Annotated in this window: 53 protein-coding genes and 4 pseudogenes (2 of these 57 cut by a window edge); 21 read left to right on the forward strand and 36 right to left on the reverse strand. The window is 62.2% G+C overall.

What is annotated here, in order from left to right; translation table 11 throughout:
* The 7 genes in view from YP76_RS13920 to ccoN are tightly spaced (at most 14 nt apart) and all read right to left on the reverse strand, a layout consistent with a single transcriptional unit that may run on beyond the window.
* A protein-coding gene (locus tag YP76_RS13920) for a cation-translocating P-type ATPase (RefSeq protein ID WP_046764225.1) crosses the window boundary here: on the reverse strand, positions 1-1391 show its 5' portion. The gene continues 742 nt to the left of window position 1, outside the view; 1391 of the gene's 2133 nt are visible here — the first part of the coding sequence; it begins with the start codon at positions 1389-1391; its stop codon lies off the left edge, out of view.
* Positions 1391-1849, reverse strand: coding sequence for a FixH family protein (locus YP76_RS13925; protein ID WP_046764226.1), 459 nt, complete (start codon positions 1847-1849; stop codon positions 1391-1393). Before YP76_RS13925 ends, YP76_RS13920 begins: the two co-directional genes overlap by 1 nt.
* Before the next feature lie 3 nt (positions 1850-1852).
* Positions 1853-3283: a cytochrome c oxidase accessory protein CcoG gene (gene ccoG, locus YP76_RS13930; protein WP_046764227.1), complete on the reverse strand. Its 1431-nt coding sequence runs from the start codon at positions 3281-3283 to the stop codon at positions 1853-1855.
* A 3-nt stretch (positions 3284-3286) separates the two neighbouring features.
* A complete protein-coding gene (gene ccoP, locus YP76_RS13935; protein ID WP_046764228.1) occupies positions 3287-4192 on the reverse strand; it encodes a cytochrome-c oxidase, cbb3-type subunit III in 906 nt (301 codons plus the stop codon).
* A complete protein-coding gene (locus tag YP76_RS13940) occupies positions 4185-4352 on the reverse strand; it encodes a cbb3-type cytochrome c oxidase subunit 3 (RefSeq protein ID WP_046764229.1) in 168 nt (55 codons plus the stop codon). Before YP76_RS13940 ends, ccoP begins: the two co-directional genes overlap by 8 nt.
* Entirely contained in the window at positions 4349-5095 is a 747-nt protein-coding gene (gene ccoO, locus YP76_RS13945; protein ID WP_046764230.1) for a cytochrome-c oxidase, cbb3-type subunit II, read from the reverse strand. The genes YP76_RS13940 and ccoO overlap by 4 nt, the downstream gene beginning before the upstream one ends.
* Positions 5096-5109: 14 nt before the next feature.
* Positions 5110-6768 (reverse strand): cytochrome-c oxidase, cbb3-type subunit I, encoded by a 1659-nt coding sequence (ccoN, locus tag YP76_RS13950; RefSeq protein WP_046764231.1) that lies wholly within the window; start codon positions 6766-6768, stop codon positions 5110-5112.
* A gap of 181 nt (positions 6769-6949) precedes the next feature.
* Here ccoN and YP76_RS27020 point away from each other — a divergent pair, with 181 nt between their 5' ends.
* Positions 6950-7414, forward strand: coding sequence for a hypothetical protein (locus YP76_RS27020; protein ID WP_084733166.1), 465 nt, complete (start codon positions 6950-6952; stop codon positions 7412-7414).
* 72 nt (positions 7415-7486) lie between these two features.
* Here YP76_RS27020 and YP76_RS13955 read toward each other — a convergent pair whose 3' ends face one another.
* The 18 genes from YP76_RS13955 to YP76_RS14030 form a co-directional block, all read right to left on the reverse strand.
* Positions 7487-8254 (reverse strand): Crp/Fnr family transcriptional regulator, encoded by a 768-nt coding sequence (locus tag YP76_RS13955; RefSeq protein WP_046764391.1) that lies wholly within the window; start codon positions 8252-8254, stop codon positions 7487-7489.
* A gap of 283 nt (positions 8255-8537) precedes the next feature.
* Positions 8538-9200 carry an OmpW/AlkL family protein gene (locus YP76_RS13960; RefSeq protein ID WP_046764232.1) on the reverse strand — a complete coding sequence of 221 codons (663 nt, stop codon included), beginning with the start codon at positions 9198-9200 and terminating at the stop codon, positions 8538-8540.
* A 337-nt stretch (positions 9201-9537) separates the two neighbouring features.
* Positions 9538-11322, reverse strand: a complete 1785-nt coding sequence (locus tag YP76_RS13965; RefSeq protein ID WP_046764233.1) for a CocE/NonD family hydrolase — start codon at positions 11320-11322, stop codon at positions 9538-9540.
* Positions 11319-12752 carry an MFS transporter gene (locus YP76_RS13970; protein ID WP_084733167.1) on the reverse strand — a complete coding sequence of 478 codons (1434 nt, stop codon included), beginning with the start codon at positions 12750-12752 and terminating at the stop codon, positions 11319-11321. Before YP76_RS13970 ends, YP76_RS13965 begins: the two co-directional genes overlap by 4 nt.
* A gap of 169 nt (positions 12753-12921) precedes the next feature.
* On the reverse strand, positions 12922-13080 hold the full coding sequence (locus tag YP76_RS27815) for a hypothetical protein (protein WP_157035786.1): 159 nt from the start codon (positions 13078-13080) through the stop codon (positions 12922-12924).
* A 122-nt stretch (positions 13081-13202) separates the two neighbouring features.
* On the reverse strand, positions 13203-14003 hold the full coding sequence (locus YP76_RS13975; RefSeq protein WP_232307549.1) for an SDR family NAD(P)-dependent oxidoreductase: 801 nt from the start codon (positions 14001-14003) through the stop codon (positions 13203-13205).
* The gene (locus YP76_RS13980) at positions 14000-15043 is read right to left on the reverse strand and encodes an SMP-30/gluconolactonase/LRE family protein (RefSeq protein WP_046764235.1); all 1044 of its coding nucleotides are present in this window, start codon (positions 15041-15043) and stop codon (positions 14000-14002) included. Before YP76_RS13980 ends, YP76_RS13975 begins: the two co-directional genes overlap by 4 nt.
* 182 nt (positions 15044-15225) lie before the next feature.
* Positions 15226-16152, reverse strand: a complete 927-nt coding sequence (locus tag YP76_RS13985) for a BKACE family enzyme (RefSeq protein WP_046764236.1) — start codon at positions 16150-16152, stop codon at positions 15226-15228.
* A complete protein-coding gene (locus YP76_RS27820) occupies positions 16152-16301 on the reverse strand; it encodes a hypothetical protein (RefSeq protein WP_157035787.1) in 150 nt (49 codons plus the stop codon). The genes YP76_RS13985 and YP76_RS27820 overlap by 1 nt, the downstream gene beginning before the upstream one ends.
* Positions 16302-16414: 113 nt before the next feature.
* A complete protein-coding gene (locus YP76_RS13990) occupies positions 16415-17719 on the reverse strand; it encodes a TonB-dependent receptor (RefSeq protein WP_198147493.1) in 1305 nt (434 codons plus the stop codon).
* Complete coding sequence (locus YP76_RS13995) at positions 17616-18698, reverse strand: TonB-dependent receptor (RefSeq protein ID WP_198147494.1); 1083 nt, start codon at positions 18696-18698, stop codon at positions 17616-17618. The genes YP76_RS13990 and YP76_RS13995 overlap by 104 nt, the downstream gene beginning before the upstream one ends.
* 450 nt (positions 18699-19148) lie before the next feature.
* The gene (locus tag YP76_RS14000; protein WP_052757432.1) at positions 19149-19616 is read right to left on the reverse strand and encodes an SRPBCC domain-containing protein; all 468 of its coding nucleotides are present in this window, start codon (positions 19614-19616) and stop codon (positions 19149-19151) included.
* A gap of 13 nt (positions 19617-19629) precedes the next feature.
* Positions 19630-19923, reverse strand: a complete 294-nt coding sequence (locus YP76_RS14005) for a muconolactone Delta-isomerase family protein (RefSeq protein ID WP_046764239.1) — start codon at positions 19921-19923, stop codon at positions 19630-19632.
* A 39-nt stretch (positions 19924-19962) separates the two neighbouring features.
* A complete protein-coding gene (locus YP76_RS14010) occupies positions 19963-21201 on the reverse strand; it encodes an LVIVD repeat-containing protein (protein WP_046764240.1) in 1239 nt (412 codons plus the stop codon).
* A gap of 173 nt (positions 21202-21374) precedes the next feature.
* Positions 21375-22307 (reverse strand): LysR family transcriptional regulator, encoded by a 933-nt coding sequence (locus YP76_RS26675; RefSeq protein ID WP_052757433.1) that lies wholly within the window; start codon positions 22305-22307, stop codon positions 21375-21377.
* A gap of 354 nt (positions 22308-22661) precedes the next feature.
* Positions 22662-23702 (reverse strand): 4-hydroxy-2-oxovalerate aldolase, encoded by a 1041-nt coding sequence (dmpG, locus tag YP76_RS14020; RefSeq protein ID WP_046764241.1) that lies wholly within the window; start codon positions 23700-23702, stop codon positions 22662-22664.
* 13 nt (positions 23703-23715) lie between these two features.
* Positions 23716-24657, reverse strand: a complete 942-nt coding sequence (locus YP76_RS14025; protein WP_046764242.1) for an acetaldehyde dehydrogenase (acetylating) — start codon at positions 24655-24657, stop codon at positions 23716-23718.
* A complete protein-coding gene (locus YP76_RS14030) occupies positions 24654-25439 on the reverse strand; it encodes a 2-keto-4-pentenoate hydratase (RefSeq protein ID WP_046764243.1) in 786 nt (261 codons plus the stop codon). Before YP76_RS14030 ends, YP76_RS14025 begins: the two co-directional genes overlap by 4 nt.
* Positions 25440-25773: 334 nt before the next feature.
* Here YP76_RS14030 and YP76_RS14035 point away from each other — a divergent pair, with 334 nt between their 5' ends.
* Positions 25774-26295 carry an IclR family transcriptional regulator gene (locus YP76_RS14035; RefSeq protein ID WP_232307550.1) on the forward strand — a complete coding sequence of 174 codons (522 nt, stop codon included), beginning with the start codon at positions 25774-25776 and terminating at the stop codon, positions 26293-26295.
* 83 nt (positions 26296-26378) lie between these two features.
* On the opposite strand, the gene YP76_RS26680 is transcribed toward YP76_RS14035, so the two are convergent.
* Entirely contained in the window at positions 26379-29879 is a 3501-nt protein-coding gene (locus tag YP76_RS26680; RefSeq protein ID WP_232307551.1) for an indolepyruvate ferredoxin oxidoreductase family protein, read from the reverse strand.
* Positions 29880-29998: 119 nt separating this feature from the next.
* On the opposite strand from YP76_RS26680, the gene YP76_RS14045 reads away from it, so the two are divergent.
* Positions 29999-30673, forward strand: a complete 675-nt coding sequence (locus tag YP76_RS14045) for a Crp/Fnr family transcriptional regulator (protein WP_046764245.1) — start codon at positions 29999-30001, stop codon at positions 30671-30673.
* Positions 30674-30800: 127 nt separating this feature from the next.
* Here YP76_RS14045 and YP76_RS14050 read toward each other — a convergent pair whose 3' ends face one another.
* Entirely contained in the window at positions 30801-32168 is a 1368-nt protein-coding gene (locus YP76_RS14050; protein ID WP_046764246.1) for an FAD-binding oxidoreductase, read from the reverse strand.
* 252 nt (positions 32169-32420) lie between these two features.
* Positions 32421-32555 (reverse strand): annotated as a pseudogene (locus YP76_RS29375) (transposase); the annotation flags it as partial.
* A 98-nt stretch (positions 32556-32653) separates the two neighbouring features.
* Between YP76_RS29375 and YP76_RS14060 the strand changes: the two are divergent.
* Complete coding sequence (locus YP76_RS14060) at positions 32654-33487, forward strand: TonB-dependent receptor (protein ID WP_157035789.1); 834 nt, start codon at positions 32654-32656, stop codon at positions 33485-33487.
* Positions 33488-33490: 3 nt separating this feature from the next.
* On the opposite strand, the gene YP76_RS14065 is transcribed toward YP76_RS14060, so the two are convergent.
* On the reverse strand, positions 33491-34714 hold the full coding sequence (locus tag YP76_RS14065) for an IS256-like element ISSpwi2 family transposase (protein WP_014082638.1): 1224 nt from the start codon (positions 34712-34714) through the stop codon (positions 33491-33493).
* A gap of 75 nt (positions 34715-34789) precedes the next feature.
* Here YP76_RS14065 and YP76_RS14070 point away from each other — a divergent pair.
* The 8 genes and pseudogenes from YP76_RS14070 to YP76_RS14100 all read left to right on the forward strand — a co-directional run.
* Positions 34790-35647: pseudogene (locus tag YP76_RS14070) on the forward strand (TonB-dependent receptor); the annotation flags it as partial.
* Positions 35648-35791: 144 nt separating this feature from the next.
* On the forward strand, positions 35792-36757 hold the full coding sequence (locus YP76_RS14075) for a phytanoyl-CoA dioxygenase family protein (RefSeq protein ID WP_046764249.1): 966 nt from the start codon (positions 35792-35794) through the stop codon (positions 36755-36757).
* A 105-nt stretch (positions 36758-36862) separates the two neighbouring features.
* Positions 36863-38077 (forward strand): DUF1214 domain-containing protein, encoded by a 1215-nt coding sequence (locus YP76_RS14080; protein WP_157035790.1) that lies wholly within the window; start codon positions 36863-36865, stop codon positions 38075-38077.
* Entirely contained in the window at positions 38077-39216 is a 1140-nt protein-coding gene (locus YP76_RS14085) for a sulfotransferase family protein (RefSeq protein ID WP_052757436.1), read from the forward strand. The genes YP76_RS14080 and YP76_RS14085 overlap by 1 nt, the downstream gene beginning before the upstream one ends.
* Positions 39213-39947 (forward strand): SDR family NAD(P)-dependent oxidoreductase, encoded by a 735-nt coding sequence (locus YP76_RS14090; protein ID WP_046764251.1) that lies wholly within the window; start codon positions 39213-39215, stop codon positions 39945-39947. The genes YP76_RS14085 and YP76_RS14090 overlap by 4 nt, the downstream gene beginning before the upstream one ends.
* Positions 39948-40392: 445 nt before the next feature.
* Positions 40393-40557: a hypothetical protein gene (locus YP76_RS28695; RefSeq protein WP_232307552.1), complete on the forward strand. Its 165-nt coding sequence runs from the start codon at positions 40393-40395 to the stop codon at positions 40555-40557.
* 9 nt (positions 40558-40566) lie between these two features.
* Entirely contained in the window at positions 40567-41874 is a 1308-nt protein-coding gene (hemN, locus tag YP76_RS14095; RefSeq protein ID WP_046764252.1) for an oxygen-independent coproporphyrinogen III oxidase, read from the forward strand.
* A complete protein-coding gene (locus tag YP76_RS14100; protein ID WP_046764253.1) occupies positions 41864-42097 on the forward strand; it encodes a hypothetical protein in 234 nt (77 codons plus the stop codon). The genes hemN and YP76_RS14100 overlap by 11 nt, the downstream gene beginning before the upstream one ends.
* Positions 42098-42196: 99 nt before the next feature.
* Here YP76_RS14100 and YP76_RS14105 read toward each other — a convergent pair whose 3' ends face one another.
* Both YP76_RS14105 and YP76_RS14110 read right to left on the reverse strand, forming a co-directional pair.
* A complete protein-coding gene (locus YP76_RS14105; protein ID WP_046764254.1) occupies positions 42197-43081 on the reverse strand; it encodes a LysR family transcriptional regulator in 885 nt (294 codons plus the stop codon).
* Positions 43082-43142: 61 nt separating this feature from the next.
* Positions 43143-44231: a helix-turn-helix transcriptional regulator gene (locus YP76_RS14110; RefSeq protein WP_232307553.1), complete on the reverse strand. Its 1089-nt coding sequence runs from the start codon at positions 44229-44231 to the stop codon at positions 43143-43145.
* Between the two features lie 86 nt (positions 44232-44317).
* Here YP76_RS14110 and cysD point away from each other — a divergent pair, with 86 nt between their 5' ends.
* The 3 genes from cysD to YP76_RS14125 all read left to right on the forward strand — a co-directional run bounded on the left by cysD (position 44318) and on the right by YP76_RS14125 (position 48065).
* Entirely contained in the window at positions 44318-45229 is a 912-nt protein-coding gene (gene cysD, locus YP76_RS14115; protein ID WP_046764255.1) for a sulfate adenylyltransferase subunit CysD, read from the forward strand.
* A gap of 128 nt (positions 45230-45357) precedes the next feature.
* Positions 45358-47280 carry a sulfate adenylyltransferase subunit CysN gene (gene cysN / locus YP76_RS14120; RefSeq protein WP_046764256.1) on the forward strand — a complete coding sequence of 641 codons (1923 nt, stop codon included), beginning with the start codon at positions 45358-45360 and terminating at the stop codon, positions 47278-47280.
* A 38-nt stretch (positions 47281-47318) separates the two neighbouring features.
* Entirely contained in the window at positions 47319-48065 is a 747-nt protein-coding gene (locus YP76_RS14125) for a 3'(2'),5'-bisphosphate nucleotidase CysQ (RefSeq protein WP_046764399.1), read from the forward strand.
* Here the strand turns inward: YP76_RS14125 and YP76_RS14130 are convergent.
* Together YP76_RS14130 and YP76_RS14135 are read right to left on the reverse strand one after the other, a co-directional pair.
* Positions 48062-48673, reverse strand: coding sequence for a class I SAM-dependent methyltransferase (locus YP76_RS14130; RefSeq protein WP_232307555.1), 612 nt, complete (start codon positions 48671-48673; stop codon positions 48062-48064). The genes YP76_RS14125 and YP76_RS14130 overlap by 4 nt on opposite strands.
* Positions 48674-48752: 79 nt before the next feature.
* A complete protein-coding gene (locus tag YP76_RS14135; RefSeq protein WP_046764257.1) occupies positions 48753-49415 on the reverse strand; it encodes a protein-L-isoaspartate(D-aspartate) O-methyltransferase in 663 nt (220 codons plus the stop codon).
* Positions 49416-49492: 77 nt separating this feature from the next.
* On the opposite strand from YP76_RS14135, the gene YP76_RS14140 reads away from it, so the two are divergent.
* The 4 genes and pseudogenes from YP76_RS14140 to YP76_RS14155 all read left to right on the forward strand — a co-directional run bounded on the left by YP76_RS14140 (position 49493) and on the right by YP76_RS14155 (position 53169).
* On the forward strand, positions 49493-49780 hold the full coding sequence (locus tag YP76_RS14140; RefSeq protein WP_232307556.1) for a hypothetical protein: 288 nt from the start codon (positions 49493-49495) through the stop codon (positions 49778-49780).
* 99 nt (positions 49781-49879) lie between these two features.
* Positions 49880-50224: pseudogene (locus tag YP76_RS14145) on the forward strand (YciI family protein); the annotation flags it as partial.
* A gap of 95 nt (positions 50225-50319) precedes the next feature.
* Positions 50320-51309 (forward strand): threonine ammonia-lyase, encoded by a 990-nt coding sequence (locus tag YP76_RS14150; protein ID WP_046764259.1) that lies wholly within the window; start codon positions 50320-50322, stop codon positions 51307-51309.
* Between the two features lie 150 nt (positions 51310-51459).
* Positions 51460-53169, forward strand: coding sequence for an ATP-binding protein (locus tag YP76_RS14155; RefSeq protein ID WP_046764260.1), 1710 nt, complete (start codon positions 51460-51462; stop codon positions 53167-53169).
* Here the strand turns inward: YP76_RS14155 and YP76_RS14160 are convergent, their stop codons facing one another.
* Positions 53170-54192 (reverse strand): polysaccharide deacetylase family protein, encoded by a 1023-nt coding sequence (locus tag YP76_RS14160; protein WP_052757438.1) that lies wholly within the window; start codon positions 54190-54192, stop codon positions 53170-53172.
* Between the two features lie 357 nt (positions 54193-54549).
* Here YP76_RS14160 and YP76_RS14165 point away from each other — a divergent pair, with 357 nt between their 5' ends.
* A complete protein-coding gene (locus YP76_RS14165) occupies positions 54550-56448 on the forward strand; it encodes an acyltransferase family protein (RefSeq protein WP_046764261.1) in 1899 nt (632 codons plus the stop codon).
* 22 nt (positions 56449-56470) lie between these two features.
* Positions 56471-56563 (forward strand): annotated as a pseudogene (locus tag YP76_RS29380) (AraC family transcriptional regulator); the annotation flags it as partial.
* 66 nt (positions 56564-56629) lie between these two features.
* Here YP76_RS29380 and YP76_RS14170 read toward each other — a convergent pair.
* Both YP76_RS14170 and YP76_RS14175 read right to left on the reverse strand, forming a co-directional pair.
* Positions 56630-57214, reverse strand: a complete 585-nt coding sequence (locus YP76_RS14170) for a TetR/AcrR family transcriptional regulator (RefSeq protein WP_046764262.1) — start codon at positions 57212-57214, stop codon at positions 56630-56632.
* A 41-nt stretch (positions 57215-57255) separates the two neighbouring features.
* Positions 57256-57377, reverse strand: partial view of a LysR family transcriptional regulator gene (locus YP76_RS14175; RefSeq protein ID WP_046764263.1) — the final stretch only. It continues 766 nt past the right edge of the window; the window shows 122 of its 888 coding nt (coding positions 767-888); its start codon lies beyond the right edge, outside the window — the gene reads right to left on this strand; the stop codon is at positions 57256-57258.

Consider the following 57377-nt stretch of genomic DNA (forward strand, 5'->3'; position numbering starts at 1 on the left):
TGGCGCGAAGCGCGCGAGAGGCCGAGCAGGATCGCGCGGTCCTCACGCCACAGGCGGCGCAAGCCCTGCGGCACCGGGCGACCGAGGGTCAGCGTGCCGGTCTTGTCGAACACCGCTTCGCTGATTTCGGAGAGCCGCTCCAGCGCCGATCCGTCCTTGACCAGCACCCCCCGCCGCATCAGCGCGCCGCAGGCGACGATCTGCGCCGCCGGCACGGCCAGTCCCAGCGCGCAGGGACAGGTGATCAGCAGCACGGCAACCGCGATCAGCAGCGCCTGATGCACCCCGGCCCCCGCGATCATCCAACCCGCGAAGGACAAGGCCGCCAGCAGATGGACGCAGGGCGCATAGTAACGCGCCGCCCGGTCCGCCAGCCGGACATAGCGCGACTTGCCCTGCCCCGCCTCCTCCATCAGCCGGGCGATGTCGGCGATGACGGTGTCGGCGCCCGCCGCCGTCACCTCCACGGTGATCGGCCCGTCGACATTGAGCGCCCCTGCCTGCACCCTATCGCCGGGCTGCACCCGCACCGGCGCGCTTTCCCCGGTGAGGAAAGCGATGTCGAGACCGCTTTCCCCCGCCACGATCCGCCCGTCCGCCGCCAGCCGCTCGCCCGCCGCGACCAGCATGGTCATGCCCGGACGCAGGGCGTCGGCGGCGGTCCACCGGCTGCACCCATCCCGGTCCAGCACCAGCGCGCCCGGCGCGGTCTGCTTCAGCAGCGCCGCCACCCCGGCCCGCGCCCGCCCGCGCATCATGCTGTCGAGGCAGCGCCCGGCGAGCAGGAAGAAGAGCAGCATCACCGCCCCGTCGAACCAGGCATGTTCGCCGCCCGTGACGGTTTCGAACAGGCTCATCCCCGTCGTCAGCAGCACGCCGATGCTGATCGGCACGTCCATATTGGTCCGTCCCTGCCGCAGCGCCGCCCAGGCGGACCGGAAGAAGGGCTGGCCCGCATAGGCGACCGTCGGCAGCGCGATCAGGGCGGAAAGCCAGTGGAACATGGTCCGCGTCGGCCCCTCCGCGCCGGACCAGATCGACACCGACAGCAGCATGATGTTCATCGCAGCAAAGCCCGCCACGGCGAGCGCCCGGACCAGCATCCGGTTCTCCGCCGCCGCGACGTCGATGCCGGGGTCTGCCAGCGGCTCCGCCTCGAAGCCGAGCGCGATGATGGCGGCCTTCAACTCGGGCGGCGTCAGCGCGGGATCGTGGCGGATCGCGACCCGCTTCGCGCCCATATTGACCCGCGCGGACTGGATGCCGGGCGTCAGCGGCAGGCCGTTTTCGATCTTGGACAGGCACCCCGCGCAATGGATGCCCGGAACGGCGAACAGGCTTTCCTTCGTCTCTATGGGTGTTTCTTCAACGAGCAGGGCTTGGCTGGCCATCAGTCGACCTCCCGCAGCAGATGTTCTTCGCCGCCGCCATGGCGGACGTCGAAACGGACCTGCCACCGCCCCGCAGGCAGGACACGGTCGCTCCTGTAAAGGCCCGGCTCGATTTCATGGAAGCGCAGGGCGATGTCCGCCGCCCGTCCCAGCGGATGCTGCGCCAGCGCGCTCATGTCCGCGCCGGTCACGTTCAGCTTCATCCGCACATGGCGCGCGGCATCCAGCGTCACCTCATCCCGCCAGCCCAGCTTCTGCTGCGCCCGCGCCTCCGCCAGCCAGCCGTTGAACTTCTGGCTGGCGACATAGCTGTTCTCGACCACCGTGCCACCAAAGGAGCGGACGGCAATGGTCGCCATCAGCATGTTGACGGCAATGACCACCGCGAAAAAAGCAACCAGTATCGCCGTCATGTGCCAGCCGGTGAAACGGCGTATGGGCTTGGGGACTGAAGTCATGGTTCAGGGCCTTTCGAAACGGGCGGGTTCGCTGACGTGGCCACCCTCGCGGTCCAGGGCGCGCAGGGTGAAATGGAAATCCGTCCGGGCCGGGCCGCCGGGCGGCAGCATCAGAAAGACGCGCAGCTTCGCCACGCTGTCGGCGGGCACGGTGGTCCGCACCGTCGTCGTCGCGGTTTCGCGCGATCCCGTATCGGTCCACATCCTCCCCCCGGGCAGGTCGATAAGGCCAACCTCCATCGCCCGGGGCCGCGCCTCCATATTGCGCAGCTTCACCGTATAGGCGTTGCGGATCGCGCCGTCGGACAGGCGCACGAAGATCGGATTGCGATCCTGCTGCGCGCTGATCTCCAGCCGTTCGCGCGCGCCCAGCGCGAACAGCATGGCCGCGCCGATCCCCACCCAGACCGCGAAATAGGCGATGGTGCGGGGCCGCAGCAAGGTCTTCAGCACCGGGCGCGGCGGCGCGCCCTTCTGCTCCGCCTCGGCATCGTCCTGGGTGCAATAGTCGATCAGGCCGCGGGGCCGCCCGACCTGCGCCATCACCTTGTCGCAGGCGTCGATGCAGAGCGCGCAGGTGATGCAGCCGATCTGCGGCCCTTCGCGAATGTCGATGCCGGTCGGACAGACCGCGACGCACTGGTTGCAGTCGATGCAGTCGCCATATTCGGCGGGATGTGCCTCAGCCTTCTTCAGGCTGCCGCGCTTCTCCCCGCGCCAGTTCTTGTAGGTGACGACCAGCGACTTTTCATCCAGCATCGCCGTCTGGATGCGCGGCCAGGGGCACATGTAGATGCAGACCTGTTCGCGCATGAACCCACCCAGCACGAAGGTCGTCGCGGTCAGCACGAAGGTCGTCGCATAGGCGACGGGTGCGGCGGTCCCGGTCCAGAACTGCTGCTGCAATGTCGGCGCGTCCGCGAAATAGAATATCCATGCGCCGCCGGTTATGAATGCGATCCCCAGCCAGATCGACCATTTGACGAAACGCCGGGCGATCTTGGCCGCACTCCAGGGCGCCTTGGCGAGTTTCAACTGTGCGTTGCGGTCGCCATCGATGAAGCGCTCGACATGCTGGTAGAGGTCCGTCCACACGGTTTGCGGACAGGCATAGCCGCACCAGGCCCGCCCCACCGCCGAGGTGACGAGGAACAGTCCGATCCCCGCCATGATGAGCAGACCCGCCACATAATAGAATTCCTGCGGCCAGATCTCGATCGCGAACATGTAGAAGCGGCGATGGGCGAGATCGACCAGCACCGCCTGATCGGGCGCATAAGGCCCCCGGTCCCAGCGCAGCCAGGGCGTCCCCCAGTAAATGGCCAGCGTCACCGCCATGATCGCCCATTTCAGGCGGCGGTAGAAGCCGTCCACCGCCTTGGGATAGACGCCCTTGCGCTTTTCGTAGAGCGAGGCGGAGCCGGACATCAGCATGGCTTAGCGGCCTGTCGCCACTGCGGCCGGGGGACTGGCTTCGCCACCGCCCAGACTGTGCACATAGGTTGCCAGCATGCGGATGGTCGCCTTGTCCAGCTTGTCATCCCAGCGCGGCATCACGCCATGGCGGCTGTTCCAGACGGTTTCGTGGATCGTCCCCGCATCGCCGCCATAGAGCCAGATCGCATCGGTCAGGTTGGGCGCGCCGAGTTCCCGGTTCCCCTTGCCCGCGGGGCCATGGCAGACCGCGCAATTGTCGGCAAAGACCTTGTCCCCCCGCCGCGATGCCGCACTTGGCCGGTCCTGCCCGCTGATCGTGCGGACATGCGCCACCACATCGTCGACCTGCGCCGCCGTCAGCAACTGATCCTTGCCGAAGGCGGGCATCAGCGACTGGCGCGTGGCATCATGGTTCGGGTTGCGGATGCCGTCGGTGATCGTCTTTTCGATCGTCGCCAGATCGCCGCCCCACAGCCAGTCGTCGTCATTGAGGTTGGGATAACCCTTGGATCCCGCCGCGCCCGATCCGTGGCACTGGACGCAATGGACGCGGAAGGCCGCCCGGCCGCCTTCGATCGCCTGCTGCATCAGTTCGGGGTGCCCCGGCAGCGCCGTGATCGGCGTATCGGCAATGGCCTTCCGGATCGGCGCGATCTGCCTTTCCCGCGCCGCCAGTTCCTTGTCCAGCGCGCCGCGGCTCGACCAGCCGAGCATGCCGCCGGTCGCCCGGTCGATCATCGGCCAGGCCGGATAGGCGATGGTGTAGCCGATCGCGAACAGGATCGTCGCGTAGAAGGTCCAGAGCCACCAGCGCGGCAGCGGCGTGTCCAGTTCCTGGATGCCGTCCCATTCATGATGCTTGATCTGCGTCCCGGTGGCGGGGTCGATGCGCTTTTCGTCAGCCATGGTCGGCCTCCGTTTGGTCTTCGAAGATGGCGCGCGCGGCTTCCGCGCTGCGCTGTCGTCCATGGGGCAGGAAGTGCCAGCCGATGAGGATCACATAGAGCACCCCCATGAACACCAGCCCCCAGCTATCGGCAAAGTGCCGCAAGGCGTCGTAGTTCATCTCTCCACCTCTTGCGGTTTCGCGCTCTCCACATCGACCAGCGTGCCCAGCATCTGGAGATAGGCGACCAGCGCATCCATCTCGGTCAGCTTGGCGGGATCGCCGTCGAAATCGCGGGCCTGCGCCTTGGGATAGCGTTTGATGAGGTCGCTGGCGTCGGCGTCGGGATCGGCCTGGGCCTTCAGGTCGTCATTGGCCTTGGCGATGTCGTCCTTGCTGTAAGGCACGCCGACATCGTTCAGCGCGGTCAGATCCTTGCGCATGTCGGGCAGCTTGAGTTCGCGGTCGGCCAGGAAGGCATAGCCCGGCATGATCGATTCCGGCACCACGGCGCGCGGGTCCTTCAGATGCTGGACATGCCATTCGTCCGAATATCTGCCGCCCACGCGGGCAAGGTCCGGCCCGGTGCGCTTCGATCCCCATTGGAAGGGATGGTCGTACATGCTCTCGGCGGCGAGGCTGTAATGGCCGTAGCGTTCCGTTTCGTCCCGGAAAGGACGGATCATCTGGCTGTGACAATTATAGCAGCCCTCGCGGATGTAGATATTCCGGCCCGCCAGCTCCAGCGGCGTATAGGGGCGCACGCCCTCCACCTTTTCGATCGTATTGTCGATCCAGAAGAGCGGCGCGATCTCCACTATGCCGCCGATGGCGACGACGATCAGCGATGCGATACCCAGCAGGGAGACATTCCGTTCCAGCCTGCCATGGTCGAAGAACTTGCCCTTGGTCTTGGTTTCCATGTCCGGTTACTCCCTCAGGCAGGCTGGTTGACGAGCGGCCGGTCGGCGGCGGCGTCATAGGCGGCGTCGTTCATCGGCTTTTCCTCGCGCAGCGGGCTGCCCGCGATGGTCCTGCCGATGTTCCAGGCCATGATGATCGCGCCGCTGAGGTACATGAGGCCCCCGGCCGCCCGGATCAGATACATGGGGAACATGGCGCTCACGACTTCGGAGAAGGCGTAGACGAGATAACCGTCGCTGCCATATTCGCGCCACATCAGGCCCTGCATGATGCCCGCGACCCACATCGACGCGGCGTAGAGGACGATGCCCACGGTCGCCAGCCAGAAGTGCCAGTTCACCAGGCGAAGGCTGTACAGCCGTTCCCGCTTCCACAATCTTGGCGTCAGATAATAGAGGCAGGCGAAAGTGATCAGCCCGTTCCAGCCCAGCGCACCACTATGCACATGGCCGATGGTCCAGTCGGTATAGTGGCTGAGACTGTTGACCGCCTTCACCGACATCATCGGACCTTCGAAGGTCGACATGCCGTAAAAGGCGAGCGCCATCACCATCATGCGGATGATCGGATCGGTGCGGATGCGGTCCCAGGCGCCGTTCAGCGTCATCAGGCCGTTGATCATCCCGCCCCAGCTCGGCATCCACAGCATGACCGAGAAGACCATGCCCAGCGTCTGCGCCCAGTCGGGCAGCGCGGTGTAATGAAGATGGTGCGGACCCGCCCAGATGTAGAGGAAGATCAGCGACCAGAAGTGGATGATCGACAGGCGGTAGCTGTAGACCGGCCGTTCCGCCTGTTTGGGCACGAAATAATACATCATGGCCAGGAAGCCGGCGGTCAGGAAGAAACCGACCGCATTATGCCCGTACCACCATTGGGTCAGCGCATCCTGCACGCCGGCGAACGCGCTGTAGCTCTTGGAGCCGAGCCAGCTCACCGGCATGGAAAGATTGTTGACGATGTGCAGCATCGCGATCGTCAGGATGAAGCTCAGGTAGAACCAGTTCGCCACATAGATATGCGGCTCGCTGCGGCGCAGGATGGTGCCGCCGAAGACGACCAGATAGGCGACCCAGACGATGGTCAGCCACAGGTCGACATACCATTCCGGCTCCGCATATTCGCGACCTTCGGTGATGCCCAGCAGATAGCCGGTCGCCGCGAGCACGATGAAAAGCTGGTATCCCCAGAAGACGAATCGCGCGAGCGCCGGAAAAGCCAATCGCGCCCGGCAGGTCCGCTGCACCACGTAGAAGCTGGTGGCGATCAGCGCATTGCCGCCGAAGGCGAAGATGACGGCGGACGTATGCAGCGGCCGCAGCCGCCCGAAGCTGGTATATTCGATCCCCAGATTGAGCGCCGGGAAGGCCAGTTGCAACGCGATGTACAGCCCCGCCAGGAAACCCGCCAGGCCCCAGAAGACGGTCGCGATCACGCCCCAGCGGATCGGATCGTCGTCATATTTGTCCTGGCTTGCGGGCATCTTCAGCAGCCCGCGCGTGATCGCCTCATAATCGGCATGCCGCATCGTCAGCACCGCCACGGCCAGCGCAGCGGCGCACACGATCCCCATATGCACGGCAAAGCCGAAGTCCGCCGCCGCCAGCGCCGCCAGAAAGGCCAGCGTAGCGAGTGCGAACCAGCCACCCGTCTTCCAAACCAGTTGCTCCATTAGGATTCCCCGTCAAAGGCTTTGCGGCGTCCTTCGTCCGGGTGCCGCCCTTATGCATTGACCTCTGTCAAAGCGGGCGGCGCGGGTATGTAGGGGAATATCCGTATCGGGTGTTTTCGGACCTTCCGCTATCGGATTGCAAGCCGCTATACTGGACATCCGGATTTCTCGATGAGGCCCCATGAGAATAGTGATTGCAGCAGCTATAGGGGTTGCTTCGTTGGTCCTCACTCCGGCGAACGCCAGCGAAATTGAGGGACCTGGGCGGTTCTGCGGTTATTCACCGATAATCGACCTGATGCCTGGTGAAAAAATCAGGACTTTGGAAGGCGGCATACATGGAGGCGGTTTTCGCTGGGAAGGGGCTTTCGGCACTTTAGAGGTATATGGAACAGGTTGGGCCAGTCGCCCCAAAGGCCGGATCGTTAAAAGGCGCTCAGCCGACAGTCCCGCAAGATTTGCCCAAAAAAGAGCGGAAGGCGGGTATCAGATCGCGATCTGGAACGGCTCGCACGGCGCTGCCTATTTCACCTCGCCAACGCCATTCACCCAATCTCAATTGAAGGCGATAGATCGCGTGGTGCTGTTTGAGGAGGGGCAATCCCCGTCAAATTGCAAATCGCGCACAATCTTCTCTTGGGAATAGCCACGGGTCACGGCAGATTCCGGCCACCGTTTCATCCGGTCCGGACATCTCGAAATGGCCAAAGCCTCTCCGTCACTCCCCCTCGGCCATGGCCTCCAGCCGGTCGGCGTCGACGATCCGCACCCCGCGCCGCCCCGCCAGCGCGATCAGGCCCATCCGCTTCAGATCGCCGATCTGGCGCGACACCGTCTCGATCGTCAGCCCCAGCACATCGGCGATCTGCTGCCGCGACAGGGGCAGTTCGATCACCCCGCCCCGATCCGCCGGCAGCCGATTGTGCATGTCGAGCAGCAATGTCGCGACCTTCTCCCGCGCGTTTTTCCGCCCTAACAGCAACATCCAGGCGCGGGTCCGGTCGAGATCGTCCAGCGTCCGCTGCAACAGACGATGCTCCAGCACCGGATGTTCCCGCGCAAAGCCGTCGAAGGCGCCCCTGGGATAAAGGCACAGCCGCGCATCGGTCAGCGCCGTGACGCTGTGCGGCGTCCGCGCGCCGAAGGGACGGCCGATAAAGTCGGAGGCATAGACGACGCCGACGATCTGCTCGCGCCCGTCGCCTGTGGAGGTGGACAGCTTCAGCGTCCCCTCGATCACATTGGCGACCAGCGTGCTGCTGTCGCCTTCCCACATCACCGTCTGCCCGGCCTGCAACGACACCCGTCGCCCGATCCGGTTCAACGCCCCGCGCTGCTGTTCGTCGAGGTCGGCGCAGATCGCCTGATCGCGCACCTCGCACCGATCGCAATATTGCCCGCCACAGCCCTTGCCCGACGGCGCACCCGCCATGACCAGGGCCGTATCATCCTGCGCCTTTTGCGCCAGATCAAATCGCATATCCATGCGCCGATCCATGCCGCGACAGCATGATGCGACCTATCCGTAATTGTCCCTATGGGCAGCGCACCCAAGCGGAAGCATGACAGATTTGGTGGAGAGCGGACGTTCTGTTTCGCGCTGTTTCGCGCTGATTTCCTTGCAGTACACCGTGCTCCTGCGAAGGCAGGAGCCCAGTTCCTACGGTGCGATGATCCACAAGCGGCGGAACTGGGTTCCTGCCTTCGCAGGAACACCGATGCGCTGAATGGCAGCTATTGGCCAATTCCGGCCGTCAGCCGACACCTCGTCAGAACTTCATCCCAACACCCACGCCGAAGACGAAGGGATCAAGCTCCAGCTTCACCCTCTGCACTCCGGCAGCGGCGGTCGACAGCCGCGCGGTGGTATCGATGTCGATATATTTGACGTCGAGATTGAGGAACATCCGATCATTAAGGTCGATGTCGACGCCAGCCTGCGCTGCCCAGCCGAAGCTGTCGGACATATGCACCTTGGTCGCGCCCACCGCGCCCTCCAGCGCATTCGACGCCTTCTCATTATAGAATAGCGTGTAGTTCACGCCCGCCCCGACATAGGGCCGGATCTTCCCTTCTGGCAGGAAATGATATTGCGCCGTCAGCGTCGGCGGCAGTACCCAGGTGGACGCAAGCCTGCCGATGCCCCCGGTCGTGCCGGTCCGGCCGCTCGCGCTATGCTTGGTGGTCGCGGCGATCAGCTCGAAACCGATATGGTCGGTCGCCATATAGGTGACGTCCACTTCCGGCATCACGCTGTTGTCGACCTTCACCTTCTCTCCCGGAAAGGCGGGCAGCACGCTTCCGCTCTTTTCGTTGGGCGCGACTATGATGCCGCGCAGCCGCACCAGCACATCGCCCTGTGCCGCCTGAGCGGGCGCGGCCAGAACGGCGCAACCGGCAGCCGCACCCAGCAGGATCGTCTTGATGGTCATGTCCTTGAAACTCCATCCCTGTTGTCTGTGCCGCCCTTCTGCCGCGCCGCGACATGCCTGGCATTGATCCTGCGCAAGCGGCGATTTGACCTGCCTCAATACCGGGCGCTGCCGCCCGAGCGATCAAGAGGCAGATGATGACGGCGGCGGTGGGCGGAGCACCCGCCACCGTCATCGCCGCACCGCGGGGAAGCCGTTCGACGAGCGGAGGCGCCGCGTTGACGATGGGGGAAAGGACAATGGGCGCTCTCGCCAGAGGTGACGCGCTCCTCGGCGATCGCGTTGATCCGCTTTTCTTCAAGGTCTACCGCACGAGAGCGCCGACCACCCGGACGGTTTATCCTATTCGCATTGGTGCGCCGCGCAGGTGCGCAAACCAGTCGATAGGCGCGTCGCCTGTGGCAGAAGGAATCACGGGCAGGAGGAGATATGGTGCTCGCTCAGGATCGAAGTGAAGCGTGTTGATGCTATCGAATATCTCGGCCGGTCGATCCTTTTCGCTTCTGTGATAAAGCGACGATACGCCTCGCATCGTCGCCGACGATTGAGGCGCATAGTGAGGAGCATTCTCATAATCCTTGCCCCTAATCGTCAGCCCAATCCGATGTCCCTTCGGAACAACAATCGAAGTCGGCCAGATTTCCACATCGAGCTCGGCGATTTCGCCCGGCGTCAGTGGTTCGGCCTCACGATGGGCGTGATAGGGGCGATAGGGAAGCGAGCGCACGGGATCCAGCTTGCGATGTGACGCCCGCAGCCAGCCGAGTGTGAGCGGCTGTGCCGAATCGTTTGCTCCGATGAACAAGGTTTCGACACCGGCTGAATCGAACAGGCGGAACACGGCAAAAATGTCCGCGTCGGTCGTCTTCGAGGACACGAACAGCTTGAGTGCCAGCGGGCCGGTGATCTCAACATCTTCGTCGAAGGCCGGCATCAGGAAGGTCAACCCCTCCCCCATCGTTTCGTAGGAAAGCGGCGGCCCCGCCTGTGCCTCCCGCCTCAAAGTGAGATCAGGGCGAAGATAGTGGCGTTGCCAGTCGGTACGCGCCAGCGGCCATTCTTGCTCAGCTCGCGAGGCGAAGCGCTCACCGGGATGGCGGATCTTGAGATCGACCGGAGGCTGCTGGTCCCAGCCCGTATCCTCACCCTTGAGAAACTGGCCGAAGAACGTCTTTTGATAGGCGATCGAATTGTCCAGATAGAAAGGCGCGACGTGGCTGTTGCCATGCACCCGCAGCCACTTCTTCTTCGTCCCGGCCGCCAGATAGCCTTCGATAGTTCCGCGAAGGTGGATCCCCGCACCACCCCAATTGGCGGCCGCGAGCAAGGGGACGTCGATCTTGGCAAAATCGGGCAAGCGCGAGCGATAGAAATCGTCGTCGAAGCGGTGTTCGAGCACCTGGTCCGGCAATTCGGTACGGTTCGCTCTCAGCGTCTCCTCATCCAATGTCTCGGGACCGGCGACCAGCGCTCCGGTGATCGCACTCCGCTTGCCGTTCCCGCCTTTGCCGTGCTGGACCGCGAGAACCTGTCCCGTATACCAGGGGCCGGACGAAATATCCGACACTATGCCGCCGTGGCGAAAAAGGTCGCGATAGAAGTCGGACCCACCCTCCCAAACACAAATGGCCGCCAGATGCGGCGGCTGCAACCCCGCCACCTGCCATTGGTTGATGGCGTAATAGGAAATGCCGATCAGGCCGACCTTCCCGTTGCTCCAGTCCTGCGTACCGGCCCATTCGATGCAATCATAATAATCCTGCGTCTCACGCGGCGACCAGAGGTCCATCACCCCTTGCGAAGTTCCAGCGCCCCTGGAGTCCACACGCATGCACACATAGCCGTCCGGAACCCACTTTTCGGGATCGATCGTCTCCCACGCCTGATAGCGGTTGCTGGACCCCTCCAGAACCTCCGGATACTCGTCCACCATCACTTGCCAGGCGGAAGCATAGGCCTCCTGACAGGAGAGGCCCTTGCCGTACGGGCCATGATTCAGCAGCACGGGATAGCGTCCCGGTCTGGCCGGTCGGAAAATGTCGGCGCGCAGGACAATGCCGTCGTCCATCGTAACGGGGACGTCCCAGTCTATGACCATGCCTTCGGGGGGAATGTCGTTCATTTCTCTCTCCTTAAAGTCGGCACGAAGCGCTGAGGCGGCGCCGGATGATGTCTTACGATGGGGTTCCGATCATGAGAGGCACGCGCATCGATATCGGCAAATGAAAGTCCCTTCGTTTCGAAACCGATGAGGAATGCGACGCCGCAAACGAAGTAACAGGCTGCGTAGAAGCCAAAGCCCGGAACGATAGCATCCAGTGTTGCCTCCGGGCTTATGACATTGGCCGATCCGGTAATCAGAGCGAGCGCCAACGGACCGATGATCTTGCCCATCGCTCCAAATCCATAGGCTGATCCCATGCCCGTCGCCCGGAGACGGGAAGGCCACACCTCCGCGCTATATGGCCCGACAATCGCATATCCCCCGTCCCCAACAAGCGCCCAAAGGATCAGCGACACCCATAGCAACGATACGCCACCCACGGTCGCGGAGTGTGCGCAGGCTCCTATCAGCAGAGCGGTGGCAGCGCCGATTCCAACGATCAACCCAAGCGGGCGCCGGCCGAACCGCTCCACTACGGCCGAGAAGAACAGCCGGCCCACCAAGCCGGTAACCGAAACCGAAATCATCAGTTTGGCGGCACTCGCAGCGGGAATGGCCAGTTGCAGCGCCAATAAGGTGGGAGCCCATAGCAGGACTCCGTTTGCCGCTATCTGGTAGCTTAGCTGCGACAGCCAGGACGCTGCCAGCGCGCGCGGATGCCGGAAGAGTTCGAGAAAACGAGCTTTGGCCTCGATCGGCCGATAATGGAGGTCGGGCGCATCGGCAGGAGAGCATTCCAATGCCCAGGCGATCGAAGCCCGTGCTTCCTCCCATCGTCCCCGGGAGCAAAGCCAGAAAGGCGATTCCTTGATCCATGTCAGGAACGCGAATGCCAGCACCGCCAGCAACGCCCCCAGAGCAAAGAGACCGCGCCAGCCGATCAATGGCGTCAGAAACGCGCCCAAGACCGCTCCTGCAATGATCCCGATGCTGACGAACGAGGTGACCAGCCCCGCCATCTGGCCCCTGCGATGCGCTGGCATGAACTCCTGGACCAACGGCATCAAAACGGCGTACAGGCCACCCACGCTGACGCCGATCAAGAACCGGAACGCGGCGAGATAGACCCACCCCCGTTCGGGCGTGAAGGCAAGCGCTCCAGTGGCGAGGGCGAAAACCAGGACAGTCATGACAAGCACCGGGCGTCTGCCGATCCGATCGGCCAAATAGCCCCAGGAAAAGGCGCCCAGCGAGGTTCCGATGCCCGATGACGTCAGGATCAGGGCGGTCTCCCCAAATGTCAGCTTCCAAGGGATCACGACGAACGCGATGACAAAGGCGATCACATAATAGTCGAAACACTCGAGCGCAGTGATCATTGTCGCCGCGAAGACAAGCCGCCGCTGGTTTCCCGTGAGTGTCGTTCTATGGTCAAATGCGTCCAGCATCCAATGCTCCTTCGCAACCTCTCCGTCCGCGAGCCATGTTTTGATTTGCTCGCCAGCTCTTCGGCCTCAATTCACGCAAACCTCCCTATCGTGCGGGATGGGATCGCCGAAGCCGGTGATTGCGTGAGCCGATCGGCTAAGGTTCGAGCCTTCGGAATAGGACTCGACCTTACGGAAGTCCCGTTCGGCTTAGGCGCTCGATCAGGCCCTCGGTGTAGTTTGGCAGGGCGGATCGCGCCTGGGCCGTCACCATTTCGCCGTCGTCCGAAACCACAATGCGATCGGTGAAAGTGCCGCCGATCTCCACTCCGGCTGGAAAGCTGTCCACGAGCAACCTCCTCCCTAATTCATTGTCAGCATAAGGGCCGCGAGCTATCCCACTAGGAGCATAAATTATATTTCTTCCATAGCCGTGAGGATATATCAGGTCAGAGTGACAGGATGGAGGACCTAGGCGGTCTCCACATCGCCAGGTCCGCCATAAGCCAGCCACCCGCCATCGACCGGCAGCAGCACGCCCGTCAGAAAACGGCTCCAATCCGACAGCAGAAAGGCGGCCGCTGCGCCCACTTCCTCCACCTCGCCGAGCCGTCCCATCGGCGTTCGCCGCTCAAGCCGGCCGACATCGACCTTCCCCTCCGCGCTCAGGCGGTCGATCATGGGCGTGCGGATATAGGTGGGGGCGAGCGAATTGACGCGCACGCCTGCACCTGCCCATTCGCACGCCAGCGTTCGGGTCAACTGCGCGATCGCGGCCTTGGCGGGGCCATAGGCATGGCGCCTGGGTATGCCGGTCACTCCATTGACCGAGGATATGGTGACGATCGATCCGGACCCTTGCGCCAGCATGATCCTGCCGGCCGCCCGGCAAACAAGGAAGGTACCGCGCAGGTTGATATCGGTCACGCGCTGCCAGTCGGCTATGGCGACTTCCAGCGCCGGTGCGACGACATCGCTGACGCCGGCGCTGTTGAACACCCCGTCGATGCCGCCGAGAAGGGCGTGGGCACTGGCCATCAATGCCTCACAGGCCGCCTCATCCACCACATCGACCTGTTGGCAACGGGCCGGCGCCAATTCAGACCATGCCTTGATCAGCGCCGGATGATCGCGGTCAGCCACGACAAGTTCCGCGCCCAGCCTTTGGAAAAGCTGCGCCGCACCCAGGCCGATACCGCTCGCCGCCCCGGTGACCACAATCCGTTTGCCCGAGAGCCATTCCGGCGACAATTGCGTTTCGCCCACCATCATGCGTTCCAATGGGCCATGGGCAGACCGGCGACCGGGCTGGCGAAGACTGGAATCCTGTTCGCGCGCAGGCCCCCGAGATAAACCTGATCCAGATTGGGTCCGCCGAATGTCACCGATGCCAGCCACGGACACAGCTTGCCGCCGGTCTTCATCAGCACATCGAAGGGCGGCGCATCGCCTCCCGCCACCGCAGCCTCCATCCTTGCGAGACCCTCGGGGTTGCCGTCTTCCAGCAGGGTGAGCACATCCCCCTGCGGCGTGATCGCGATCAACCGATCGGCAAAGATCATCGTGGCCCAGAGATTTCCGTAGGCATCGAAAGCGATGCCGTCGATAAAGCCGGACCCAAGACTGTCGGGACCATAGATTTCCCGTCCCGACAAGGATCCATCCGCCCCGACCCGCAGCCGGGTTACGCGGCGACGCGCGGTTTCCGCCACATAAAGCCATTCCTCCTGCTCGTCGAACCGGATCTCGTTCGTGAAAGCGAAACCGTCGGCGACGATCCTGAGGCCGCGTTCGTCCATCAGCGCGATGTAGCCGTCGGCGAGATCGGGGCGTAGCGCATCGTTCCAGGGGTTGGTTCGGGTGGAAACGGTCAGCCAGATGCGGCCGCGGCTGTCGGTCAGGACGAAATTGACCTTGCCCATCGGCTGGCCGTCGATGCTGTCGCAAAGCACCCGCGTCTTGCCCTCGCGGGTCATGCGTTCGAGCCGGTCGGTGCCGAAATTGGCGATCAATATGTCGCCATTGGGCGCGAACGCGAGACCGTTGGGCAAAGTGCCGCCGAGCAGGCTTGCAGCCGCGTCGGCCTGCAAATCGAAATGCGCGTCGACCGACTGAAGGATCAGCTCCTGGCCCTGTCCCGGCACGATCTTCATGACCCCGCCACGGGCGTCGGCCGCCCACAATGTGCCATCGCGTTCGGCGAGAATGCATTCCGGGCGCTGAAGGTCGTGACCGACAAAGCGGGCCTTTTCCGGATCGAACTGCCACCCATGAAGAGGGTTGGGGCCCTTGCCCATTCGTATAAGCGTCATGCGGTCTTCCCAAGGCTCCAAGGGGACGCGCCGATCACGAAAGAGGCTTTGCCGCCTTGTTCGTCGCTCCCTCCACCACTTAGAGCGGATTCCGATCTGATTGAATCAGATCGGCCGCTCTAAGTCTTTTATTTGCCGCGATTTCTTAACCGTCAGATGATGCCATCTGACTGGAAATCGCTCTAGTAGGCGACGCGGTCGCCGCCCTTCAGCGCCAAAATCTCCCGCGCTTCGGCGGGGCTGGCGGGCTCATGTCCCATTTCGCGCAGGATACGCACGATCTTGCCCACCTGCTCGGCGTTGGAGACTGCGAGCTTGCCGCGCTCGATGAACAGGCTGTCTTCCAGGCCCACGCGCACATGGCCGCCCATCAGCGCAGCCTGAGTGAGGAAAGGCATCTGGTACCGGCCCGCCGCCAGAACAGACCATTGAAAGCTGTCGCGACCGAAGAGCCGGTCCGCAGTCTGCTTCATGAACATGAGATTGTCGAGATCGGGCCCGATGCCGCCCAGGATGCCGAATATCATCTGCACGAAGAAGCCGGGCTTGATCAGACCCCGATCGAGAAAATGGGCAAGGTTGTAAAGATGCCCGACGTCATAGCATTCATGCTCAAACCGGGTTCCGGCCTCGCGCATCGTCTCCAGGATATAGGCGATGTCGCGAAAGGTGTTGCGGAAGATGTAATCGTCCGAATTGACGACATAATCCTTTTCCCACGGATATTTCCATTCGCTGATCCGCTTTGCCGCAGGGAAAAAGGCGAAATTCAGCGAACCCATGTTGAGCGAGCACATTTCCGGCTGGAACCTGGCGGCGGCGGCAAGGCGCTCTTGCACGCTCATCGTCGCCGCCCCGCCGGTGGTGATGTTCACAACAGCGTCGGTGGCCTGCTTGATGGTGGGCAGAAAGCGCTGGTATATGTCGGGATCGCCGGTCGGACGGCCATCCTCCGGCACGCGGGCGTGCAGGTGAAGAATGGCGGCGCCCGCTTCTGCGGCCTCGATCGCCTGCGCGGCAATCTCCTCCGGCGTTATCGGCAAGGCATCGGACATCGTTGGCGTGTGCGCCGAACCGGTAACGGCGCAGGAGATGACCACTTTTGCCATCAGTCGTGTCCGATCGCGGCTTCGGCTGGCGCTTGCCCGTGCGTGATACGGTCAAGCGCCCGTCCCGGCCCGCCATCCTTGAAGAAGCGCGCCATTTGCGGCGCGTTCTCGATGTCGCACACAAATGTTTCGATGCCTGTTATCGTCATGTAATTCCCCCGCCCATCGGGCCTGGATGCCATCGGCCTCATGCATCCAATCCTCCTCCCGACCATCCAACCGGAATATGGTGGTCGGGAAGAGGATCGGACTGGCCCCGCTCTTAGAAGTGGAACGTCGCTTCAACACCATAAGTCGCCGGTTCGCCAACGGCGGGTTCCGTGAAACCATAGTTCGTGAAATCGACGATATCGCGATAATATTTCTTATTGAAAATATTCTTGCCCCATAGCGCCACCTGCCATGTCTTCGTCTGCGATCCGATCGCGATCCGGGCATTTGACATCCAATATCCCGGCTGCTCGAACCGTGGATCATTATTCGGATAGAAGAAGACCTTCGTGCGATAGGAAGCGTCAAAGCTTCCGAACAGGGCAAGATTCGACGAAATGGGCGTGCTTGCGTCAAGACCAAGGGATGCGGTCAGTTTCGGCGCGCGGGCCAGCGTATTGCCGGTATAGTCATTTGCCGCCGACTCCGATCGATAATCGGTGAACTTGGCGCTGAGCAGACCCAGGGAACCTCTGAACCTGATGTTCTTCGTGATGGCCAGGGCCGAACTTCCCTCCAGACCGTAAACCCGTGCGGTAGCCGCATTATCAAGCAACTGTTTGGGGATGCCCCCACCGGCGGGCTGCAACAGCGAATAGACCTGAAGATCCTTATAGTCATAATAGAAGCCCGACACGTTCAGTGTCAGCCGATGATCCGGCGTCTGATATTTCACGCCCGCCTCGTAGCTCGTGATCGTTTCGGGCGTAAACGTGGTCACCTCTGCCGGATCGAACACGACTCCGCCATTGACGCCACCGCTCTTGAAACCGCGCGAAACCGAGGCGTAGACCATCGCGTCGGGCGTGATCTGATAATTCGCTATGATGTCTCCGCTGACATTGCCGTTCGATATCTTTCCGGCGACATCCACAACGGGAACCGAAAAAGTCGGCTCCACCAGAGCTATGTTCTCGCTATAGGTCTTGCGCTCATAGGTATAGCGCAGGCCAGCCGTAAGCTTGAGCTTGTCGGTTATGGCATAATCGGCCCGCCCGAACGCGGCATACGCCCAATTTTTCTGATGGAAGAAGTGATCGGCGAACAAGATACCGAACGATGGGTCGAATCCGAAGCTCGGCCTGAGCGCCCGAAGGCTGTCATATTGATTGTTGTAATCCACTTTCTCGTAAAAATAGTAAGCCCCGATTATCCAGTTCAGTCTATCCCCACCGGGAGATGCAAGCCGCAGTTCCTGGGTGACCTGATGACTGGTTTGATCGTAAGTGAATTCAAGGCTTTCATTGGGTGAGCTATCCGTATCCTCGACCCGGGTAAGATGGACCCTGTTGTAGGCCGTGATGCTGCTCAGCTTTGCCCAATCGAAATCCTTGTCGATCGACAGGGAGCCCCCCATAATTTTCGATGATCTCCCGCCCGACGCGATTGATGGCATTCGAACGCAGGTCAGGCGTGTCTCTATAGCCCAGAACGTCATAACATTCATAGGCGCGCTGCGCCTCCAGCGAACAGCTTTGCCCGGTCGCAGTCAAAGTTCCGCGCGACTTGAAGGTTGCGGTGTGCGGGTTCGATCTACCGCCGTGCACATTCAGCACGAAACGCCAGTCGCTGGACGGCTCCCACTTCAATATACCGCGCCCGGCCCAGGTCCTGATGTCGTTTCCGGTGTCTTTGCCCGTCAGTCGATTGACCATATAGCCGTCCCGACGCTCCGCCGTGAACGCCACGCGGCCCGTCAGGGCGTCACCCGCCAAAGGCCCCGACAGCGCCGCTTCAACAAAGGCGTCGTCGAGATTGCCTCCGCGAACCGTAATATCGCCCGAGAGACGATCTGTCGGCATTTTGGAGAAATATTTGATTGCGCCAGCAGTCGTATTTCGCCCGTAGAGCGTCCCCTGCGGCCCGCTCAACACCTCCACCCGCTGAACGTCGAAGAGGTTGAATGCGATCGCATTTGTCGAAGCGATGTAAACATCGTCAATATATACGCCCACCGGACTGGCGGCATTCGGATTAAAATCCGCAGTACCAACGCCGCGGATGAAAATACGGGGGTTGGTATTGCTGTATGTCGAGGAAATCGTGACATTCGGCACGACCTGCGAAATCTCATTGCTCCTGGTAATACCCGAGCTGTTCAGCGACTCGCCGCCTATCACACTGATGGTGGCCGCTACCTTCTGAACATTTTCCGAGCGCCGGTTGGCGGTGACAATGATTTCACCAAGCTGCATGCCGTCGGACTGGGCCGCTTCCCGCTGCATACCGGTTTCAGTGGGCGGTGTTGATGCGCCTGACGTCTGGGCCGAGGCGGCGCCAGATAGGAAAACGGGCACGACGAGCGCCGCAGCTGATGCATAAAAACGTGGTTGCATATCCCCTCCCATTCAAAAGAGTTGCTCCCGACCTCCTGCGGTTTTTAAGGGGCGGGTCTTTTGTTTCGATTTGAATTCTACCGAGGTCTCGGCATATCATCGAGACGCGATCTTAGATGTTATCCATCTGATATCGAGATTGTTCAGGCTGGTGGCGGCTGTGCCCCGCTGGGTGGTGCGGGACGGTTTTCCTGAGAAGGTGGCCACCACCAATTCGGATCGCCGCCGTCGGCACCGATGGCCGGCGCGCAGTGCTGGGCGGGGCGACGACCATGTTCCCCACTCGCGCACGGATGAGACTTGCACGCATGGTGACGCGCTAGAGCATCGTGCGCAAAAGTGGGAACCGGTTTGGCGCTTAAAACGATGCGACAACAAAAACTTAGAGCGCGCAGCTTGCGTACGATTTAACGCAGCGCGCTCTAGTCTTTTGGCAACGTCGGTCTTACCTCAAGAATCCCCGCCGCCATAGCGTTGCTCCACGGTCGCCTTGAGCCGGGCATTCCAGTAGCGAAGAAAAGATTCCAGCTCTATCGTGTCCTTAGCAGCATCTTCCGCACCAAATATCGATTCGGAGTTCGTTAATCTGGTCCCGGTGCCGCTTGGCTCGAATTCCCACACATGTGTGCCGGTGAGGCCAGCAACGGCGCCCTGCCAGGCCAAGCGTCGGCCGGGTTCGACATCGACAAGCTTCGATGGAATTTCCATCCCCGCGGCACTAAAATCGGTCCCGGCGACACTCCAGTGAATGATGGAACCGGGAGCCAGAGGCCCTTCCAATCGCGCCGAGGTTATCGGCTCCATCCAGTCGACCCAACCGGCAATGTCGGTGAAGATCGCCCACACCTGATCCGGTGAGGCGCCGATTTCAATTTCAAGAACACACAGAACCGGTGCATCGCGATCGACAGAAACCATGACTTCACCTCGCCTAAGATTTGGAACATTCGGGAAATGCAGGGTGCGCCAACAGTGGCGTCACCTTAATGTTGCGCAAATAGGGAAACAGCGGCAACGCTTGCAGGTCGGACGCCAGCGCTTCATGCGACTCTGCATCGATGACGAAAACAGCACCACCGCAGTCCGCACGCCTCCACAATCCCATCAGCCGTCCCTCGGCCTTCCAAAGCCGGGCTTGGGCCGCGTCGCCGGCACCGATCTCGATCCGCTTGTCGCCGCCCCCTAATGCTTGCTGATCCGCGTAAAGCTTCACCAGATAGAGCATAAGTGCCTCTTGCCTAGAGCTTGCAGCCTTGCGTGGGCATCAGGCCGGGCGCGGAGTACGCGTTTGGGAAAGACGAAGTATGTACAGGCCCTGATTCTTGTCACTGATGTATATATATCCGCGCGAGTCTACCAGTACGTCTTCGGTTTGGGCGATTAGACCCGTCGTCGGCCAAGGACCACGCCGGTCTGTGGGATCTGGCGGGAGGAAATAGGCAATTTCCTTGGGTAGACGCTCGTCAGAAACATCGTAAACCCGCAGTCCTGCGTTGAAATATGTCAGGAAACAGATATTTTCATCATTCAGGAGAACATCCTGATATTGCCATTGGTGCTGGTTATGCGGCCCGAATCTGGCGCCTCGCTCGACGAAGTTTTTATAGGGAGCACCCGGAGGCGGCTCCGGCAGAGGGAATAGGGAAATCAGGCGGGGTTTTGCCTCGTCGCTCACATCGACTATGCCGGCATAGCCCAGCGATCCGGCTCCATTCTCCAAAATCGCTTCGGAATTGACGATCACCAAAGGACGGTTCTGCAACGGCAGAGCCGTATGCACGGCAATATAATGCTCGAACGGCGGCGAGAAAGGAAGATCGCTCACCAGCTTCGGCGTCTTCTTGTCCGATATGTCCAGAATGACAAAGCCGCCCGCACTATAGGGCAAATAGGCGCGATCCCCCTTCACATAAGCACCGCCATGCAGAAGCGTTCCCGCCGAAACGCCCCCTTCCCCGCCGGCAAGCCACTGCCCTTCGCGCCACCAGCGCGAGACTTCCTTGGGGTTTGCGGGATCGGAGATGTCGACGATCTGCAAGATGTGACCATCATAGCCATCGGGCAAGCCCGTCGCGTAGACATAGTGGCCACCGTCATAATAATTGCGATGCGTTCCCGATCCGCCCGTCTTGAAAACGCCCAGTTGTTCAGGATTTTCAGGATCCTCCAGGTCCCAGATCGCAAAGCCCTCATGCTCCCACGGCCCCTCGTGGCCGCCGAGATAATCCGGGATCGCCTCCATCGCGGTGATCATCCTGCCGTCCGCGATTTGAATCTGGAACGTCATTGTATCCGCCGGGCCCGGGACATGCTTGATATAGCGATGCGAATTGGGATCAGTGATATCCAAGATCACGAAGCCCGGCTCCCAGAGCAAGGCGGCATAGAGGTACCAGCGTTCCCCAACCCGGTGAATCGCCATTTTGAATCCAGCTTTTCCATCGAGATCGGCATATCCGATCTGATCGATATTCCAGCTGATCGCCTCTTTCTGTGGGAACATGCATCTCTCCTGAACCACCCAAGCGGCTGCATGGCAGCGCGGCGTGGCGTGTTTCAGGATTTATCGGCTCACCCTGCCTTTATCGAGTGCCTGCCCGGCAACAGACTCATCTCATCTCAAGATAAAACAGTGCCGGTCCGCTGGGCTGCGATGAACCGAACCGAAACGCAACATCAAAACATCACACCGATGCTCTTAAGATTCTCGATTTCCTCCATGAGAATGTCGTAGACGCATGTGACGGCGTTGCTCGGAGTGGGGGTGACGCGACGGGCGATATAGCGTGTGAGCGTAAGATCGCTGAGGACTGTCGCATGCCATTCCGGATTATTCTTTTCCTCCAGCACCGCGGTTTCCGGCAGGAGCAGCGAGCCATAACCCAGCATCGCAAGAGATTTCATCAGGGACAGCGTATCCGCCTCCACCCTCACGTCCAGTGTGATGCGACTCTTCTTTGCCAGGGCCTCTATGTTACAGCGCTCCCGCTGAGGAAGATGAGACAGAATAAGCGGGACCCCCAGCGCTTGCTGCGTCGTGCAAGTTCCATAGGGCAACGGGTGCATGCCGGCGGGCGCCAAGAGGTAAAATTTCTCGCGCGCGAGCGGCTGGACATCTATCCCGGATATGGGATCCGGGAAGGTGATGATCGCCAGGTCGAGACGACCTTTCACCAGGAGTTCCTGTAGTTCCGCAGTCATGGACTGCACCGGATCAATGTGCACGCCCGGATACAGCCTTTGCGCCTTTTTGAACAATAGCGGGAATAGGACATTTCCGTCTGATGGATGCGCTCCAAAGTTGACAGTTCCGACAACCTCGTCCGCGGCATCTCGAACAAGCGAACGAAGCGCCTCGGCATCGAGAAGGAGTTGGTTTGCCGCATCCAACAAGCGCGTTCCCGCTCTCGTCAAACGGACACCCCGACCATCTCGGGCGAACAATGCCACCCCCAGATCTTCCTGTAATCTGGAGATCTGCCGGCTGAGTGCCGACTGAACGATATTCAGCCGGCCGGCAGCATCCGTGAAGCTGCTCAATTCGGCGACCGAGACGAAATAGCGGAGCTGCCTCAGATCCATCCCATAGCCTGCCGCGTCAATCTGCACCCGCCTCCCACAGCGATTTCCCAATCCCTCAAAAGCTTTCTCGTTGGATATGTTGCCAGGCGACGCGAATGCCTTTCGCCAGCCATAGCCGCAATACCCATCGGCGCGGCCTCGATTGTTAGCAGATCGGCGGAAGACGAACAATGATCTGCGACCGAGCCCCTTTGGCCGTTACCAACGCGTGCAGCCTGGCCTGGTCGATGGCTGTCGGTCGGCCGGCCTTTCAGCGGCTGGCGCAACAGGGACGAAATTTGCCTGCATCCGTCAACGCGGCCTGGCGCTATCGCGGACATTGACGACCATCATGCAAAAAAGCGCCCTGACCCGATCGGATCAGGGCGCAATCATGACGCATTACACCGCTTCCTGGGCCTTCAGCATGTCAAGAGCGACGTCGACGATCATGTCTTCCTGTCCGCCGACCATCTTGCGCCGGCCAAGTTCGACAAGGATCGCACGGGTATCGAGGCCATAATCGTCCGCCGCCTTTTCCGCATGGCGAAGGAAGGAGGAATAGACGCCGGCATAACCGAGCGCCAGCGTCTCACGGTCGACGCGTACCGGCCTGTCCTGAAGCGGGCGAACGAGATCCTCCGCCGCGTCCATCAACATCATGACGTCGCACCCGTGGTTCCAGCCCTTGCGATCGATCGCGGCGATGAACACTTCGAGCGGCGCATTGCCGGCGCCCGCCCCCATGCCCGCCAGGCTGGCGTCGATCCGCACGGCGCCTTCCTGCGCCGCGACGATCGAATTGGCGACGCCCAGCCCGAGATTGTGGTGCGCATGCATGCCGCGTTGCGTTTCGGGCTTCAGCACACGATCATAGGCCTGTAGGCGTTCGCGCACGCCGTCCATATCGAGCGCGCCGCCGCTGTCGGTGACATAGACGCATTGCGCGCCATAGCTTTCCATCAGCAAAGCCTGCTGCGCCAGTCCTTCGGCGTCGATCATATGGCTCATCATCAGGAAGCCCGAGACATCCATGCCGAGGTCGCGCGCTATGCCGATATGCTGCTTCGATACGTCCGCCTCTGTGCAGTGCGTCGCCACACGCACCGAGCGCACACCGATGTCGTAGGCGCGCCTCAGTTCCTCGACCGTGCCGACACCCGGCAGGATCAAGGTTGTCAGCACGCTGTTTTCCAGCACGTCTGCAACCGCCTCCAGCCATTCCCAGTCGGTATGCGCCCCGAACCCATAGTTGAAGCTCATGCCGTTGAGGCCGTCGCCGTGAGCGACCTCGATCGCATCCACCCCGGCCTGGTCCAGTGCGGCGGCAATGGCACGAACATGATCGATGCCGTACATGTGCCGGACGGCGTGCATGCCGTCGCGCAGCGTCACGTCCTGGATATAAAGCTTCTCGCCCGATTCGACGTTGAACTTTGCCATTTTATCGTCTCCGTCAGGCGGCGGCAGCGGCCATGCGCCGCTCTGCCAGCAGTTCGCCGGTCGCCTTGGCGGCGGCGGTCATGATGTCGAGATTGCCGGAATAAGAGGGCAGATAGTCGCCCGCACCTTCGACCTCGAGCAGGATCATCGTCTTGACGCCGGTGAACTCGCCCCGGCCGGGGATCTTCAGCTTGTTATTGTCGCCGAACCGCTCGAACTGCACTTCCTGCTTGAGCCGATATCCGGGAACATATTTCTGCACTTCGGCGACCATGTCCTGCACGGACCGGCGGATCGTCTCTTCGTCGGCGCCTTCGGACAGCGTGAAGACCGTATCGCGCATGATCATCGGCGGCTCTGCGGGATTGAGGATGATGATTGCCTTGCCCACCTCAGCGCCGCCGACCTTCTCGATGGCATTGGCGGTGGTGCGCGTGAACTCGTCGATATTGGCGCGTGTGCCGGGACCGGCAGAACGCGAGGACACCGACGCGACGATCTCCGCATAATGCACTTTTGCCACGCGGCTGACTGCCGCGACCATCGGGATCGTCGCCTGACCGCCGCATGTCACCATGTTGACGTTCGGCGATTCGAGGTTCGCGTGCATATTGACCGGCGGTACGGTGAACGGGCCAATCGCCGCAGGAGTGAGGTCGACCACCTGAATACCGTCCGCGCGCAGGGCTTCGTCATGCACCTTGTGCGCATAGGCGCTGGTCGCGTCGAACGCGATGCCGATCTCCGGATAGCAGGGCAGCTTCTTCAGTCCCTCGATGCCCTCGTGGGTCGTCGCGATACCGTGTTCGCGTGCCATCGCCAGGCCTTCGGATGCCGGATCGATGCCGACGACCGCGACAAGCTCCATATTCTGGGGATATTTGATCATCTTGATCATCAGATCGGTGCCGATATTGCCCGATCCGATAATCGCCGCCTTGATTTTATCGGTCATGATTTCGATCCATAAGTTAAAGAGCAGCTGCCGATGCCACCGATGTGGATCCGCACATGATCTCCGGGTGCAAGTGTCACCATCGGACCAAGCGCGCCCGACAGCAGGATGTCGCCCGCCCGCAGGGGTTCGCCGAGCTTCGCCAGCATCCGGGCGATCCAATGCACCGAATGATAGGGGTGGCCGAGGCACGCAGCGCCAGAACCCACCGATGCGACGGAGCCGTTCACTTCCGTCACCATGCCGCAGCTGTAAAGATCGAGTTCGGCATGCGGGAGGGGGTCGGTTCCAAGCACGAAAAAGGCCGAGGAGCCATTGTCCGCGACGGTATCGGCAAAGGTGATCTGCCAATCCGCGATACGGCTATCGACGATCTCGATAGAGGGAACCGCCTTGTCGATGGCGGCGATGACCGTCTCCAGCGATGCGTCTGGATCGTCAAGATCGCGGCCCATGATGAAGGCAATTTCCGCCTCGGCCTTGGGGTGGATGACCTGCGCCGGGTCGAGCACGCCTCCGTCAGGAATTTCCATGTCCGCGAACAAGGCGCCGAAATCTGGTTGATCGACACCGAGCTGCCGGCGGACCGAATCGGCCGTCAGGCCGATCTTACGGCCGACAAGCTTTCGCCCCTCGGCTTCCCAATATTTGGTGTTTATGGCCTGCACGGCATAAGCACCCTCGGCATCAAGAGGGTCGAGGAAATCCCGCAGGGGAGCGATGGGAGGGCCGTGATACGCATCGCGCAGCATCCGTGCCACGAGGTCGAGGTTTCTGCTCATAGGAAAATCACTATGCAGCACTATGAGACAAGGGCAATCTTGCCTTGCCAAAACTTCCCACGATGCGGAATAAAGTCGCATGAGTCTCAGTCGGACATCGCCGCCCTTATCCGTCGACAAGTCCCTTGCCCTGCTCGTCCATGCTCTTGAGGGTGACTTTGCATCGATGTCAGCCTTGGCATCTGCTGCGGGGCTACCCCTCTCAACAGCGCATCGGCTTTTGACGGGTCTCCAACGCGCAGGCTTCATCGTCCCGGTCAGCCGCGGTCGTTATATCAGCGGCCCCACGTTGCGGCGGCTGGCCCGCCCCGAGAACGAAACGAACAGGATCCTCATGCAGATCGCTGCCCCGATCCTGGCAAAGCTATCGCGTCGCACCAGTCGCATCTGTCACCTGGGCGTGCTGGAAGATGGCATGATGACCTATCTGATCAAGGAGGGCGATGCCGAGGATCACGCCTTGTCGCGCCAAGGCATGCAACTGGAGGCCTATTGCACCGGCCTGGGGAAAGCATTGCTTGCTCATATGCCCGAGCCCCAGCGCAATGATTATCTTTCATCCGGGACTTTCGTCGCTCTCACGCCTCACACGCTGACAACGCCTGAGGCGCTTTCGGCGGAGTTCGATCGCATCCGACGATCCGGTTATGCACTGGACGAGCAGGAAATCTTGCCGGGTTTGGTGTGCATAGCCGTGCCCATCCAGTTGGAAGGGCGCGTGATCGCGGCGATCTCGTTGGTCGTGACGCACAAGGGAGGCCCCGTGCGTCCCCAGGCCTATTTCGCCCGTCTACGCGCGGCGGCAATCGAGATCGAACTTAGGCTGCAACCTTTTTCCGACATGTTGCAGCTCTAGTCGAGGTTTACACGACACGGCTGGGCCACAATCAATCGACGCCTTGGTCTCCCAAGTCACTTTGCGGCAAGCGCCGGCTCCGTTCAGGTTGCTGCGCTGCGACGGCCAGCCCCCGTGTCCCTATCCTGCACGTCCGACAACGCGGCTTCCGCCGCCGCCACATCACGGCGGTAGCGCTCGATCGCGCCCGCCTTGACCGGGCCGTAGCCGCGAACCTCGTCGGCCAATGCGAGCAGGCGCGCAACCGCTGCGTGATTTCCAGGCGCGAGCGTCGTGAGCATGCGCTCGGCCAACGCCTCATATTCCGCGATCAGTGCGCGCTCGTCGCGTCGCTCGCCAGTACGGCCAAACGGATCGAGCCAGGTGCCGCGCAGGCGCTTCATGCGCGCCAGCACGCGCATTGCCGTCAGCATCCAGCGCCCGAACGCGCGCTTGGCAGGGCGGCCGCCCACGCCCGGCCGCGTGAAGATAGGCGGCGCAAGGTTGAAACTGATCTTCGCGCCGTCCTGAAACGTGCGCGCGATCTCGGCATGCAGTTCCGGCCGCGTCAGCAGGCGCGCGACCTCATACTCGTCCTTGTAGGCGAGCAGCTTTGCGTAGCTGCGCGCGAAGGTGCGGGCGATGGCTTCCTCCCCCGGCCGGATCGCCTGCTCGGCCGCCGCGACGCGCGCGACGAAGGCGCGGTAGCGTTCGGCCAGCGCCCGATCCTGATAGGCCTCCAGATGGGTGGCACGATGCACCATGATTTCGGCAAGCGTCTGCGGCGGGGCGGCGGAATCGCTGCGGCTTGCGGCGATGAGTTCGGGCAGGCGGCTCGGATCGACCGCGTGGAGCCGGCCGAGCCGGAACGCCTTCAGATTGAAGTCGACCGCGACACCGTTGAGGGCAATCGCTCGCTCGATCGCGGCGATGCCGACCGGCAACGATCCCTGCTGCGCGGCGATGCCGAGCAGGAACAGGTTGGTTCCCATCCTGTCGCCGAGGAAGGCGAGCGCAAGTTCGGAACCCGGAACGAGCATAACGTTCCCCTCGCCCGCCGCACGTCTCAACCGGCCGAGCAGCAGGGTCGGATCCGCAGTTGCATCGCGGTCGAACTGGAAGGCGACGGTGGGTTCCACATCGGCGTTGGCGATTACCCGCGTGCGGCCTGCGCCGATCGTATCGGCTGATTCGGGTGCCACCGCCGCGACCACATCGAAGGCGAGGATCAGGTCGGCCTCGCCGCGCCCGACCCTTTGGGTGACGATGGTCGTGGGATCGCTGCCGATGCGGATATGGCTGTAGACCGCGCCATTCTTTTGACTGAGGCCGGTCATGTCGAACAGCGACATGGCCTTGCCTTCCAGATGCGCGGCCATGCCGATCAGCGCACCGACAGTGACCACGCCGGTGCCGCCAATGCCCGCCACCATCAGATTGAAGCCTCGGTCGAGCCGAGCAACCTCGGGCTCTGGCAGGGCTGCCAGTATCGACTCGTCGATCGCCAGCGCCTCGGGCTTGCGCGGCTCCGCGTCGCGCACGGTGATGAAAGATGGGCAGAAGCCGTTGAGACAGCTGAAATCCTTGTTGCAGCTCGACTGGTCGATCGCGCGCTTGCGGCCGAACGGCGTCTCGACCGGCACCAGGCTGACGCAAGTCGACTGAACCGAGCAGTCGCCGCATCCCTCGCAAACCTCCTTGGAGATGAACAGGCGTTGCGCCGGATCCGGGAAAGTGCCGCGCTTGCGCCGACGCCGTTTTTCCGCCGCGCAGGTCTGCTCGTAGATCAGCACGGAGCATCCGGGCGTTTCACGCAGCGCGCGCTGAATGTCGTCCAGCCGATCGCGGTGGAGGATTTCGACGTGCCGGGGGAAGCCGGCGTCGCCCTGATGGCGTGATGGCTCGTCGCTCGCGACGACGATCCGTTCGACGCCTTCATCGCGCACCTGGCGCGCGATCTGGGCCACCGAGATCGGTCCGTCCACGGGCTGGCCGCCCGTCATCGCGACCGCGTCGTTGTAAAGGATCTTGTAAGTGATGTTGACCCTGGCGGCGACGGCGGCGCGGATGGCGAGCAGCCCCGAATGATAATAGGTGCCGTCACCCATGTTCTGGAAGATGTGCGGCGTTTCGGTGAAGGGCGCCACCCCGAGCCAGTTGCCCCCCTCGCCGCCCATCTGGGTCGGCAACAGAGCCTGCTCCGGCCGCACGAAACTGACCATCGTGTGGCAGCCGATGCCGGTCATGCTGATGCTGCCGTCGGGCAGGCGGGTGGACCGGTTGTGCGGACAGCCCGAACAGAAATAGGGCGTGCGCCGGGGCGCGGGCGCGCTGTTGTCGCCGCCGCCGGCCAACGCGTCGCGTGCCGCGCGCGTCCCGTCATCCAGCCGTCCGAGCCGCTCCAGCCGGCCGGCGATCGCGCGGGCGATGCTTACCGGATCGAGCGGATCGGTGGCCGAAAGGAGCGGCGCTTTGCTCTCATCGCGCTTGCCGATCACCAGCGGGCGATCGGCCTCGTTGATGAGGAGAGCGGCGATCTGTTCCTCCAGGAAGGGGCGCTTCTCCTCCACGACGAGCAGGGTTTCGTGCCCACGCGCGAAGGCGGCGAGGCCATCGGGTTCCAGTGGCCAGATACATCCGACCTTGTAGAGTGAGATGCCGGTGGCCGCAGCCGCATGGTCGCCCAGCCCAAGAAGGGCGAGCGCTGCGCGCGTGTCGCCATAGGCCTTGCCCGCTGTGACGATGCCGAGCCTGCGCGTTTCGGCGGCGATCATGGGACGGTCGATGCCATTTGCGCGTATGAAGGCATGTACCAGCGGCAGCCGCCGCTCCACCACCACGCGCTCCTCGCCCAACGGGTCGAACGCCCCCTGGCGGCTATGCACCGCCGCGATCTCATCCTCGCCTAGCGGCGGCAGCACCGGCGCGAAATCATCCAGCGCCAGATCGACAGTTGCGGTCTGTTCCGCGACATCGTTGACGCACTTCATGGCCACCCAGCTGCCTGAATAGCGCGAGAGTGCGAAGCCGAGCAGGCCGAATTCGAGTAACTCGGAGACGTCGGCGGGGTAGAGCGAAGGGATGAGGCTCGCCGCCATCGCCTGCTCGCTATGATGGGCGACGGTGGACGATTTGCCGGCATGATCATCGCCATAGAATAAGAGCACGCCACCATTGCGGTGTGCGCCGGCGAAATTGCCGTGCTTCAAGGCATCGCCCGAGCGGTCGACGCCCGGACCCTTACTGTACCAGGCGGCGAATACGCCGTCGACCTTGGGTCCGGGCACCTGATCGAACTGTTGTGTGCCACGGACCGCCGTCGCGGCGAGATCCTCGTTCACGCCCGGCTGGAACAGGATTCCAGCCGCCTTCAGCCTGTCTCCGATCGACCAGAGCGTCGTATCGACATTGCCTAGCGGCGAGCCCCGATAGCCGGTTATATAGCCGGCCGTGCGAAGCCCGGCCCGACGATCGAGCGCCGCTTGGGCCAGCAGAACCCTTGCGATAGCCTGGTTTCCATTCAAGACAACCCGGCCATTCTCGACGGTCCATTTGTCGTCCAGGCGGGCCGCTCGCAACTCGGCGGGGTCGATTGCACGCGTCAAAAAATCTCTCCCAACTTGTTTGATAGGGCATAGTCCAGACTCCGGCCCCGCCGCTGTCGCCTAGGCGACAAGGCAGCAAAACCGTGTATGTTGGAACGAGACCAACAGCGATTTGAGAAATGTCTGCTTCTCCCTTTGATCTATTGCAGTGGCTTCCCGAGCGCGCGTGCGAAGCATTTCATGCGGCGGCCCGAAGCCGACATTTCAATCCCGGCGAACTGATTTACAGCCAAGGTGATCCTGGCAACCAGATGTATCGGCTGGTGTCGGGTGCTGTACGACTGTCGGTTGCCCGCTCGGACGGCCGTGAACTTCTATATCTGCTTTTCCAGCCGGGAGATTGCTTCGGCACGAGCAGCCTCGTCGATGGGGAGATGCGCCCGCAAACCGCCGAGGCGCATGAAGCGTGCGAGGTAGAGATGCTTGATCGGGTAGGGTTTGACCAACTGCGAAGCATGTATCGGGAATTTGATGACGCGCTCATTCGCCTGGCTACGCGTCACATGCGACTCCTGAGCGGGCTGTTCGCAGATGCCCATCTTGAGGCGATTTCCGCACGTGTCGCCAGTCGTATCCTCGCCACGGCGCGCAGCTTCGGCCGCACAACACCCGCCGGCATCGCGCTGTCCGTCCCGCTGACGCAAAGCGAGTTGGCGCTTATGGTGGGGGGATCACGTCAGACGGTCAACAAGGTGCTCCAGCAGTTTCAGGCCGATGGGCTGGTCACTTTAAGCGGAGTGCAGATAATCGTCCTTTCCACTGATCGGTTGCGATCGATGCTGTCGTCGGAGTGATCCGCAGCCGGGCATGGCGCGGAGACGCTGTTCCGACCCGCGCTCGATCAGATCATCTGCACTCGCTCTCGGACACGGCGGGGTCTTCACGGTCGACCACAATAGATTTTGTAACCCCGCACAGATTTTATGACAGCGGCATCACTTTACCAGGATTGAGTGTCGAACGCGGATCCAGGGCCCGCTTCAGCCTCACCATCGTGTCGATTTCCGCTTCGGTACGGCTGCAATGCAAATAGGAGCGCTTCTCCAAACCGATACCATGTTCGGCGGAAATGCTCCCGCCAATCGCTTCGAGCGGCAAATAAACCAGAGCATCGATCGCATCATGATGTCCGTGCTCGCCCGGTCGAATGACAAGGTGCAGATTACCGTCGGCGACATGCCCGAAAACGAACATTTTTGCATTTTGCAAATAAATATGCAGATTATCTTGCAGGCTATCAATATAGCTTTTCATATGCGTTTGCGGAAGACTGATATCATATAGTAAAATCGGATCTGATCCGGCACAAAGCGTGTCGATGTCGTCGCGAATCGCCCAAAATGAATTGGCTTGGCCGATATTCTGAGCAATAGAGGCATCGTCAATCAGCCCTCGCTCCCAGCCAGAGGTGACCACCTGGCTGATCAACGCGTCGGCACGATGCGATTCGATCTCGATTAAAACGTAAAGGGCGTGCGTGTTTTCCAGTGGAGACCGATGATTGCCTCGCCCAACCACGGCGTCGACGAACGAGGGCCACATGACTTCGTAACTTGAGAGCGCCCCGTCCGCCTCGGCTGCCGCCAGCGCGAACAGTTCGAGGACAGCATCGAAACTTGAAAGACCGATGAAAGCGGTTGCCTTGAGACCGGCATTCGGTCTCAGCCGGAGCACCGCCCGGGTAATGATTCCCAACGTCCCCTCGGACCCGACGAACATCTGCTTCAGATCAAATCCGGCGTTGTTTTTGATCAGTCGATTCATCGAACTCAACACGGTTCCGTCGGCGAGGACAACCTCAAGTCCGAGAACCTGATCGCGGGTCATGCCGTAACGAAGGACGGAATTGCCGCCCGCGTTAGTCGCGATCGTACCGCCGATGGTCGCTGATCCCCGCGCGCCCAGATCGACGGGATAGAGCAGATCCGCGGCGCTCGCCGCCTCTTGCACGGCCTGAAGGGTGGCGCCCGCTTCCACTTCGATTGTCAACCCTGACCGTTCCACAGGACAGATCGTGGTCATTCGTTCGAGTGACAAGGCGATATCGCCGGGTCTTGTATAAGCACCCCCGGCAAGGCCGGTGCGGCCACCTTGCGGGACGAGCGCGAGGCCATGACCATCGCAATAAGCGGCAATCATGGAAACCTGTTCGGTCGTCTCGGGGCGAACGACGCACAAGGCTTCCATCGCATGAGCCGGAAGGTAGCAGTCTAATCGCTGGCTGACCATTTCGCCCGTCAAAACATTTTGAACGCCGACGATTTTCGTCAAGTCCTCGACAATATTCATTTCGCTTAATTCCGAAGTGTGAGGGGGCATCGGACCACCTTATCGGCTATGCCGAATATCTCAAAGCGGGAATCCGGCCCGCCGACCGCGGACTCAGGACCGCGGCGCCGTCAATCTTGCATATCATTGATCGACACCCACCGAGTGATCCGGCTTGATTGCTGGTGCATGATCGGCTTGACGTGATCGGGATTGGTGGACCAGGGCCATGAGGGACCCGGTGGCGGTATGATCCGAAGCCTTTCCACCGGCCAGCCCGGGTTCGACCAGCGTTTGCGGCAGTGCGCCCCAGACGCCCAGCTCCGCAGAGCGCCGGAAGCGGACATAGACCGAGTTCCATTTGCCGTAACGCTCATGCATGTCGCGCCGGTGGCACCCGACCCATAACCGCAGAGCTATTACGCATATATCAATTACTACTCTGGTGCGAACGGCGCCTCCTTGAGACGCTACTATAAGAATATTGCACATAAAGAGCGGCCGGATTGACCCGGCCCGAAGTCAGGGAGAGGTTCATGATGAACAATCGAAATCTCACAGTTACGCCTCGCGTCGCCAACCAAATATCCGCGCCCTCGTTGATCGCACTCGCGATCGCCTCTCTCGGCATCTGTCCGGCGGCGGCTCAGACCATGCCTTCATCGCCGGCTGATGTTCAGCATTCGTCGGCGGACACACCGCCCGCTCAGTCGCTCAGCGACATTATCGTGACCGCGCAGCGGCGATCGCAGCGATTGCAGGACATTCCGCTGGCGGTGACGGCTTTGTCCGCCGACGCCCTGGGTCGTACACCGATCAGCAACGTCATGGATCTTCAGACCGTGGCGCCGAACGTAAACATCTCGCTGCGCAGCGGGGCGGGCGTCGTCAGTATTCGCGGCATCGGCTATGACGTCATCACCGCCGGCGCGGACGGCAGTGTGGCAATACACAGCGACGGCGTCTATCAGTCGAGGCCCGCAGCTGCGCTTTCGGCGCTGTTCGACGTCGATCGGATCGAGATCGCGCGCGGGCCACAGGGCACCTTATATGGACGCAACGCGACGGGTGGCGCTGTCAACCTCATCTCCAGCAGGCCAACCAGCGAGCCCGAGGGTTATATCAATGCCTCGTACGGCAACTATAACGCGCTCTCGGTTGAGGGCGCCGTCAGCGGGCCGATTGCGGGCGACGTGCTGACTGCGCGCATTGCCGCCAAAGTCGAGGAGGCGGATGGCTTCGGCACCAACATCTACAACGGAAAAGGCATCGATGATTTGAAAAGCAGGGCGGTCCGGGGTTGGGAGTGTCAGGATTTCCGTGTGCGGGCGGGCGGTTGATCATCAGGCCGCCATGGCTCTGATGAAACGTTCGCCGAAGATCACGGCAAATTGCGCCTTCGCCATGGTCCACTCACGTGGTGGCATCTTCCACTCTTTCTCCGACCGATTCAAGATCAGATAGAGCAGCTTGGTGGCGGCCTCGTCGCTGGGGAAGTGTCCCCTGGCCCTGACAGCCCGCCTGAGCTTCGAGTTCAAAGCTTCGATCGCGTTCGTGGTGTAGATGATCCGGCGGACCTCGTCGGGGAACGCAAAAAACGGGATCACCTCGCCCCAGGCGCGCCGCCAGCTCTGGCCGATGGCGGGATAGCGCTGCCCCCAAGGGCCAGCCTCAAATGCCGTCAGCGCCTTTTCGGCGGCATCCGCGTCGGTGGCACGGTAAATCTCCTTAAGCGCGCTGGCGAGGTTCTTGCGGTCCTTCCAGGAGACGAAGTCCATCGAGTTGCGCAGCAGGTGAACGATGCAGGTCTGGACGATCGCATCGGGGAACACTGCGGTGATCGCATCGGGAAAGCCCTTCAGGCCGTCAACGACGGCCAGCAGGATGTCTTCGACGCCACGGTTGCGAAGCTCGTTCATCACCCGAAGCCAGAACTTGGCACCCTCATTCTGCTCGAGCCACAGGCCGAGCACCTCCTTTGCGCCGTCGGCGCGGACGCCCAGCGCAATGTGGATCGCCTTGTTGCGCACCATGCCCTCGTCGCGGATCTTGACCCGGATCGCGTCGAAGAAGACCAGTGGGTAAACCGGATCGAGCGGCCGCTGCTGCCAAGTGGCGACCTCATCGAGCACGGCGTCGGTCACCGTGCTGATCAAATCGGGTGAGACGTCGATGCCGTAAAGATCGTGCAGGTGCCTGGTGATCTCGCGGGTGCTCATGCCGCGCGCGTACATCGACACGATCTTGTCGTCGAAGCCGGGAAAGCGGCGTTGATACTTGGCGATCAACTGCGGGTCGAAGCTCGACTGGCGATCGCGCGGTACGTCGATCGCCAACTTGCCGGTGTCGGTCATTACCGTCTTCCGACCGTAGCCGTTGCGCATGTTGCCGGCGCCGTCTTCGCCAGCGAGGTGGTGATCCATCTCCGCATTCAGGGCACGCTCTGTCAGCGCCTTCTTCAGCGAATCGAGCAGACCGCCCTGCTCGAAGGCGGCACTGGCAGCGCCGCCCGCCAAAAGCTGATCGAGAAGCTCATTCGGTATGGCAGGCTCTTTGCGTCGAGACATAGTGGGACTCCCTTTTTACCCATTATGCCCGCCCGCACACGGAAATCCTGACAGTCCCAATTTTCCGCATCGGAAACCTATAAGAAGCTGACCTACAATGCGTCGCTGGATTATCAGTTCGCGCCTCATTCCCTTGTCTATGCGAGCTATAGCAAGGGATACCGATCGGGCGGCTTCAACGTTTCGGAGACCGTATATTCCAACTATGTTCTTGGCTATAAGCCGGAAACCGTGAACAATTTTGAAGTGGGCCTGAAGAAGGATTGGGACATCGGCTTTCCGCTCCGCACCAATCTGGCGGCCTACACGCAAAAGTTCGACAACGTCGTTCGGCAGTCTCAAAATCCCGCGACGCCCATTTTCGCGATCCTGACCAACGCGTCCCAGGCGCGGCTGAGCGGGTTCGAGGCTGAAATTTCCGCCAAGCCGTTCACCGGTTTCGACCTGAGCCTGTCCTACGGTCATGTCGACGCCCGCTATACCGCACCGTTCAGGCCCTTTGCCAACAGCACGTTCAACGCCGAGGATTTCGAGTTCGCTCTGGTGCCCAAGCACACGGTCGCCGTGAACGCCAGCTATACGCTGCCGCTGGATGAAGCGATTGGCAAGGTTTCGCTGAACGCCAACTACACCCATCAAAGCAGGATGTGGTGGGATGATACGCAGCAGCAGAACTCGCCCGGTTGCAGCGGCAGCAATTGCGGCCCGCTCAACCATTATTCTCAGAAGCCATACGGCCTTCTGGATCTGCGCGTCGACTGGCGCCGGATCATGGGTTCGGCCATCGATGTCGCCTTCTGGGCAACAAATGTCACCAAGACCAAATATTTCAGCTCCAGCACAAACTTGGGTAATGTCCTTGGTATCGCGAAATATCCGGGTCAGCCGCGGTTCTTCGGACTGGACGTGACTGTTCACTTCGGAGCTGAATAACATGCTTTCGGTCCGGACGGGCGGTGGGAGAGAGGGAAGCGCACCTCCTGCCCCCCACCCCCGACCGGACCGGAGCCTATGGGCAAGAGGCGGCGTTGGCCAAAGCCAAGAACGTCCAATCCTGACAAGGGAAGAAGAACTGCAATGTCTATCGTTGGCGACGCAAACCATCAGTCCATTCGCTACGGCGAACTCAAAACCGCCAATCATCTTCTCGGCGACCGGGAAGCGCTGGAGGCGGCCTTCGAGCGCGATGGCTACTGGTTCTTCCGCGACGTACTGGATCGCGCCTCCGTCGAATCGCTGCGTCAGGCCTATATCGACGAACTGGCCCGCCAGAAAGTCGTCGATCCTGCCGATCCCGCTGCGATCCACAACGGCGCGCCGTTCGACGCCGTTGCCTTTCGGGAGAGGCTTCACGAAAGCAGCGCCTGGCGGAAATTCGTCACCCTTCCGCCGATCGACAGTTTCTTCCAGCAACTGCTGGGCGAGGAAGTGCATTGGATCGCCAATGTCGTCACGCGGGGCACGCCGCCGGAACGGGATACCGGCGCCGACCGGTTCCTCTTCATCCACCAGGACGGCGTCTTCAATCCCGGCATCCCCTTCCTCGTCACATGGGTTCCTCTCGCGCCGATCACGGAACGCATGGGCGGCATCGCCCTTGCCGAAGCCATGCACAAGGAAGGAAGCCTCCATCCCTGGTCGGACGGCCTGATGACCGGCATCCCGCATGAGGCGATACCCGCGGACCGGTGGCGCCGCGCAGATTATCGGCCGGGCGACCTGCTGATAATGCATGTCATGACGCCGCACAGCGGCCTTTCCAACTTCTCCGACCGGTTCCGCCTCTCGGTCGACCTGCGGCCCATGCGGGCCAGCGGCAGCCGTCCTCTGGTCGGTACACTGGTCGCAGCGGATGGGGCCAGCATCACCGTTCAGGACGACGACGGCCAGCATCGGGTCGTGCTGGACGATAAGACCTACTGCCGGGGACTGGACGGCAAGAAGGTGGAGCTGGACAGGTTCGATGCCGTATTCCCCGTCGGCAGCAAATTGCTTGTTGGGCGGGACGGAGATCGCGCGACCATGGTTCGTCCCCCGCATTGATCATTTCGTTACGATAAAGGCGGCCAAGCTGCCATCGGAACGCGGAGAGGATAACAAGACAATGCGCACAAATCCCATCGCCTCAAAAAGCCGGGAGGATCGATCGTGACCGCAAAGAGGATGATCGAGCCGAACTGGTCCGACTGGGTCGAGAACGCAATCAGGGCGGCGGACGACACGCTGGCCCTGCTGCCTGAAAATGCCGACGATCAGGCCTGCGCCGATGCGGAACGCGCGATCGCCATGTCCTTCACGCAGGGCTATCTGATGATGTTCCACGGCCATGCGGATCATCCCGATTGGGTGCCCTTCATCAGCTTCCTGCTGCCGTCCGGCGCGATCAATCCCGACACCAGCTATGACATCTGCCGCATCGATGAACGCGGCGTCTACCGCCTATCGGGCTATCGCGGCACCGTGCAGCTCCTCGATTTTCAGATGACCGAAAATCTGCCGGGGCTGGCGGATCATTCGGGCGCCAGAACCGGCGGCATCAATGCCGATGATCTCACCCTGGACGCCCAGGGACGTTTCGATGTCGTCCTGAGCGCGGAACGGCCCGCGGACTTCAGCGGCGACTGGCATCCAATGCCGCCCGGCACCGGCGCCATATTGATGCGCCAGGTCCATTATGATTGGGAAACGGAACTGGACGCCAGGGTCGCGATAGAGCGATTGGACGTCCCGCCCAGGCGCCCGGCCGCCGACGCCGCGACCACGCGGCAGCGGCTGGAATATCTGCCGATGTTCGTGCGCCGCTTCCAGAATCAGTTTCTCAGCTACAAGCGGCAGGTGCGCGACCTGGGACCACCCAATGAGTTGCATATCCGCGTGCGCAAGGAAAAGGGCGGTGCCGGTCAGGGCGGCGGCATGGGCGGTCAGGTGATGTACCACGGAAACTTCCAAATCGCGGAAGATGAAGGCCTGCTGATAGAAACCGCCATTCCGGAACGCTGCCGATACTGGAACATCCAGGTCACGGACGAGGCGCATATCGCCATCGAACCGCTATTCTGCCAATCCAGCATCAATGGCTTCCAGGCCAGGCTGGACAGCGACGGCCGTTTTCGCGCCGTGATCTCCGCCCGCGATCCCGGCATCCCCAACTGGCTCGACACCGGCGGGCATCTGCATGGCGGCATTCTGGGACGATGGACGCATGCCAGCGACGCCGCGGCCCCGGCCGCGCGCGTGGTGAAGCTCGACAAATTGCGGGATCATCTCCCGCCGGACGTGACTTTTATGACGCAAGAGGAGCGTGAAAACCAACTCCGCGCCCGTATCCGCGCGGTCCAGATGCGCCGCGGAGGCAGCCACTGATGACGACGATTGAGCAAGATGAAGACCGCCTGCATCAAGAAGCGGTCGAACGTACCGGCCATTCCGATTTCGGGAACGACGATTATCGCGAGGGGTTGAGGGTCATCCTTGAAGCGCTGCGCGACGATCCGGACAACGAACCCCTGAAATCCGCGGTCATGCAGCATTCGATGGCGGCTTTGACCGGCCGCCTCCATTCGGAAGCGGGTTGGAAAAAGCATCCCGAATGCCTGAACAATGCCATCGTGGCGCCGCTGGTGATCACAGGCATGCCGCGCACGGGCACCTCGTTGCTGCATCAACTGCTGTCGAACGACCCGCAATTCCAATGGATGCCCGGCTGGATCGCGCGCGCGCCACGCGTCCGGGAGCCCCGTTCGCAATGGTCGCAGGACCCCGATTATCGGGCCGTCGGCGAAGCGCTGGAAGCTTTGTTCCATGGCAAGGCGGACATGCGCGCCGCCCATAATATGGACGTGGACGTTCCCGAAGAATGCATCCAGTTGATGGTGCAGAGCTTCGTCTCCATGCGCTTCATATCCACCCTGCCCGCGCCCCGTTACGAAAAATGGTTCCTTCAGCAGGATGAGACGCCCTCCTACCGCCGCCTTGCCGACAATCTGCGGTTGATCGGCGCGCGTGAACCGAACAAGACCTGGTTGCTGAAAAATCCCAGCCATTCCATCGGTATCGACGCATTGCTTCGGGTCTTCCCCGATGCCCGGATCGTCGCGACCCACCGCGATCCTTTCGAAACCATTGCGTCCGGCGCCAGCGTCATCCTGCGGTCCACCGGCAATATGTGGCGCAAGGAGGATGTCGCCCCGCACCGGCTCCGCGTTTGGGCACGGGCCGCGGAACGGCTGGAAGCCGCCCGCGCCCGGCAGCCGGAAAGCTTTCAGGAGATTTCCTACACCCGCCTGATTGAAAATCCGATCGGCGTGGTCCGCGATCTCTATGCCAGCCTCGGCTATGCGCTGACCGAACCGGTCGTCCAACGCATGCAACAATGGCTGGCCGACAATCCTCAGGGAAAACACGGCAAGCACACATATTCGCTCGAAAGCGTCGGCCTCGATCCAAAGCAGGTCGATGCCACGCTCGGACCTTACATCAAACGCTACGGATTCAGCAGATGAAACGCTTCGAAGGAAAAATCGCCATCGTCACCGGCGCCGGGCGCGGCATAGGCGCAGCAGTGACCCGCCGTCTCGTCGCTGAAGGAGCCACGGTCATCGCCGCCGGGCCGGGCGAAAGCAACCGCCAGATCGCCACCGAACTCGGCGCCCAGGTGATCGACCAGGTTTGCGACGTCGCCAGGCCGGAGGATGTCGATGCGCTGTTTGCCGCCTGTCGGGAACGCTTCGGCCGGCTCGATCTCCTTCTCAATAACGCCGGCATATCCAAGTCGGGCAGGCGAATGCACGAAGTCCCCGTCGAGGATTGGGACGAGGTGATGAATATCAACCTGCGCGGCGCATGGCTGGTGATGCGGCAGGCGCTCGGACTGATGCTCGAATCCGGCGGCGGCTCCATCGTCAATACCGCTTCCATCGGTGGCCTCAAGCCTTCGGTGATGACAACGCCTTACTCGATTTCCAAGGCGGGCATGATCATGATGACCCGCGCGGCAGCGCTGGAATATGCCCGCGACAATATCCGCGTGAACGCGCTGTGCCCCGGCACCATCCTGACGCCGATGCTGGACGCCGCCGGACCTGAACTCATCAAGCAAAAGGAAGCAATCACGCCCATTGGCCGCATCGGCACTGCCGAGGAAGTCGCAGCATTCGCCTGCTTCCTGCTTTCTGACGAGGCCACGTCGATCACGGGCGGAACCCACACCATTGCCGGCGGCCGCGAAGCCTAGGGCCAAAAGCCATGGATGAACGGATTTAGGCCGGCAATAATTTTCCATCCGGGGACAATGGCGACCCTTCGCAGCTACCTGGATCCTGGCGGCCGGAAACGGCCCAGCGTCCAGAGGGTCCACAGTCTCCCTTACCTGGAGCGGCTTTCGATCCGGATGGATTGGACCGGCTGCTCCAGCTTTTTGTTTGACACCGTTTCCAGATCAATGCCTCTATCCGAATGCCGTGCTGACTGCCTCTAGCGGTTGAAGCTGATCTTCTTCCAAGGAGCTTCAGGGACAGATTGATCATTATCCTGTGGGCGATCCTTCCACTCGGAAGCAAAGGCTCCCATAATCACGGGGGTCGAATTACGGCGACGCTACAAGCGGAAATTTTGTTTCCGCTGATTGAGATAAATCAAGGAATAAGTGCAACCAGTCTCGCATGGTCCTATCTGCGTTCATGGCCCGCACCGGCTGTGGCGTCAGGGATATTTCGGCCGGAGCGATCACGATGTTTGTCGCGCTTTTTATCGCTGACTCTCTTAAGTTGGCGAATGGAATTCCGCAATATGACAAAAGCCTTGGAAATCCATGGCTTTTGTCAGGGCATTCGGCGCGGTCCTGAGTCAGAACCATGTGGACCTATCATCCCGACCTGCTCGACCGGCCCGTGCCGCGCTACACCAGCTATCCCACCGCCGCGCAATTCAGCGGCGATGTCGGCGCGGCGGAACTTGCCGCCCGGCTGGACGGAGTGAATAGGAACGCCCCTCTCTCGCTCTATGTCCACATCCCCTATTGCCACGACATATGCTGGTATTGCGGCTGCAACACGGGCGCGGCGAACCGGGTCCAGCGCCTCACCGCCTATGTCGAATCGCTGGAGCGCGAAATCGCGACGGTCGCCGGGCGGCTGAACGGCAACGGCCGGGTGCAGCGCATCGCCTTTGGCGGCGGCAGCCCCAACAGCCTGCCGCTGGTCGATTTCGTCCGCCTGCTCCAGCAATTGCTGCTCTGCTTCGACGCGCATCATGCCGAATTGTCGGTCGAACTCGACCCCCGCCGCCTCGACGCGCAATGGATTTCGACCATGGCCGCCATGGGTGTCGACCGCGTGAACCTGGGCGTGCAGACCTTCACCCCGCATGTCCAGGCGCGGATCGGCCGCATCCAGCCGCTCGACATGGTGGAGCGCGCCGTCGACCAGTTGCGCACCGCCGGGATCGCGACGGGTTTCGACCTGATGTACGGCCTGCCCGGCCAGACGCCCGACGACCTCGCCGCCACGCTGGAGGCCGCTATCGCGATGCAGCCCGACCGCATCGCACTGTTCGGCTATGCCCATATGCCCCGGCTGCTGCCCCGCCAGCGCCGCATCGACGCCAGCGACCTGCCCGGTCTCGCCACCCGCTTCGCCATGGCGGCGCAGGGATATGATATGCTGACCGGCGCAGGCTATGAGGCGATCGGCTTCGACCATTTCGCCCTGCCGCAGGACGGCATGGCCCACGCCGTCCGCGAAGGTCGGCTGCGTCGCAATTTTCAGGGCTTCACCGACGACCCGGCGGAAATATTGCTGGGCTTGGGCGCCAGCGCGATCAGCCAGTTCCCCGACCTCATCGTCCAGAATGAGAAACAGGCCGGTCCCTGGCGTGAACTGGTCGGCGCAGGGCAATTATCCGCCACGCGCGGCACTTTCCGCACGCCGGAAGACCGCCGCCGCGGCCGCATCATAGAGGCGCTGCTTTGCCAGGGTGAAGCGCATATGGGCACCGCCCATCCGATGCCCGATCTCGGCCGCTTCGAAGAACTCGGTCTCGTCCGCCTGAGCGAGGGGCGCGTCGCGCTGACGCGGGATGCCCTGCCCTATGCGCGCAGCATCGCCGCCTGCTTCGACGCCTATCTGGAACCGGCGGAAAAGCGGTTCAGCCATGCGGTTTAGCGCGGCGATCCTCGCCACTCTCGCCTGCATCCCCCTGGCAGCCGTCCATGCGCCCGCCGCCGTCGCGCAAAGCCCGTGGTTCTGCGGCTCCGCACCGCCCGGCTGGACCCCGCCCTGGCAGCGCAAGCCCTCCGCCCCCACCGACAAGAGCGCCCCCTGCCATCTCATGCTGTGCGACCGGAAAAAGCCCCGCGCCGAAGGGGAATGCGGTCAGCCCAATTAGAGCATCGTGCGCAAAAGTGGGAACCCATTTTGCGCGAAAAACGATGCGACAACAAAAACTTAAAGCGCGCGGTTTGCGTCAGATTTAACGCAGCGCACTCTAAAACCGGTCCCGCATCCCGCGTACGACTTCATCCAGAAATTCCCCGGTCGCCCGGATGCGCGGCAATCGCTGGAGATCGGCGTGGATCACCAGCCAATAGCTGCGCCACACCTCGACCTCCCCCGGCAACAGGCGGACCAGCCGCTCATCCCGATCCGCCGCGAAGATGTGCAATACGCCGATGCCGCATCCAGCCGCCACCGCCGCATGCTGCGCCGCGCTGGAACTGGACCGGAACGCCACGGGCGCGCCGGGCAATATCTGGTCGAGCGCGATCATCTCGGGAAAACCCGCCAGTTCCTCGATATAGGACACGAAGGCATGGCGGTTGAGGTCGGCCCGGCCCGACGGCGCACCCTCCCGTTCCAGATAGTCGCGTGACGCATAGAGCCCCAGCCGGTAATCGACCAGCTTGCGCGTCACCAGCCGTCCCTTGGGCGGCGGCTTCAGCATCACGGCCATGTCGGCCTCACGCTTCGACAGGCTGCTCGCCTTGCTTTCCGACGCCAGTTCCAGCGTCAGCCGGGGATGGCGGGCACGGAAATCCGCAATATGGGGCGCCACCAGACAGGCGGCGAACGCCTCGGGCGTCGCCAGCCGTACCGTTCCCTCCACTTGCTGGTCGCGCCCGGCGACGCTGTTCATCGCCGCCAGCAATTCGCTCTCGACCCGCTCGGCATGGGCAACCAGGGCAAAGGCGGCCGGTGTCGGCGTCACCCCACGGGGCGAACGGTCGAACAGCCGCGCGCCCAGCGTCGTTTCCATATTGCCGATACGCCGCGCCACCGTGCTGTGGTCCACCCCGACCCGGCGCGCGGCGGCCAGCATATTGCCCTCCCGCATCACGGCAAGGAACAGGCGCAGTTCATCGGAATTCAGCATGGGCAAATCTGCACAACCATAGGAGCGGGATAGCCATATCTATGCAAAACCGAATGGATGCTCAAGCCAGCGCCAGCACGCTCTTCAGGATATTGCGAACCAGCTCGGCCTGCCCCCGCGCACCCGTCTTGGCATAGATTTTCTTGGAATAGTTGCGCGCGGTCTCTACCGTCAGCCCCAGCTCGGCGGCGGCCTCGCTGATCGACATGCCCTGCGCGATGGCCCAGGCCAGCCGCGCCTCGCTGGGCGACAGGCCGAACAAGTCGACCAACTGGTCGCACCGGTCCGCCTGCGACCAGCGGTCACCGCTGATATAGGCGATGGCGACCGGCACCGACTGGGTGGACAGCGAACGATCATGAAACGGGCGCACCAGCATGTCCATCAGGGGATCGCGGCTCAGATTGATCGCCCTTGGCCGTCCCTCGCCATCGGCTGCGAAGCTCTTGACCAGTGCGGTCAATTCGCGGTCCACGGCGGGCGAAGCGGGCGTCAACCGGTCGTACCGCCCCCGCCGCAGCAGCTTCGACCGCTGGAATAGCTGTTCCAGATGCGGTGTCATGTCGACGATACGGCACTGGGCATCCAACGTCAGCCAGCCGAAATTGAGCCGTCCGAACGCCTCCGAATTGACCGAAGATCGGAATTTCTCGCGCTCGAACGCGACGAAGCTGCGCAGGGCGATGCGCAGATTCGGCACCAGCGCGGTCAGCATCGCGCCCACACCCGACCCCACTTCCCGGCCGCCCGCGCAACTCAGCCAGGCGTCCATGCCGCTCGGCTCCGTTACGCGGACCGAACGCATATTGGTGATGCCCAGCGGCTCCAGAAACTCCGCGCGATAGCCTTGCTGCACCGCATCGCCGGGGTCGAGCAGCTCGTCCAGCGTGTAGACCCTCGCCTCGCGCATCCGCCGGTAAGGCAGGGGATCGCGCACATATTTCTCGTTGAACAGCCGATCGAGATGCAGCGGCGTGGGCGGCCCGGCATAAAGCTCGACCAGCCGCTCCTCATCCACCGGGCGAAAGGCCAGGCTCGCATATCCTGCCCCGGATCGCGTGCGCAATTTTTCCAGAAACCCATGCCAAAGGGGTTGCTCGAACATGCCCTCATGGAGGGCCGCCAATAATCCGCCGTCGTCCAGCCGCATGGCTAATATGTATACCCTCCCATATGGGAGGTCCACCCCTCCCCCACTTCTGCCATCAGGCTGTCACAAAATAAGGTGGGTGAACGATGATCGATTCGAAAAGACTGACGCATTTGGATCGTTTGGAGGCGGAGAGCATCCATATATTGCGGGAGGTTGTAGCGGAGGCTGAGAAGCCTGTGATGCTGTATTCTGTGGGCAAGGATTCGGCGGTGATGCTGCATCTGGCGCGCAAGGCCTTCTATCCTTCGCCGCCGCCTTTTCCGCTGCTGCATGTGGACACGACCTGGAAGTTCCAGGCGATGTACGCGCTACGCGACCGGATGGCGCGGGAGTCGGGCATGGAACTGCTCGTCTACCACAATCCCGAAGCGCAGGAACGCGGCATCAACCCGTTCGACCATGGCCCGCTGCACACCGACATGTGGAAGACCGAAGGGCTGAAGCAGGCGCTCAACCTCTACGGCTTCGACGCGGCCTTCGGCGGTGCGCGGCGCGACGAGGAGAAGAGCCGGGCGAAGGAACGCATCTTCTCCTTCCGCACGGCATCGCACGGCTGGGACCCCAAGAACCAGCGCCCGGAACTGTGGAACCTCTACAACGCCCGTAAGAACAAGGGCGAGAGCATCCGCGTCTTCCCGATCAGCAACTGGACCGAGCTCGACATCTGGCAATATATCCACCTCAACGACGTGCCGATCGTGCCGCTCTATTTCGCCGACAAGCGCCCCACGGTGGAGCGCGACGGCATGCTGCTGATGGTCGACGACGAACGCTTCCCGCTGAAGCCCGGCGAGGAGCCGGTGATGCGCTCGATCCGCTTCCGCACTTTGGGCTGCTATCCCTTGACCGGCGCGGTCGAGAGCGAGGCCAAGACCCTGCCCGAAGTCATTCAGGAGACGCTGCTCACCACCACATCGGAACGGCAGGGCCGCGCCATCGACAAGGACGCCGGCGGCGCCGGCATGGAAAAGAAGAAGCAGGAGGGGTATTTTTGACGCGCCACGGAATGCGCAGCGTTCCGAAGCGTCAACCCCGACGAAAGCCGGGGCCTCGTGCCTCCGGGCCGAACCTTTCCCCCAGATCAACGAGATCCCAGCCTTCGCTGGGATGACGAGGTAGCGACATGACTGATACGCTCACCAAGACCGACGAACCCATCTACAAGACCGACGCCCTCATCGCGCAGGACATCGACCAGTATCTGAAAGTGCATGAGCACAAGACGATGCTGCGCTTCATCACCTGCGGATCGGTGGACGACGGCAAGTCGACGCTGATCGGCCGCCTGCTCTACGACAGCAAGATGATCTTCGAGGATCAGCTCGCCGCGCTGGAGGCCGACAGCAAGCGCGTCGGCACGCAGGGGCAGGAGATCGACTTCGCCCTCCTCGTCGACGGCCTCGCCGCCGAGCGGGAGCAGGGCATCACCATCGACGTCGCCTATCGCTTCTTCGCCACCGAAAAGCGCAAGTTCATCGTCGCCGACACGCCCGGCCATGAACAATATACGCGCAACATGGTGACCGGCGCTTCGACCGCCGACCTCGCCGTCATCCTGATCGACGCGCGCAAGGGCGTGCTCACGCAGACCCGCCGCCACAGCTATCTCGCGCATCTGATCGGCATCAAGAATATCGTCCTGGCCATCAACAAGATGGACCTGGTCGACTATGACCAGGCGGTCTATGACGGCATCGTCAAGGATTATACCGAGTTCGCCAACTCGATCGGCATCAAGGCCTTCACGGCCATGCCCATTTCCGGCTTCAAGGGCGACAATATCACCGGCCCGTCGGACAACACCCCCTGGTACAAGGGGCCTGCGCTGATCGAGCATCTGGAAACGGTCGAGGTCGATCAGGTCTCCGACCAGGAAAAGCCCTTCCGCATGGCGGTCCAGTGGGTCAACCGGCCCAATCTCGACTTCCGCGGCTTTTCCGGCCAGATCGCCACCGGCACGGTCAAGGTGGGCGACGCGATCCGCGTCCTGCCCTCGGGCAAGACCAGCACGGTCAGCCGCATCGTTACGCTGGAAGGCGATCTGGACGAGGCGATTGCCGGCCAGTCGGTGACGCTCTGCTTCGCGGACGAGGTCGACTGCTCGCGCGGCGACGTGATCGCGGCGTCGGACAATCCGCCGCAGGCCGCCGACCAGTTCGAGGCGACCATCGTCTGGATGGCGGACGAGGAGATGCTGCCCGGTCGCCCCTATTGGCTCAAGATCGGCACGCAGACCGTCACCGCGACGGTCCAGCAGCCCAAATATCAGGTCAACGTCAACACGATGGAGCATCTGGCGGCGAAAACGCTGGACTTGAACGCCATCGGCATCGCGAACCTGTCGACCGACAAGCAGATCGTGTTCGAGCCCTATGACACGAACCGGACACTGGGCGGCTTCATCCTGATCGACAAGCTCACCAATGCCACGGTGGCGGCGGGGATGCTGCACTTCTCGCTGCGGCGGGCGCAAAATGTCCACTGGCAGGCGACCGACGTCACCCGCGAGTTCCACGCGAACCTCAAGAACCAGAAGCCGGCCGTGCTGTGGTTCACGGGGCTGTCGGGCGCGGGCAAGTCGACCATCGCCAATCTGGTGGAGAAGAAACTCGCCCGGATGAACCGCCACACCTTCCTGCTGGACGGCGACAATGTGCGCCATGGGCTGAACAAGGACCTGGGCTTCACCGATGCCGACCGGGTGGAGAATATCCGCCGCGTGGGCGAGGTCGCCAAGCTGATGACCGATGCGGGGCTGATCGTCATCACCGCCTTCATCTCGCCCTTCCGCGTCGAGCGCGACATGGTGCGTTCGATGATGCAGCCCGGCGAGTTCATCGAGGTGCATATCGACACCCCGCTGGCCGATGCCGAGGCGCGCGACGTCAAGGGCCTCTACAAGAAGGCGCGTTCGGGCGAGCTCAAGAACTTCACCGGCATCGACAGCCCCTATGAGGCGCCCCAGGACCCGGAGATCCACATCGACACCACCGGCATGAGCGCCGAACAGGCGGCCGAGGCGATCGTCGCGAGGATCATCCCATGAGCGAAGCGACCGCAAAGGCAAGCGCCGCGGTGGAGCGCATGACCGACGCCGATCTTGCCGCGCATCTGGCCGAGGTTGCGGGACGCATCCTCGTCAACGTCCGGGAATCCGGCCTGTTCAGTCCCAAGGCTCTGGGCAAGGCGGGCGACCAGACCGCCAACCAGTTCCTCTGCCACGCGCTGCGCGAAGTGCGGCCGCAGGACGGGCTTCTCTCGGAAGAGGAGAAGGACAATGCCGACCGGCTTGCGATGAGCCGGGTGTGGATCGTCGACCCGGTCGACGGCACGCGCGAATATGGCGAGGCACGCGCCGACTGGGCCGTGCATGTGGGCCTCGCCATTGACGGCCGGCCTGCCATCGGCGCGGTCGCCCTGCCGGGACTGGACGGAGGCACGGTGCTGCGCTCCGACCAGCCCGTCGCCCTGCCGCCCGCGCCCGAAAAGCTGCGCATGGTGGTCAGCCGCACCCGGCCCGCCGCCGAAGCCGTCGCGGTCGCGCAAAAGCTGGGCGCCGAACTGGTCCCCATGGGCAGCGCCGGCGCCAAGGCGATGGCCGTGATCCTCGGCCAGGCCGACATCTACCTCCACTCCGGCGGCCAATATGAATGGGACAGCATGGCCCCGGTCGCCGTCGCCCTCGCCCATGGCCTCCACTGCTCCCGCATCGACGGTTCGCCCCTCATCTACAATCAAAGCGACGTCTACCTCCCAGACCTCCTCATCTGCCGAAACGAACATGCAAAACACCTGCTGAACATCATCGCGGAGGTGGTCGCGGTCGCCTAAATTCTGGCGGGTTCACTCGCCCAATAGAGATGGCAGGGTGGGATATTCCGCCACTCGAAGCCCGTCGTCACCCTGGCGAAACGGCGGGCGAGGAGCGGTCCGACCACCCTGCGCATCTGATAGGCCAGAAACCGGCCATCGGGCGCCAGGGCGTGGCAGCTCCTGTCCATCAGCCGCGCCGCCCGCACCGGTACCAGCGTCGAAAAGGGCAGGCCGGACAGGATGCAATCCGCCCGTTCCAGCCCATGATCGGCCATGATGCCCAACACATGATCCGCCGATCCGGTGACGGCGATCAACCTCTGGTCGTCCGTTTGCCCGCGCAGATGGTCGATGAACGCCGCACTGGTGTCGATCGCCAGCAACCGTGCCTGCGCCGGCAATCGGGCCAGCAGAGCGCGCGTGAAGATGCCCGTTCCCGGCCCATATTCGACAATGCAGCGGACCCGGCTCCAATCGACTGGCGCCAGCATATGGGCGACGAGATAGCGCGATGCCGGAAAGGCCGACCCCACGGCCAAAGGGTTTCTGAAAAATTCGCGGATCGCAAGGCCGGAAAGACCCGGTTCGGGGTTTGCGATCAATGTCTTGTCCAAGGATGCTGCCACGGCGGCTTCACTCTCCCGTTATTCTATCGCGGAAACCCCTGTTCGCGGGTCGGGTTCCGGAAATTCCGTCCAACCTCGATCAGATGCCCAGCCAGCCCTGCTTTCCGATCAGCGGCACGAAGGTCACGGCTTCTCCCCAGTCGACCTCATAATGATCGTCATCGAGGCGCGTGATCCTGCAAAGCCGTTGCACCTCGCCCCCGACCGGCATGACCAGCCGCCCGCCCACCGCAAGCTGCGTCTTCAACGCCGACGGCACGTCCGGCCCGCAGGCGGACACCAATATCGCGTCAAAGGGCGCTTCCCCCGCCAGTCCCAGCGTGCCGTCACCCTCGCGAATATCGACATTGGCATAGCCCAGCTCCCGCATCCGCCTGCGCGCCTGCCCGGCGAGGCTTGCGTGCCGCTCGATCGCGAAGACCTGGCCCGCGATGCGGCCAAGAATGGCGGCGGCATAGCCCGACCCGGCCCCCACCTCCAGGACGCGGTCGCCCGCCCCGATCCCGCCATTCCCTATCCCGATCCCCTCGATCATCGCAGCGACGATATAGGGCTGGGATATGGTCTGCCCGGCCCCGATCGGCAGCGGCCTGTCGTCATAGGCCTGCGCCTTCACCGCCTCTCCGACAAAGCGTTCGCGCGGCACGGTCCGCATGGCGGCGAGCAGCGCCGGGTCCGTTATTCCGCGCCGAACGATCTGCTTGGCCACCATTTGCTCGCGCAACTGCCGGTAGTCGGGCATGATCCGCTCCTTATCGCGCCGGATTCGTGGAGGCGCTGCGCCGTGCATCATAGCACAGGAGCGAAGGAGGCGATTTTGTGACCCAGCGAATGGACCCGATGTCGGTGGCGTTCAACTATTGGCGCCTTGGCATGGAAGCGGCCGAAGTGATCGGCCTGCGCCTGCCGAAGCTGCTGGCTGGCGATCCTGCTGCCGCCTTCGAGGCGCAGCGGATGGTGGCCGAGAAGATCGAGGCGGCCGCGCTGCTGCAATGGAAGGCGATGACCGGCGCGCTGGGATCGACGCCCCTGTCGGTCATGCAGCGCTCGACCGCCCATTACCGCCAGGCGGTGGGCAAGAACCGGAAGCGGCTGGCCCGGCGATAATGCCGTCGATAATGCATGGAATCGCTGTACAGCGATTTCCTTCCCCTCGCCCACTGGATATGAGGATCGACGGAAAGCCCTCCGGCACGGGAGACGGTCATGCGCGTTATGGTTTTGGTGAAGGCGACGGAAGACAGCGAAAGGGGCGGTCCCCCCTCAGCCGAAATGTTCGAGGAAATGGGCAAATTCAACGATGCGCTGATCGCCGCCGGTATCATGGTCGATTGCGACGGGTTGAAACCCTCATCGTCAGGCAAGCGGATCGCCTTCGACGGGGCCAGCCGCACGGTCATCGACGGTCCCTTCGCCCATCCCCGCGAACTGGTCGCGGGCTATTGGATATGGGAGGTCAGGGACATGGAGGAGGCGATCACCTGGGCCAGGCGATGCCCCAATCCGATGCCCGGCCCCAGCGAACTGGAAATCCGACCTTTCTTCCAACGCGACGATTTGCAGGCGATGGGGCCGGAAATAGCGGAGGTCTTCGAACGCGAGCAGGATAGGCGAGCCGGTCCTTGACCCGCACGCCAAGGCAAAAGATGGGAGTTGCGGCGGCCCTCGCGATCGGCGCGGAGGATGTACGCGACGCCGCCACGCAGATCAGCGGGGCGGCGGTCCGCACGCCGTTGCTGGAAAATGCGGCGTTGAACGCCCGAACGGGACGCCGCGTCCTCATCAAGTTCGAAGGCGCCCAGCACACCGGCTCTTTCAAGTTTCGTGGCGCCTATAATCGCCTCAGCCGCATCGCCCCGGGCGACAGAGCCGCCGGCGTCGTGGCCTGGTCCTCCGGCAATCATGCGCAGGGCGTGGCCGCAGCCGCGCGATTGCTGGGCATGCCCGCCACCATCGTCATGCCCGCCGACGCCCCCGCCATCAAGATCGGCAACACGAGGGCATTGGGCGCGGAAATCATATTCTACGACCGCGCCACCCAATCGCGCGAGGCGATCGCGACCGCCATCGCCCTGGAACGCGGCGCCGTGATCGTTCCCTCCTACGACGATCCCCATATCATCGCCGGGCAGGGCACCGTCGGACTGGAAATCCTGCATCAGGCGCGGGAAGCCGGGGCAGATGTCGGCCAGATACTGGCTTGCTGCGGCGGTGGCGGCCTGGTCGCCGGAATCGCCACCGCCGTCAAGGACGCGGCGCCGGAAGTCGATATCTACGCCGTCGAACCGGACGCGTTTGACGATACGACCCGCTCGCTGGCCTCCGGCATCCGCGAGATCGTGGCGACCGGCTCCACGTCGATCTGCGATGCCCTGCTGGCGCCCAGTCCCGGCGAGCTCACCTTTCCCATCAACCGCACCCTGCTGGCCGGCGGCCTGACCGTCAGCGACGATGAAGTGCGCACGACGATCCGTTTCGCGTTCGAAACGCTGAAGCTGGTCGTCGAACCGGGCGGCGCGGTGGCCCTGGCGGCGCTGCTCCACGGCAAAGCGCCATATCGGAACGATGCTGTTGCCGTCGTCGTTTCCGGCGCCAATGTCGACCCGGCGGATTATGCCGCCATTCTGCGTTCTTGATGGTGCGCTTCTTTTTGGGAAAGGATCAGGGTTAAGACCGAATTGGTCATCAATTTGGAATTTCTTGTTCTAACCCCTTGATCATCTTTGCTTTATGACAAGCTTCTCCGATGATAAGAAAGGCTTCGGACCGAAGGCGGAAGGCTGTCGATGGAAAAGAAATTGGCGAGCGAACGCGAATCCGAACACAAGGCGCTGGCGGCGCGGTGGAGCATCGCGGCCGAGGCGATGGAGGCCCTGGCCGGCGCGCGGTCGCTGGACGCCATCGTCAATGTGCTGCGCGCCTTCGCCCGTCGGGCCGTGGGGGCGGACGGCATCGCGGTAGTCCTGCGTGACGAGGACCAATGCCATTATATCGCCGAAGATGCGATGGAGCCGCTTTGGGCGGGGCAGCGCTTCCCCGCCGAGACCTGCGTATCGGGCTGGGCCATGGAACATCATCAGACGGCGGTGATCGTCGATGTCTTCGACGATCCGCGGGTGCCGGTCGAGGCCTATCGGACCACCTTCGTACGATCCATGCTGATGGTGCCGATCGGCCGGATCGATCCCATCGCCGCAGTCGGTGCCTATTGGTCCGAATTTGGTCAGCCCACCGACAATGAGATCGCGCTGCTGGAGGCCCTGGCCCGCGCCGCATCCACCGCCTTGGAGAACGGACGATTATTCTCGTCGCTCGAAGCGTTGAACGACCAGCTCGACCATCGCGTCCGGGAACGCACCACGGAGCTGGAACGGTCGCAGGACAGCTTGCGGCAGGTTCAGAAACTGGACATGCTCGGCCAGCTGACCGGCCATGTCGCCCATGATTTCAACAATCTGCTGATGCCCATTGTCGCGGGCCTGGACCTGATCCTCTCAGGCAGGCGGACCGCCGAATCCATCGAACGCCACGCCACCATCGCCATGCAAGCGGCCGAGAGCGCCCAAAGCCTGGTCCAGCGGTTGCTCACCGTCGCCCGCCGTCAACCGCTCGCCACCAAGGCGGTCGACCTCCCCGATCTGCTGGCCGGCATGCAGGCTTTGCTGGGCAGCACGCTGGGACCGCGGATCACGCTGTCGGTCGACCTCCAGCCCCTGTTGCCCACCGTCCATGCCGATCCCCACCAGCTGGAGGTCGCGCTCCTCAACCTCGCCGTCAACAGCCGGGACGCGATGCCCGATGGTGGTACGATCCGCATCACGGGCGAAGCGCGGCGGAGCCGGTTGCCTGCCGGATTGTCGCCCGGTCAATATGTCTGCCTCACCGTCACGGATACCGGCACCGGCATGACGCCCGCCGTCAAGGCCGCGGCGATGGAGCCCTTCTTCACCACCAAGCCTTCCGGCCACGGCACGGGGCTTGGCCTGTCCATGGTCCACGGCCTTGCCAGCCAACTTCGCGGGACAGTGGAAATCGACAGCGCCGTCGGGAAGGGCACCACTATCCGGCTCTGGCTGCCGGTGGAACGCGCGGCCAGCGCCAAGCCGGTCCCTCCGGTCCAGGATGAAGGCTTGCCGGTACGGTCCGGCAAGGTGCTGCTGGTGGACGACAATGACCTGGTGCGAAACAGCACGCGCGCGATGCTGGTGGACATGGGTTATGATGTGGTCGACACCGACAGGGCAGAAAGTGCCCTCAACCTGATCGAATCGGGCAACCGACCCGACATATTGATCACCGACCATATCATGCCGGGCATGACGGGGGTCGAACTGGCGCTGCGCTTGCGGGTCGACCATCCGAACATCGCCCTGCTCATCATATCGGGCTATGAGGGCGTCGACCTGATCGCCCCCGACATCACGCGCCTGTCGAAACCCTTCCGGCACACGCATCTTCAGGCGTGCATAGCCGCGGCCAGGGCGCAGGCGGCCTGATCACCCCTGCCCCCGCCCCCGGCTGCAAAGCGTCTTGAGATTGTCGGTCGGCTCCAGCTTGGGGAGAGCGCCGATATCGATCCTCCGCTGTTTGGCGATGCGATCCATCATCAATTGATTGCCCGCCCATGGATCGTTGCCGCCATAGGCCGGGTCCCGCTGCGCCTCCTGCAAGGTCACATAATGCGCGCCCGCCGCGTCCAGCCGGGCCAGCACCTGGGGCAGCATGTCCGCGCTCCATCCGCTCAGATGGGTCAGCAGAACCTGCGGGATCATGCGGTCATAGACTTTGTGCGACAGCGACTTCATGCGCGCGATACCGTCGTCGACGGCCTTCAGATATTGCGCCTCCATGGCGGCGATCGCCGCCCTGTCGCCTTTGGCGAGGCAACGGGCATAGGCATCGCCATAAGCCCAGTCGTCGAAGCTGACACTGGCTTCGGCGATGCGATAGCCGCGCTGTTTCAGGAAGGTCATGGCCGCGTCATGCTGTGCCCCGTCCTTTCCCGCCGCCATGTTGGGAAAGCGGAAATAACGCCAGTCGGCATCCTTCATCCGGCGCGCAATCTCCTGCTCGCCGGTCACGACATCGCTCTTCCACGCATCGAACGAGGTGGCCCGATTGAGGTTCATATGACTGTATGAATGATTGCCCAGCGAATAGCCGGCGCGTCGCCATCGATCCAGGACCGCCGGTCCGTCGGCGTCCCGCTGCAATTTCGAGACGTTGACGAGACCAAAGGCGTCAGGCACCCGATGCCGCTTCAGGACCTGGATATAGAGATCCGCGATGGCAAGACGGGTCATGCCCGGCGGCAGCGCCCCGTTTCCCGTCAGATCGTCCACCGTGATGGCGATGGTGAAAGGCTGCCTGTCGCGGGAATAGTCGATCTGCGCGCGGGACGCCGCGGCCAGCATTATGGTCGCCGCGACGATCGCTCCCGTCCCGGCGATACCCGCCCATTGCATCCCGGACTTTGCGCGGAAGAGGCGTCCGCATTGCGCGGCGACGGTCGCGATCATGCCGATAGCATTCACCTTTCCCGGAACAAGAATCGACGGACGACAAAAGTGACATAAAGTCAAAATTTAAATAATAAGATACGAATAAACCCAATAATTATGTCGGATATGACAAATATATCCTCCATGATAAATTCGATGAATATTGCATATTATACGATATATTGATTTATATTTCTGCTTTCAACGTTGAAATAAGGTAATATTTTTAACATAGAAATATCCATGCGGAGGGAGGATTGAATCGAAAAAGGGGATATCAGTGCACAATTCCGTGAATATTCACTTGCCAGCCGTGGCTGACGAACTTCCCTCCCCACAGATGGAATTGCCGATCACGCGGGGAGGCTGCCCGGCATGATCAAGCAATATCGCGCGGACATTGATGGATTGCGGACCGTCGCTGTCATTCCCGTCGTCATCTTTCACCTGGGCACAAGCCTCTTCTCCGGCGGTTTTGTCGGCGTCGACGTGTTCTTCGTAATCTCCGGATTCCTCATCACGCAAACGCTTCTAGGTGAGCAGGGCACTTGGCGCGACGCGCTGTTCGATTTCTACAAGCGGCGGATAAAACGCATTTTTCCTGCCCTGTTCGCGCTCTACCTCTGCGTCATGCTGCTAGCTTGCGGTCTGCTGATGTCCGACCAGGCCAATGAGGTCGCCAAGTCGATCATGGCCTCGATCGTCTTCGTGTCGAACATCCTGTTCTACAGCCAGAGCGGCTATTTCGACGGTGAGCTCGACAGCAATCCCCTGCTCCACACCTGGTCGCTGTCGGTCGAGGAGCAATTCTACATCTTCTTCCCGCTGCTGATCTTCTTCACCCGAAGCTGGACGGCGACGCATCGGCGGCAGCTCATCTGGGCCCTGACGCTGGCCAGCTTCGTGGCGGCGCAATGGATGGTGTCGCGCGACGCCAGCGCCGCCTTCTACCTCATTCCCTTCCGCACCTGGGAACTGGCGCTCGGCTCCCTCCTCGCGATCGGAGCCATCCCGGCACCGCGTCGCCAGTGGCAGGCGGAGATCGGTGTCGTGGCGGGCCTCACCCTCATCGGCTATGCGGTGCTGTTCTACAACAAGGCCACCATTTTTCCCGGCGCGTCCGCCCTTGTTCCGTGCCTCGGCACCGCCCTGGTCCTGCTGTGCGGCGAAAAATCGGTTACACTGGGCGGGCGGCTGCTGTCGCTACCGCCGATGCGCTTTGTGGGACTGATCTCCTATTCGCTCTACCTCTGGCACTGGCCCATCATCGTCCTCTATCGCCAGGTCGACAGCCGCCTCGACAATATGGAGCGCGCGGCACTGCTCGCCGCGGCGCTGATGGCGGCCACGCTGTCCTGGGCCTTTGTCGAAAAGCCCTTCCGCCGGTCGAGCCGGCTGACCTCGCGCGCCGTGGTGGCACGCGGCACGGCCGCCATGGCGATGTGCGGAGCGGGCGTGCTGGCGCTCGCGCTGCTCAGCGATGCCCTTTATCCGATTTCCGCGCAGGCGCGCGGCGTCCTCGCTTATGGGGAGCGGACGGGGCGCACCGAAATGATGCGGACAGGTTCCTGCTTCCTGACCTCCCAACACAGCCTTTCGGACTATGCGTTCGACCGGTGCATGATCGCCCCGCATGACAAGCCGCATATCCTCATCGTCGGCGACAGCCATGCCGCCCATCTCTATTACGGCCTCAACCAGGCCTTGCCGAACGCGCATATCCTTCAGGCGACGGCATCGGGATGCAAGCCGCTGATCGGCAGCCGCGGCGATGCGCGCTGCCTGACCCTCATGCACCGGGTATTCGCCGACTATCTGAAACAGGTGCGCCCGGATCTGGTGATCCTCTCGGCGCGCTGGCTCGACAAGGATGTGCCGGATATCGAGAAAACCGTCCGGATGGTGCAAAGGGCAACCCCACATGTCATCGTGTCCGGGCCGATCGTCGAATATGACCAGCCCCTCCCGCGATTGCTGGCGCGGCAAATCGATCAGGCCGAGCCGATCGATCCGCATCGCATTCCCCAGGTCTCTGTCGTCGACCAGCGGATGGCAGCCGCGATGAAAAAGGCCACCATCCCCTATTTCTCGGCCTATCGCAGCCTCTGCAGGCCCGATTGCCGCTTGTGGGTAAAGCCCGGCATACCCGTCCAGTTCGACTATGGCCATCTGACCCAGCAGGGATCGATCCTGGTCGCCGACCTCATGGTCCGTGAAATCCGGCCCCAGCTCGCCGCTATGGCGAAGATGACCGATATGGCACGATTGCAGTAGGAGCATCGCTGCCGGCTCATCCCGCCTGGCGGAGGAGGTCGGTTATGAATCGGCGAGCGCATTCAGCACGGCCTTTCGGTGGAGGGCGGGTTGCTCCCCCGGCGCGTTCGCGCGCGAAACAGGGAAATTTGGCAGCGGACGAAAGTGCGACGACCGATGCCGGTATTGTTCGACCCTGAACTTATTCGTGCCGGAAGATAGCGACGATCTGGGCCGCAACCTGGGCCGGGGTCAGGCGGCCGTCGCGATACCAGTCCCCTGTCGCATTGAGCTGCGAAAGCAAGAGGTTACGATAGATTGATCGGTCGATATGAGCGGATAGGGGCAGGTCCGCCACCAACGTGCGGAACAATTCTTCGAACTGATCGCGCCGTGCGATCAATTGTGCCCGGACTTCATCGGGCACTTCGCGGAAATCGTTCATCATCGGAGCCGTCAGTGAACCCGGGGCGAGCTGGATATCCAGCAAGGTCGAGCAGGCCGCCTCCAGCCTGGCCCAGGGATCGTCGTGCCGTTGGACCGCCTGATGGATTTGATCCGCTGCGTTGTCCAGCGCCGCATTGTGCAATTCGACGAACAACGCATCCTTCGACTTGATATGGTGGTAGAGCGACCCGCCCAGCACCCCTGCCTGCTCGCCAATGTCACGCATCGACGTACCGCGATATCCCTTCCGGGCGAAGAGCTGTGCAGCGATTTCCAGTATCTGGCGGCGGCGGCTCGACCCTTCGTCGTTCGAGCAGGAAGATTGAGCGGCTTTCGTCATCGCACCCGCGCTAGCACAGAGTTGCCCGGCCGCGAAGACGGTCAGGTCAGGCGAAGCGCGCTCGCGCGCTCGAATATGGCATGGGTGACAGGTTCATTGTCGAACGCCCGCTTCGACACGTGGAATTCGATCGGCGCGAGGGCCGGCATCCCTTCAAGCACGA

It is taken from the genome of Sphingobium chungbukense (assembly GCF_001005725.1).
Lineage (GTDB): Bacteria > Pseudomonadota > Alphaproteobacteria > Sphingomonadales > Sphingomonadaceae > Sphingobium > Sphingobium chungbukense.

Bases quoted from the DNA above. Each gene is read 5' to 3' on its own strand.
- YP76_RS14100 (WP_046764253.1), top strand. From the start codon at position 41,864: ATGCGGTTTAGCGCGGCGATCCTCGCCACTCTCGCCTGCATCCCCCTG.
- ccoP (WP_046764228.1), bottom strand. From the start codon at position 4,192: ATGGCTGACGAAAAGCGCATCGACCCCGCCACCGGGACGCAGATCAAG.
- YP76_RS14030 (WP_046764243.1), bottom strand. From the start codon at position 25,439: ATGAGCAGAAACCTCGACCTCGTGGCACGGATGCTGCGCGATGCGTAT.
- YP76_RS28695 (WP_232307552.1), top strand. From the start codon at position 40,393: ATGGCCCGCACCGGCTGTGGCGTCAGGGATATTTCGGCCGGAGCGATC.
- YP76_RS14005 (WP_046764239.1), bottom strand. From the start codon at position 19,923: ATGCTCTATCTGGTGAAGCTTTACGCGGATCAGCAAGCATTAGGGGGC.
- YP76_RS14075 (WP_046764249.1), top strand. From the start codon at position 35,792: ATGTCTATCGTTGGCGACGCAAACCATCAGTCCATTCGCTACGGCGAA.
- YP76_RS14110 (WP_232307553.1), bottom strand. From the start codon at position 44,231: ATGCGGCTGGACGACGGCGGATTATTGGCGGCCCTCCATGAGGGCATG.
- YP76_RS27020 (WP_084733166.1), top strand. From the start codon at position 6,950: ATGAGAATAGTGATTGCAGCAGCTATAGGGGTTGCTTCGTTGGTCCTC.
- YP76_RS14135 (WP_046764257.1), bottom strand. From the start codon at position 49,415: ATGCCCGACTACCGGCAGTTGCGCGAGCAAATGGTGGCCAAGCAGATC.
- YP76_RS14105 (WP_046764254.1), bottom strand. From the start codon at position 43,081: ATGCTGAATTCCGATGAACTGCGCCTGTTCCTTGCCGTGATGCGGGAG.
- YP76_RS13980 (WP_046764235.1), bottom strand. From the start codon at position 15,043: ATGACGCTTATACGAATGGGCAAGGGCCCCAACCCTCTTCATGGGTGG.
- YP76_RS13990 (WP_198147493.1), bottom strand. From the start codon at position 17,719: ATGGGGGGCTCCCTGTCGATCGACAAGGATTTCGATTGGGCAAAGCTG.
- YP76_RS14090 (WP_046764251.1), top strand. From the start codon at position 39,213: ATGAAACGCTTCGAAGGAAAAATCGCCATCGTCACCGGCGCCGGGCGC.
- YP76_RS14170 (WP_046764262.1), bottom strand. From the start codon at position 57,214: ATGACGAAAGCCGCTCAATCTTCCTGCTCGAACGACGAAGGGTCGAGC.
- YP76_RS14035 (WP_232307550.1), top strand. From the start codon at position 25,774: ATGCAGATCGCTGCCCCGATCCTGGCAAAGCTATCGCGTCGCACCAGT.
- cysD (WP_046764255.1), top strand. From the start codon at position 44,318: ATGATCGATTCGAAAAGACTGACGCATTTGGATCGTTTGGAGGCGGAG.
- ccoN (WP_046764231.1), bottom strand. From the start codon at position 6,768: ATGGAGCAACTGGTTTGGAAGACGGGTGGCTGGTTCGCACTCGCTACG.
- cysN (WP_046764256.1), top strand. From the start codon at position 45,358: ATGACTGATACGCTCACCAAGACCGACGAACCCATCTACAAGACCGAC.
- YP76_RS14125 (WP_046764399.1), top strand. From the start codon at position 47,319: ATGACCGACGCCGATCTTGCCGCGCATCTGGCCGAGGTTGCGGGACGC.
- ccoO (WP_046764230.1), bottom strand. From the start codon at position 5,095: ATGGAAACCAAGACCAAGGGCAAGTTCTTCGACCATGGCAGGCTGGAA.
- YP76_RS14155 (WP_046764260.1), top strand. From the start codon at position 51,460: ATGGAAAAGAAATTGGCGAGCGAACGCGAATCCGAACACAAGGCGCTG.
- hemN (WP_046764252.1), top strand. From the start codon at position 40,567: ATGTGGACCTATCATCCCGACCTGCTCGACCGGCCCGTGCCGCGCTAC.
- YP76_RS14010 (WP_046764240.1), bottom strand. From the start codon at position 21,201: ATGTTCCCACAGAAAGAGGCGATCAGCTGGAATATCGATCAGATCGGA.
- YP76_RS13970 (WP_084733167.1), bottom strand. From the start codon at position 12,752: ATGCTGGACGCATTTGACCATAGAACGACACTCACGGGAAACCAGCGG.
- YP76_RS13955 (WP_046764391.1), bottom strand. From the start codon at position 8,254: ATGGATATGCGATTTGATCTGGCGCAAAAGGCGCAGGATGATACGGCC.
- YP76_RS14085 (WP_052757436.1), top strand. From the start codon at position 38,077: ATGACGACGATTGAGCAAGATGAAGACCGCCTGCATCAAGAAGCGGTC.
- dmpG (WP_046764241.1), bottom strand. From the start codon at position 23,702: ATGGCAAAGTTCAACGTCGAATCGGGCGAGAAGCTTTATATCCAGGAC.
- YP76_RS14065 (WP_014082638.1), bottom strand. From the start codon at position 34,714: ATGTCTCGACGCAAAGAGCCTGCCATACCGAATGAGCTTCTCGATCAG.
- YP76_RS14025 (WP_046764242.1), bottom strand. From the start codon at position 24,657: ATGACCGATAAAATCAAGGCGGCGATTATCGGATCGGGCAATATCGGC.
- YP76_RS13965 (WP_046764233.1), bottom strand. From the start codon at position 11,322: ATGAACGACATTCCCCCCGAAGGCATGGTCATAGACTGGGACGTCCCC.
- YP76_RS13985 (WP_046764236.1), bottom strand. From the start codon at position 16,152: ATGGCAAAAGTGGTCATCTCCTGCGCCGTTACCGGTTCGGCGCACACG.
- YP76_RS13940 (WP_046764229.1), bottom strand. From the start codon at position 4,352: ATGAACTACGACGCCTTGCGGCACTTTGCCGATAGCTGGGGGCTGGTG.
- YP76_RS13975 (WP_232307549.1), bottom strand. From the start codon at position 14,003: ATGATGGTGGGCGAAACGCAATTGTCGCCGGAATGGCTCTCGGGCAAA.
- YP76_RS27820 (WP_157035787.1), bottom strand. From the start codon at position 16,301: ATGACGATAACAGGCATCGAAACATTTGTGTGCGACATCGAGAACGCG.
- YP76_RS14045 (WP_046764245.1), top strand. From the start codon at position 29,999: ATGTCTGCTTCTCCCTTTGATCTATTGCAGTGGCTTCCCGAGCGCGCG.
- YP76_RS14150 (WP_046764259.1), top strand. From the start codon at position 50,320: ATGGGAGTTGCGGCGGCCCTCGCGATCGGCGCGGAGGATGTACGCGAC.
- YP76_RS13995 (WP_198147494.1), bottom strand. From the start codon at position 18,698: ATGCAACCACGTTTTTATGCATCAGCTGCGGCGCTCGTCGTGCCCGTT.
- YP76_RS14050 (WP_046764246.1), bottom strand. From the start codon at position 32,168: ATGAATATTGTCGAGGACTTGACGAAAATCGTCGGCGTTCAAAATGTT.
- YP76_RS14000 (WP_052757432.1), bottom strand. From the start codon at position 19,616: ATGGTTTCTGTCGATCGCGATGCACCGGTTCTGTGTGTTCTTGAAATT.
- ccoG (WP_046764227.1), bottom strand. From the start codon at position 3,283: ATGCTGATGTCCGGCTCCGCCTCGCTCTACGAAAAGCGCAAGGGCGTC.
- YP76_RS14160 (WP_052757438.1), bottom strand. From the start codon at position 54,192: ATGATCGCGACCGTCGCCGCGCAATGCGGACGCCTCTTCCGCGCAAAG.
- YP76_RS14165 (WP_046764261.1), top strand. From the start codon at position 54,550: ATGATCAAGCAATATCGCGCGGACATTGATGGATTGCGGACCGTCGCT.
- YP76_RS13960 (WP_046764232.1), bottom strand. From the start codon at position 9,200: ATGACCATCAAGACGATCCTGCTGGGTGCGGCTGCCGGTTGCGCCGTT.
- YP76_RS13925 (WP_046764226.1), bottom strand. From the start codon at position 1,849: ATGACTTCAGTCCCCAAGCCCATACGCCGTTTCACCGGCTGGCACATG.